Source organism: Synechococcus sp. PCC 7335 (assembly GCF_000155595.1).
Lineage (GTDB): Bacteria > Cyanobacteriota > Cyanobacteriia > Phormidesmidales > Phormidesmidaceae > Phormidesmis.
The window spans coordinates 711165-768056 of record NZ_DS989904.1 but is presented as its reverse complement, the minus strand read 5'-3'; the positions used below and the strand labels follow the sequence as shown (position 1 = coordinate 768056).

Annotated in this window: 57 protein-coding genes and 1 tRNA gene (2 of these 58 running past the window's edge); 29 read left to right on the top strand and 29 right to left on the bottom strand. The window is 48.7% G+C overall.

The window, feature by feature from the left end:
- The 4 genes from S7335_RS03520 to surE form a co-directional block, all read right to left on the bottom strand.
- Nucleotides 1-159 carry the start of a HEAT repeat domain-containing protein gene (locus S7335_RS03520; RefSeq protein WP_006454697.1) on the bottom strand. 471 nt of this gene lie to the left of the window's left edge, so the window shows 159 of its 630 coding nt (coding positions 1-159); its start codon is at nucleotides 157-159; its stop codon lies beyond the left edge, outside the window.
- 256 nt (nucleotides 160-415) lie between these two features.
- Nucleotides 416-910, bottom strand: a complete 495-nt coding sequence (locus S7335_RS03515) for a bleomycin hydrolase (protein WP_006455006.1) — start codon at nucleotides 908-910, stop codon at nucleotides 416-418.
- A gap of 74 nt (nucleotides 911-984) precedes the next feature.
- Nucleotides 985-1539, bottom strand: coding sequence for a bleomycin hydrolase (locus tag S7335_RS03510; protein WP_006454729.1), 555 nt, complete (start codon nucleotides 1537-1539; stop codon nucleotides 985-987).
- A 207-nt stretch (nucleotides 1540-1746) separates the two neighbouring features.
- Nucleotides 1747-2625 (bottom strand): 5'/3'-nucleotidase SurE, encoded by an 879-nt coding sequence (gene surE, locus S7335_RS03505; protein WP_006457580.1) that lies wholly within the window; start codon nucleotides 2623-2625, stop codon nucleotides 1747-1749.
- 120 nt (nucleotides 2626-2745) lie between these two features.
- On the opposite strand from surE, the gene pheS reads away from it, so the two are divergent.
- On the top strand, nucleotides 2746-3750 hold the full coding sequence (gene pheS / locus S7335_RS03500; protein ID WP_006454381.1) for a phenylalanine--tRNA ligase subunit alpha: 1005 nt from the start codon (nucleotides 2746-2748) through the stop codon (nucleotides 3748-3750).
- A 26-nt stretch (nucleotides 3751-3776) separates the two neighbouring features.
- On the opposite strand, the gene S7335_RS03495 is transcribed toward pheS, so the two are convergent.
- The 3 genes from S7335_RS03495 to msrP all read right to left on the bottom strand — a co-directional run bounded on the left by S7335_RS03495 (nucleotide 3777) and on the right by msrP (nucleotide 5457).
- Entirely contained in the window at nucleotides 3777-3980 is a 204-nt protein-coding gene (locus tag S7335_RS03495) for a hypothetical protein (protein WP_006455160.1), read from the bottom strand.
- A 159-nt stretch (nucleotides 3981-4139) separates the two neighbouring features.
- On the bottom strand, nucleotides 4140-4367 hold the full coding sequence (locus tag S7335_RS03490; protein ID WP_006455498.1) for a hypothetical protein: 228 nt from the start codon (nucleotides 4365-4367) through the stop codon (nucleotides 4140-4142).
- 82 nt (nucleotides 4368-4449) lie between these two features.
- Entirely contained in the window at nucleotides 4450-5457 is a 1008-nt protein-coding gene (gene msrP / locus S7335_RS03485) for a protein-methionine-sulfoxide reductase catalytic subunit MsrP (protein ID WP_006455646.1), read from the bottom strand.
- Between the two features lie 184 nt (nucleotides 5458-5641).
- Between msrP and S7335_RS03480 the strand changes: the two genes are divergently transcribed.
- The gene (locus tag S7335_RS03480) at nucleotides 5642-6556 is read left to right on the top strand and encodes a DUF72 domain-containing protein (protein ID WP_050765761.1); all 915 of its coding nucleotides are present in this window, start codon (nucleotides 5642-5644) and stop codon (nucleotides 6554-6556) included.
- 41 nt (nucleotides 6557-6597) lie between these two features.
- On the opposite strand, the gene pdxA is transcribed toward S7335_RS03480, so the two are convergent.
- The gene (gene pdxA, locus S7335_RS03475) at nucleotides 6598-7773 is read right to left on the bottom strand and encodes a 4-hydroxythreonine-4-phosphate dehydrogenase PdxA (RefSeq protein ID WP_006455304.1); all 1176 of its coding nucleotides are present in this window, start codon (nucleotides 7771-7773) and stop codon (nucleotides 6598-6600) included.
- A gap of 73 nt (nucleotides 7774-7846) precedes the next feature.
- Here pdxA and S7335_RS26605 point away from each other — a divergent pair, with 73 nt between their 5' ends.
- From S7335_RS26605 to cysK, 5 genes are all read left to right on the top strand, one after another.
- Complete coding sequence (locus tag S7335_RS26605; protein ID WP_071776904.1) at nucleotides 7847-7951, top strand: PetM family cytochrome b6-f complex subunit 7; 105 nt, start codon at nucleotides 7847-7849, stop codon at nucleotides 7949-7951.
- 138 nt (nucleotides 7952-8089) lie between these two features.
- The gene (locus tag S7335_RS03470) at nucleotides 8090-9052 is read left to right on the top strand and encodes an SDR family oxidoreductase (protein ID WP_006457559.1); all 963 of its coding nucleotides are present in this window, start codon (nucleotides 8090-8092) and stop codon (nucleotides 9050-9052) included.
- 961 nt (nucleotides 9053-10013) lie between these two features.
- Nucleotides 10014-11564 (top strand): iron uptake porin, encoded by a 1551-nt coding sequence (locus tag S7335_RS03465; protein WP_006456559.1) that lies wholly within the window; start codon nucleotides 10014-10016, stop codon nucleotides 11562-11564.
- A gap of 222 nt (nucleotides 11565-11786) precedes the next feature.
- A complete protein-coding gene (locus tag S7335_RS03460) occupies nucleotides 11787-12221 on the top strand; it encodes an Rrf2 family transcriptional regulator (protein WP_038015550.1) in 435 nt (144 codons plus the stop codon).
- Nucleotides 12222-12331: 110 nt separating this feature from the next.
- A complete protein-coding gene (gene cysK / locus S7335_RS03455) occupies nucleotides 12332-13279 on the top strand; it encodes a cysteine synthase A (protein WP_006454263.1) in 948 nt (315 codons plus the stop codon).
- Between the two features lie 306 nt (nucleotides 13280-13585).
- On the opposite strand, the gene S7335_RS03450 is transcribed toward cysK, so the two are convergent.
- The 3 genes from S7335_RS03450 to S7335_RS26600 form a co-directional block, all read right to left on the bottom strand.
- A tRNA-Phe gene (locus S7335_RS03450) sits at nucleotides 13586-13658 on the bottom strand.
- Between the two features lie 203 nt (nucleotides 13659-13861).
- Nucleotides 13862-14299 carry a PPC domain-containing protein gene (locus tag S7335_RS03445; protein ID WP_006456045.1) on the bottom strand — a complete coding sequence of 146 codons (438 nt, stop codon included), beginning with the start codon at nucleotides 14297-14299 and terminating at the stop codon, nucleotides 13862-13864.
- A 78-nt stretch (nucleotides 14300-14377) separates the two neighbouring features.
- Nucleotides 14378-14602 (bottom strand): hypothetical protein, encoded by a 225-nt coding sequence (locus S7335_RS26600; RefSeq protein WP_006456959.1) that lies wholly within the window; start codon nucleotides 14600-14602, stop codon nucleotides 14378-14380.
- A 202-nt stretch (nucleotides 14603-14804) separates the two neighbouring features.
- Here S7335_RS26600 and S7335_RS03440 point away from each other — a divergent pair, with 202 nt between their 5' ends.
- The 10 genes from S7335_RS03440 (at nucleotide 14805) to S7335_RS03395 (ending at nucleotide 23485) form a co-directional block, all read left to right on the top strand.
- Nucleotides 14805-15308 carry a DUF4112 domain-containing protein gene (locus tag S7335_RS03440; protein WP_006456656.1) on the top strand — a complete coding sequence of 168 codons (504 nt, stop codon included), beginning with the start codon at nucleotides 14805-14807 and terminating at the stop codon, nucleotides 15306-15308.
- A gap of 195 nt (nucleotides 15309-15503) precedes the next feature.
- Nucleotides 15504-16661: a hypothetical protein gene (locus tag S7335_RS03435; RefSeq protein WP_006455983.1), complete on the top strand. Its 1158-nt coding sequence runs from the start codon at nucleotides 15504-15506 to the stop codon at nucleotides 16659-16661.
- Between the two features lie 230 nt (nucleotides 16662-16891).
- The gene (locus tag S7335_RS03430) at nucleotides 16892-17587 is read left to right on the top strand and encodes an aldehyde oxygenase (deformylating) (protein WP_006456582.1); all 696 of its coding nucleotides are present in this window, start codon (nucleotides 16892-16894) and stop codon (nucleotides 17585-17587) included.
- A gap of 207 nt (nucleotides 17588-17794) precedes the next feature.
- On the top strand, nucleotides 17795-18814 hold the full coding sequence (locus S7335_RS03425; protein ID WP_006457699.1) for a long-chain acyl-[acyl-carrier-protein] reductase: 1020 nt from the start codon (nucleotides 17795-17797) through the stop codon (nucleotides 18812-18814).
- A 94-nt stretch (nucleotides 18815-18908) separates the two neighbouring features.
- Nucleotides 18909-19883 (top strand): acetyl-CoA carboxylase carboxyltransferase subunit alpha, encoded by a 975-nt coding sequence (locus S7335_RS03420; RefSeq protein ID WP_006456266.1) that lies wholly within the window; start codon nucleotides 18909-18911, stop codon nucleotides 19881-19883.
- 64 nt (nucleotides 19884-19947) lie between these two features.
- Entirely contained in the window at nucleotides 19948-20760 is an 813-nt protein-coding gene (locus tag S7335_RS03415; protein WP_006453378.1) for an SDR family oxidoreductase, read from the top strand.
- A gap of 205 nt (nucleotides 20761-20965) precedes the next feature.
- The gene (gene folE / locus S7335_RS03410) at nucleotides 20966-21715 is read left to right on the top strand and encodes a GTP cyclohydrolase I FolE (protein ID WP_006454469.1); all 750 of its coding nucleotides are present in this window, start codon (nucleotides 20966-20968) and stop codon (nucleotides 21713-21715) included.
- Between the two features lie 176 nt (nucleotides 21716-21891).
- The gene (locus tag S7335_RS03405; RefSeq protein ID WP_038015548.1) at nucleotides 21892-22362 is read left to right on the top strand and encodes a YbjN domain-containing protein; all 471 of its coding nucleotides are present in this window, start codon (nucleotides 21892-21894) and stop codon (nucleotides 22360-22362) included.
- Between the two features lie 24 nt (nucleotides 22363-22386).
- Nucleotides 22387-22752, top strand: a complete 366-nt coding sequence (locus S7335_RS03400; protein WP_006455412.1) for a hypothetical protein — start codon at nucleotides 22387-22389, stop codon at nucleotides 22750-22752.
- Nucleotides 22700-23485 (top strand): lipoate--protein ligase family protein, encoded by a 786-nt coding sequence (locus S7335_RS03395; RefSeq protein ID WP_050765760.1) that lies wholly within the window; start codon nucleotides 22700-22702, stop codon nucleotides 23483-23485. The genes S7335_RS03400 and S7335_RS03395 overlap by 53 nt, the downstream gene beginning before the upstream one ends.
- A 15-nt stretch (nucleotides 23486-23500) precedes the next feature.
- Here the strand turns inward: S7335_RS03395 and S7335_RS03390 are convergent, their stop codons facing one another.
- Nucleotides 23501-24712, bottom strand: a complete 1212-nt coding sequence (locus S7335_RS03390; RefSeq protein WP_006453879.1) for a site-2 protease family protein — start codon at nucleotides 24710-24712, stop codon at nucleotides 23501-23503.
- A gap of 289 nt (nucleotides 24713-25001) precedes the next feature.
- On the opposite strand from S7335_RS03390, the gene S7335_RS03385 reads away from it, so the two are divergent.
- The gene (locus tag S7335_RS03385) at nucleotides 25002-25661 is read left to right on the top strand and encodes a phosphoribosylanthranilate isomerase (protein WP_038015546.1); all 660 of its coding nucleotides are present in this window, start codon (nucleotides 25002-25004) and stop codon (nucleotides 25659-25661) included.
- Between the two features lie 38 nt (nucleotides 25662-25699).
- Here the strand turns inward: S7335_RS03385 and S7335_RS03380 are convergent, their stop codons facing one another.
- Together S7335_RS03380 and S7335_RS03375 are read right to left on the bottom strand one after the other, a co-directional pair.
- Nucleotides 25700-26773 (bottom strand): class I SAM-dependent methyltransferase, encoded by a 1074-nt coding sequence (locus S7335_RS03380; protein WP_006455471.1) that lies wholly within the window; start codon nucleotides 26771-26773, stop codon nucleotides 25700-25702.
- Nucleotides 26774-27095: 322 nt separating this feature from the next.
- Nucleotides 27096-29279, bottom strand: a complete 2184-nt coding sequence (locus tag S7335_RS03375; protein ID WP_006454961.1) for a glutamine synthetase III — start codon at nucleotides 29277-29279, stop codon at nucleotides 27096-27098.
- A 676-nt stretch (nucleotides 29280-29955) separates the two neighbouring features.
- On the opposite strand from S7335_RS03375, the gene apcB reads away from it, so the two are divergent.
- Nucleotides 29956-30465 (top strand): allophycocyanin subunit beta, encoded by a 510-nt coding sequence (gene apcB, locus S7335_RS03370; RefSeq protein WP_006453534.1) that lies wholly within the window; start codon nucleotides 29956-29958, stop codon nucleotides 30463-30465.
- Nucleotides 30466-30666: 201 nt separating this feature from the next.
- The gene (locus S7335_RS03365) at nucleotides 30667-31965 is read left to right on the top strand and encodes an FGGY-family carbohydrate kinase (RefSeq protein WP_006455846.1); all 1299 of its coding nucleotides are present in this window, start codon (nucleotides 30667-30669) and stop codon (nucleotides 31963-31965) included.
- 6 nt (nucleotides 31966-31971) lie between these two features.
- Here the strand turns inward: S7335_RS03365 and petG are convergent, their stop codons facing one another.
- Nucleotides 31972-32085: a cytochrome b6-f complex subunit V gene (petG, locus tag S7335_RS03360; RefSeq protein ID WP_006457225.1), complete on the bottom strand. Its 114-nt coding sequence runs from the start codon at nucleotides 32083-32085 to the stop codon at nucleotides 31972-31974.
- A gap of 349 nt (nucleotides 32086-32434) precedes the next feature.
- On the opposite strand from petG, the gene S7335_RS03355 reads away from it, so the two are divergent.
- Nucleotides 32435-32872, top strand: coding sequence for a cytochrome c (locus tag S7335_RS03355; RefSeq protein ID WP_227499939.1), 438 nt, complete (start codon nucleotides 32435-32437; stop codon nucleotides 32870-32872).
- On the opposite strand, the gene S7335_RS03350 is transcribed toward S7335_RS03355, so the two are convergent.
- A complete protein-coding gene (locus S7335_RS03350; protein ID WP_006455212.1) occupies nucleotides 32867-34213 on the bottom strand; it encodes a hypothetical protein in 1347 nt (448 codons plus the stop codon). The two genes, S7335_RS03355 and S7335_RS03350, sit on opposite strands and share 6 nt — an antisense overlap.
- A 65-nt stretch (nucleotides 34214-34278) precedes the next feature.
- Nucleotides 34279-35154 carry a M28 family peptidase gene (locus S7335_RS03345; RefSeq protein WP_006454432.1) on the bottom strand — a complete coding sequence of 292 codons (876 nt, stop codon included), beginning with the start codon at nucleotides 35152-35154 and terminating at the stop codon, nucleotides 34279-34281.
- A 66-nt stretch (nucleotides 35155-35220) separates the two neighbouring features.
- Between S7335_RS03345 and S7335_RS03340 the strand changes: the two genes are divergently transcribed.
- Entirely contained in the window at nucleotides 35221-36150 is a 930-nt protein-coding gene (locus tag S7335_RS03340; protein WP_006456813.1) for an ion channel, read from the top strand.
- Here S7335_RS03340 and S7335_RS03335 read toward each other — a convergent pair.
- The 3 genes from S7335_RS03335 to S7335_RS03325 all read right to left on the bottom strand — a co-directional run bounded on the left by S7335_RS03335 (nucleotide 36147) and on the right by S7335_RS03325 (nucleotide 38244).
- Nucleotides 36147-37343, bottom strand: a complete 1197-nt coding sequence (locus S7335_RS03335) for a DUF4336 domain-containing protein (protein WP_006453813.1) — start codon at nucleotides 37341-37343, stop codon at nucleotides 36147-36149. The genes S7335_RS03340 and S7335_RS03335 overlap by 4 nt on opposite strands.
- A gap of 3 nt (nucleotides 37344-37346) precedes the next feature.
- Nucleotides 37347-37982 (bottom strand): DUF3386 domain-containing protein, encoded by a 636-nt coding sequence (locus tag S7335_RS03330; protein WP_006454700.1) that lies wholly within the window; start codon nucleotides 37980-37982, stop codon nucleotides 37347-37349.
- 82 nt (nucleotides 37983-38064) lie between these two features.
- Complete coding sequence (locus tag S7335_RS03325) at nucleotides 38065-38244, bottom strand: hypothetical protein (RefSeq protein WP_038016926.1); 180 nt, start codon at nucleotides 38242-38244, stop codon at nucleotides 38065-38067.
- Nucleotides 38245-38597: 353 nt separating this feature from the next.
- On the opposite strand from S7335_RS03325, the gene S7335_RS27220 reads away from it, so the two are divergent.
- Nucleotides 38598-39059, top strand: a complete 462-nt coding sequence (locus S7335_RS27220) for a DUF2945 domain-containing protein (protein ID WP_006456670.1) — start codon at nucleotides 38598-38600, stop codon at nucleotides 39057-39059.
- Between the two features lie 225 nt (nucleotides 39060-39284).
- Here the strand turns inward: S7335_RS27220 and msrA are convergent, their stop codons facing one another.
- Nucleotides 39285-40022, bottom strand: a complete 738-nt coding sequence (gene msrA, locus S7335_RS03315; RefSeq protein ID WP_006456598.1) for a peptide-methionine (S)-S-oxide reductase MsrA — start codon at nucleotides 40020-40022, stop codon at nucleotides 39285-39287.
- Nucleotides 40023-40999: 977 nt separating this feature from the next.
- On the opposite strand from msrA, the gene S7335_RS03310 reads away from it, so the two are divergent.
- Nucleotides 41000-42919: an N-acetylmuramoyl-L-alanine amidase gene (locus tag S7335_RS03310; protein WP_006454258.1), complete on the top strand. Its 1920-nt coding sequence runs from the start codon at nucleotides 41000-41002 to the stop codon at nucleotides 42917-42919.
- A gap of 263 nt (nucleotides 42920-43182) precedes the next feature.
- On the top strand, nucleotides 43183-44364 hold the full coding sequence (locus tag S7335_RS03305) for a TRC40/GET3/ArsA family transport-energizing ATPase (RefSeq protein WP_038015543.1): 1182 nt from the start codon (nucleotides 43183-43185) through the stop codon (nucleotides 44362-44364).
- A gap of 195 nt (nucleotides 44365-44559) precedes the next feature.
- On the opposite strand, the gene S7335_RS03300 is transcribed toward S7335_RS03305, so the two are convergent.
- Complete coding sequence (locus S7335_RS03300; RefSeq protein ID WP_006453394.1) at nucleotides 44560-46662, bottom strand: thioredoxin domain-containing protein; 2103 nt, start codon at nucleotides 46660-46662, stop codon at nucleotides 44560-44562.
- A 204-nt stretch (nucleotides 46663-46866) separates the two neighbouring features.
- Between S7335_RS03300 and S7335_RS25650 the strand changes: the two genes are divergently transcribed.
- Nucleotides 46867-47946: an S-layer homology domain-containing protein gene (locus S7335_RS25650; protein WP_157620069.1), complete on the top strand. Its 1080-nt coding sequence runs from the start codon at nucleotides 46867-46869 to the stop codon at nucleotides 47944-47946.
- Nucleotides 47947-48036: 90 nt separating this feature from the next.
- Here S7335_RS25650 and S7335_RS03290 read toward each other — a convergent pair whose 3' ends face one another.
- The 3 genes from S7335_RS03290 to rpsF form a co-directional block, all read right to left on the bottom strand.
- Nucleotides 48037-48660 carry a DedA family protein gene (locus tag S7335_RS03290; RefSeq protein ID WP_038015541.1) on the bottom strand — a complete coding sequence of 208 codons (624 nt, stop codon included), beginning with the start codon at nucleotides 48658-48660 and terminating at the stop codon, nucleotides 48037-48039.
- 174 nt (nucleotides 48661-48834) lie between these two features.
- The gene (locus S7335_RS03285; protein WP_006453929.1) at nucleotides 48835-49404 is read right to left on the bottom strand and encodes an Npun_F5560 family protein; all 570 of its coding nucleotides are present in this window, start codon (nucleotides 49402-49404) and stop codon (nucleotides 48835-48837) included.
- A gap of 226 nt (nucleotides 49405-49630) precedes the next feature.
- A complete protein-coding gene (gene rpsF, locus S7335_RS03280; RefSeq protein WP_038015540.1) occupies nucleotides 49631-49990 on the bottom strand; it encodes a 30S ribosomal protein S6 in 360 nt (119 codons plus the stop codon).
- A 203-nt stretch (nucleotides 49991-50193) separates the two neighbouring features.
- Between rpsF and S7335_RS03275 the strand changes: the two genes are divergently transcribed.
- On the top strand, nucleotides 50194-51009 hold the full coding sequence (locus S7335_RS03275; protein ID WP_006453486.1) for a fumarylacetoacetate hydrolase family protein: 816 nt from the start codon (nucleotides 50194-50196) through the stop codon (nucleotides 51007-51009).
- Nucleotides 51010-51068: 59 nt separating this feature from the next.
- Here S7335_RS03275 and S7335_RS03270 read toward each other — a convergent pair whose 3' ends face one another.
- From S7335_RS03270 to rimO, 4 genes are all read right to left on the bottom strand, one after another.
- Nucleotides 51069-51554 (bottom strand): Tic20 family protein, encoded by a 486-nt coding sequence (locus tag S7335_RS03270; RefSeq protein ID WP_006456767.1) that lies wholly within the window; start codon nucleotides 51552-51554, stop codon nucleotides 51069-51071.
- Between the two features lie 108 nt (nucleotides 51555-51662).
- Nucleotides 51663-51848, bottom strand: coding sequence for a hypothetical protein (locus S7335_RS03265; protein WP_006455428.1), 186 nt, complete (start codon nucleotides 51846-51848; stop codon nucleotides 51663-51665).
- 252 nt (nucleotides 51849-52100) lie between these two features.
- Nucleotides 52101-53516 carry a DEAD/DEAH box helicase gene (locus S7335_RS03260; RefSeq protein WP_006457592.1) on the bottom strand — a complete coding sequence of 472 codons (1416 nt, stop codon included), beginning with the start codon at nucleotides 53514-53516 and terminating at the stop codon, nucleotides 52101-52103.
- 76 nt (nucleotides 53517-53592) lie between these two features.
- Complete coding sequence (gene rimO / locus S7335_RS03255; protein WP_006454738.1) at nucleotides 53593-54930, bottom strand: 30S ribosomal protein S12 methylthiotransferase RimO; 1338 nt, start codon at nucleotides 54928-54930, stop codon at nucleotides 53593-53595.
- Nucleotides 54931-55361: 431 nt separating this feature from the next.
- On the opposite strand from rimO, the gene btpA reads away from it, so the two are divergent.
- Together btpA and S7335_RS03245 are read left to right on the top strand one after the other, a co-directional pair.
- Nucleotides 55362-56213 carry a photosystem I biogenesis protein BtpA gene (btpA, locus tag S7335_RS03250; RefSeq protein ID WP_006456689.1) on the top strand — a complete coding sequence of 284 codons (852 nt, stop codon included), beginning with the start codon at nucleotides 55362-55364 and terminating at the stop codon, nucleotides 56211-56213.
- Between the two features lie 187 nt (nucleotides 56214-56400).
- On the top strand, nucleotides 56401-56892 hold the 5' portion of the coding sequence (locus tag S7335_RS03245) for a vitamin K epoxide reductase family protein (RefSeq protein ID WP_006456841.1). 450 nt of this gene lie beyond the right edge of the window; only the first 492 of its 942 coding nucleotides appear in the window; its start codon is at nucleotides 56401-56403; its stop codon lies beyond the right edge, outside the window.

Here is a 56892-nt window from a genome sequence, read left to right as displayed (position 1 = left end):
TACACAGGCGCGCCGATAGACTACATCGTCTTCTCCTAGCGCTGCCATGAGCTTAGGAATAGTCTGCTCGTCACGATTATCTACAATCTCTATCATGGCCCGCTGCCGCATAGCTGGATTAGGATGCTTAAGCTGATTAAAAACAGAGTCGGCGACCATGGCAACGGATCAGTAAAGATAATACAACACAAAAAAACTCCTGGGAAATCCCTATCACAAAGGCATTAGCCAGGAGCTTTTAGTCTTTAACGTTTCACGCTTTTTTTAACGTCTTTCAAGCAATAGGTCAGGGAACTGAACCAGGCTCACTCTTGTCTGCTTACTTTTCTCCATAGAGTTGCTAGATAGAGCTAACAAGTGTAGGCAAGAGCTACAACTTGCCAGCTCTACGAGTTGCTAGCTCTACGAGCGCGATCTATGAGAGTGAGTTGATCACGTAGTCAAGCAGCGCACGGAACTCAGTGAGAGCCTGAGGGGACATGTCACGAGGAGCACAAGCGCGATCACGAGTGAACTGCATAGCAGTTACATAAGGCGCTGTTGGCAAGTTCAAGGAACGATACACTTCACGTGCACCAGCAATGCCCCACTCGTCTAGAGGACCTGTGCCGCCAACAACTAGGCAGTAGTTGATCAGGCGTAGGTAGTGCTTGATGTCGCGAAGGCACTTGTCCTTCTTACCCTGGTTGCCGCCTGCTTCACCTTCGTTAGTGAGGTAAGGATACTTCTTAAAAGCAGCATCATAAGCTTCTTGAGCAACCTGGTCTAGACCAGAATTGAGCTTCTCAGCGGCTTCTAGGCGAGCAGCGGCACGCTGCAATCCACCTTGAACGGCCTGCAGATCAGCAGAGCCAGGGAAGCGTCCGGCAGCATCAGCCGAAGCAATAGCGGAAGTAACAACTGATTTCATTTCTCAAATCTCCAAAGTTAGTTATGTTTGATCGGTTAGTTAAATAAACTCAAAAGCTAATTGCCATAAGGCGATTAGGAAAGAGCCGATACAACGCGATCAAAATAGCCAGCAGCTTCAGAAGCTAGAGCAGAGCAGTCTCCTTCTGGCGCATCGTTCTTGTTATAGCGAGTACCACCAGCTTCGGGGCTGTTAGTTCCCTTGAGGTGAGCGATACTAGAAGCCTTCATGATGTTGACTGCCCGGGCAGCAGAACCAGTGGGTACGCCTAGTGCAGCGTAAGTTTCTTTCAAACCGTTTAGGCAACGATCATCGAGTACGGAAGCATCACCTGCAAGCAAAGCGTAAGTGACATAGCGCAAAACGATCTCACCATCGCGCAGGCAAGCGGCCATGCGACGAGTGGGATAGCAGTTACCACCTGCCTGGATCAAGCCAGTGTTCTCGCAGATCATGCCAGAAACAGCATCAGAAACGATACAGCTAGCGTTGGAAGCGATCGCATTAACAGCGTCTAGACGCTTGTTTCCTTCGGAAACAAAGCCCTTTAGCGCTTCGAGTTCGTCGCCACCGATAGTAGCGGTCTTAGAGTCGGCCGAAACAACGGCTCTAGAGAAAGCGTCAAGCATTAAGCTCTCCTTCTTCTTAATACAGCAACTGACCCTTTCTGTGGTCAGTGATACAAGACTACGAGAAGTCCCGTCATCTAGTCCGCTTTATTAAAAACAAAGCAACAATCCGTTACAATCTTCTCATGATTATCCTCAACACCCCTGGCAGCAAGGAAATACAAATCTTTACAAACCTTGAGCTGCGTTACATAAGTACATCAAATCCTAATATTTTGCAGTACCCGGTACTTCTTTCAAGCTTTGCTGCTTCCATGCGTCAATAGACGGCAACGCTGTATAGGCCGTTAAATTTCCTTGAAGTGGGGTGATCGTGATGTGGTTTTTCTTGATGGCCTGCACGTCTGTCATAAACCGCTGGCCGACTTCTATCAAAGCTCTACTCAATACAGTGTGACTCGGCGAGCTAAATGCCTGCTCGACTGGCATTGGAATTTCAGCATCTTCTTCCTCCATAATCTCCCCTGCTAGCCAGTAATAGATCCTGCCTCTAGGATCGACCCGTTTCTCAAATTGATCGAAGTATCGTCGTACGCCTTGATGGGTGATGACTGGCGGCTGAATCTTCGCAACTTCTACAGGTGGAATATTGACATTCAAGAGCACCGGCAGAGATAACGGTTGCGTTTCTAGCGCTGTGATCAGATGAACGGCAAAATTAGCGGCAGGCTGAAAGTTAGGGTAGCCGCTAAGCAGACTAATCGCGATCGCGCTCACGCCTTCTAGTACCCCCTCCATTGCTGCTGATACTGTGCCGGAATACAGCACATCCGTTCCTAAATTAGCTCCGTGATTGATTCCTGATACTAGAAAGTCTGGTTTTTCTAGCAGCAGTGCGTCTAGTGCTAACTTCACACAGTCCGATGGTGTTCCAGAGCAGGCCCACGCCGTTACCTCTGGGTCAAAGACACCTTCTGCCTGCTCTACCCGAAGTGGTTCATGCAGGGTCAATCCGTGTCCTGTTGCTGATCGTTCTCGGTCAGGGCAAACCACGGTTACTTGGTGACCAGCCTTTGCCAACTTATTTGCCAGCGTTCTAATTCCCAACGCGAACACACCATCGTCGTTGCTCACCAATATCTTCATAGCTTACTTCCTTGTGAAGGTCCCTATGGGCTAGACCTCTCTGGCAGGTTAACATAGACTAATTTGCACAATTAGTAGGTTCTCTATAGCCTGCTTGTTTAAATCTTGTTTGGAGTAGCCGTGAGCGCCACCACCTCAACCGAAATCGAATCTCAGCTCAGTGCCGTCCAGCAGAGTGCCATAGCAGATATTATCGCCGCTAGTAGCCTAGAAGAGGTAGAGGCAGCCCGCGTTAGATATTTAGGAAAGAAAGGTGATCTTTCTAAAGTATTAGGTGGCATGGGTAAGCTTTCAGCCAGCGAGCGGCCCAAGGTTGGCGCTACGGCAAATCAGGCTAAGAGCGCTTTGCAGTCGGCTATTGATCAGCGCAAGTCAGAGTTACAAGCTGCCGAGATGCAGGCTCAGCTAGCTGCCGAGACTATAGATGTAACGATGCCAGGTGTCTACGCGCCTCAAGGCCGAGTTCATCCAATTAATAGCATCATCGACCAAATCACTGATATCTTTGTTGGGCTTGGCTATACCGTTGCCCAAAGCCAAGAAATTGAAAGTGACTATTACAACTTTGAAGCGCTGAATTTCTTGCCAGATCATCCTGCTCGCGATATGCAAGACACGCTGTATCTACCTGGCGGTCAGCTCATGCGTACTCATACATCTAATACGCAAATTCGCTACATGGAGAATAACCAGCCACCGATGCGAGTCCTAGCTTCTGGGCGCTGCTACCGTCGCGATACAGTTGATGCGACCCACTCTGCGGTCTTTCATCAAATTGAGTTTTTTGCGGTCGATAAAGACATCACTTTCACCGACTTGCGCGGTACAGTCCAACTATTTTTGGAAGCGCTGTTTGGCGATATTGAAGTCCGTTTTCGCCCCAGTTATTTTCCCTTTACCGAGCCTTCTGCGGAAGTGGATGTTCGTTGGCAAGGTCAGTGGTTAGAGGTGATGGGCTGCGGCATGATTGATCCTAATGTGCTCAAGGCGGTGGGTTGCGACCCCGAGACTTATTCCGGGTTCGCAGCGGGCTTAGGTGTAGAGCGTTTGGCCATGGTCCAGAGTAAAATTGACGATATCAGACGCCTTTACAAGAGCGATCTGAGATTCTTGAGGCAGTTCTAGGATAGCTTTTAGGATAGCTGTCGGGTTTAGGCACTCAGGGACTTACGCAGCTTACAAGGGATGCGAATAGCCTTGATAGAAGCTCTTGAGGGCACGCTTTTGGGTGCGTGGGCAAGGTCTAGTTCGCTTAGCCCAGAGGGAATAAGCGCTTTTAGTAGATCGGTCAGTTCGTCGCCCTCGGCTGCGTAGTCAACCAGATAAGTAGTGACTGAAGATGTATCTGTATCCATAGGAACCCCGTACGGCTTTGAGTACTCTGTCGACTCATGCTTCGCTAAGCTACGTACTAAATGTTCCCAGTAGGTGATGTTTGTATCTGTGTAATTACATGGATATACGTAGATATATCAAGTCTGGCAAGTCTATGCCTGCAGCAAAGCGTCTAGGTGTTATTGCCAATCGAAGTGAGTGTGTATCCATTTCTTAGCCTGGGCGATCGCGCGTTCTGGGCTATCTGCTCTCGGTACAGCCACGGCGCTGCCAGTGTCGTAGGTTACCCAAGCTGAATAGATCTGTTGCTCGTGGTGCGTAGACTTGGTTACCTCAACTTTCATCCCTCGGTAGATGAAAGCCCAGGTAACTGCTGGATAATCAGGAATAGCGATGTGCTCATGCATAGTGGCCCCTCTCAATAAAAAGTATCTTAGTCACGTTAGTCAGTCACATCAGACATCTAGTCACATCAGACATCTAGTCACATCAGACATACAGCTTGGCAACATAATCACCATACCCGTTGTACAAGCGGGTAGGCTGCTTTTCCCAATCCCAATCGTTGCCTTCGCCCATCAAGCGTTCTTGAGTCTGTGACCATCTGGGATGAGGAACCTGAGGATTCACATTCGCCTCGAACCCGTATTCGTTGGGCGAAATAATGTTCCAGTAGGTCGTGGGCTGCTCAGCAACGAAGTCTATCTTGACAATGGACTTTGCGCCTTTGAACCCATATTTCCAAGGCAGCACCATCCGGATAGGCGCACCGTGCTGCTTGGGTAGCGTGCGACCATAGATACCTACCGCAAAGAAGGCCAACTCGTTTGCCATTTCTTCGATGCGTAAGCCTTCATGATAGGGCCAAGGCAGACTAGATAATGAAAGATTAGGGCCAGACATGACGCTAGGATCAAAGAAAGATTCAAACCGGACGAATTTGGCTTCAGGCTTTGGATCTACGGCTTCAATCAGCTTCTTCATGGGAAATCCTAACCACGGAACGACCATCGCCCAAGCTTCGACACAACGGAACCGATAGATTCTCTCTTCTAAGTCGAACGTGTTGAGAAGATCGTCGGCATCGTAGGTTTTGGGCTGGTTTACGAGGCCACCAACACTCAGCTTCCAGTCTTCAGAAGGAAGGGCTTGGGCTTGGCGCCAAATGTCTTTAGTTCCGCCAAATTCATAGAAGTTGTTGAATCGACTGGCATACTGCTGTTCTGTAATGGGACTATCAGCAAGTGACTCAAAATCGGGATGAGTACGAAAGTTTGAAAGCTTGCGTCCAAGCGTTGCTTCAAAGTCGTCGCGATCATCTTCACTGAGTGGGGGGCGACAGCTATTGAGGGCGATCGCGCTTCCCATGCCAATTCCTACGCCAGCCGCCGCCTTTAAGAACTGCCTTCTAGAACGCTTGCGATTATAGAAGACACTCTCAGCAGTAGCCTGATGCTCCAAGAGCTGCCACTCGGGACGAATACGAGGAAAGACCATAGTCTGTTTTTAAGATGGCGACAATTTTACTCCTAATATATAGAGGCTAGTCGGATAAATTCTGACAGTCTGCTGAGAGATAGGTACTGACAGAAAGCTTCAAGCGCTGCGTTTTCAGATCGCTTAAGCTGCGTGGGTACATAGCTAAAGCTGATAGCGGCTAAAGGTGGTAGCTAAGTGGTATATGGCTGACTTGAGTGCAGTAAAGCAAGAACCGTGGTCAGACCCGCTCAACTTTCGACTGGGCTGTGCCGTTTGGGCGTTCAAAGACTGGGTGGGTAGCTTCTATCCAGCAAAGAGTCAGCCAACAAACTTTTTGAGGCTCTATGGCGAGCGAATGTTAGGTGTAGAAGGTAATACAACCTTTTATTCGGTGCCTTCGCTAGAGGTGGTGAAGCGCTGGTCGGACAATACGCCTTCAGGCTTTCGCTTTTGTCCAAAGCTGCCTCGCCAGGTTACTCACGCGGGTCCATTGGTGGCACATTTACCAGCAGCGCAGTCTTTCTTGTCCTTGATGCAGCAAGGATTAGGTACTCGCCTAGGTCCGATTATGATTCAGCTGCCGCCAAGCTATTCTCCGGCTGCATTTAACGATCTAAAGAACTTTCTAGAAGCTTTGTCCAAAGAGTCTACGCCAGTGGCCGTAGAAGTGCGGCACCTAGATTGGTTTCGGCCACCCTTCGTAGATCGACTGAGAGTGCTATTGACAACTCTAAATGTAGGCCAGGTATTGCTAGATAGCCGGATGATGTACGTTCATGAAGACGAAGGTGATATCGATCCGCAAATGTACTCTACTCGGCGAAAGCCAAAGGTTCCTTTGCAGCCCCAAGTAACGAGCGACTTCGCAATTGTTCGCTACATCAGCCATCCACACATAGTCCGCAATCAGGGCTATCTAGCGGAGTGGGTAAGCAAAGTTGACGAATGGCTGAGCATCGGGACGCAGGTTTACTTTTTTGTACACTGCCCGATGGAAGTAGAGTCGCCTAGAGTCGCTCGGCATTTTCAAACGATGTTAGAAGCCGCAAACGTGAAGGTACCCCCTTTGCCTTGGATGCACTTAGAGCAGCCTCTAGAGCAGTTACGCTTGTTTTGAGTACCTGTCTAGAGCACTTCTGAGCACTCTTGATTTTTGAGCTATTGCGATTTCCGTAGGCGCTGAGTGGCCAGTTCAATCGCTAAGTCCAACGCAGCTTCTGTACTTTGCGGACGAGCGAGTCCTTTTCCCACAATGTCAAAAGCGGTTCCGTGGTCAGGCGACGTGCGAATGAAGGGTAGTCCGATGGTCGTGTTGACAGCTAGATCAAAGGCAAGCAGTTTGACTGGTATTAACCCCTGGTCGTGGTAAAGCGCTAGGTAGCCATCGTGTGCTCTGTGTTGATGGCTGTTCGAGTCAGTACTCGAACCATGCCAAGCTTGGCCAGGGTTGACCCACATTGTATCTGGCGGAATCGGCCCGTCTAATTGGATATGAGTAAATCGCTGCTGTTGGTCTTTGATCCACGGAATTAGCCAGTCTTGTTCTTCTGTGCCTAGCTGCCCTTGTTCGCCGCTATGAGGATTTAAGCCTGCGATCGCAATTCTAGCCTCATTCAATCCGAAGTCATTTTGCAAACAATCGATCAAAAGCTCTAGCTTAGCGGTCATTACTTCAGGCGTTAGCGCCTGCGGAACTGCTTGCAATGGGATGTGTGTGGTTGCTAGCAATGTTCTCAAGAGCCAGCCATTTTGGGGCGATTTAGCAACGAATAGCATGCCGAATCGATGCGTATTTGACATCTCTGCGAGCAGTTCGGTCTGCCCGGGATAATTGTGCCCCGCTGCTAGCCAGGCTGACTTGGCAATTGGAGCGGTAACAATGCCATCGAACTCACCTTTCAAGGTGCGAGCGATCGCGCTCTCCAAAGTCCGAAAGCTAATCTCTCCACTGTTGATGCTTTCCAGTCCTGGAATAATGCTAGCGGTAATCGCCGATGGCACGTCAGCATCTACATCAATAAACGCCAGACTATCCGGCTCAATAAGGTGAGGATGAGCGGCAACGAGACGGGTGTAGGTGTTTTGAAACAGACGACGACTGCCAATCACAGAGATATCTGCGCGCGCTAGAAAGGTTGGATTACTCAGGGCTTTAATCACAACTTCTGGACCGATACCTGCCGGATCGCCCAAAGTGACCACAAGCCTAGGTTTTCGTGAAGGATGGGTTGAGGGAGGATCGATTAAGGGCACAGCTAGCTGACTGTGAGGACTCTTCGAGTGAGAGGGCTTCGAACAAGAGGGATTGAGTGCGGTTGTCGATACCGATGTCATGAGGGGTTCCAAAACGCTCTAAAATGGGCCTGATATTCAGAGATATTCACGATAGAACAGGAGATAGTTGCACATGGGCGGCGAAATTTTTTCTACAGCAGTGTTGGTATTTGGCATGATTCTAGTTGGCCTTAGCGTTGGCTTCTTAATGCTCAAAGTACAAGGCGGAGAAGAATAGTTATTTACCTTTACACGCATGAAGTTCGTCTCTGAAAAAGATAGGACTGACTCACACTCGATTCAGTCCTGAGATATTTGTGTCAGCGACGACTTCTGCTAGACTGAGAAGCATATTAAGTTTTGTTTACCTTAACTCATGGTCTTATTAGTCGTTGGCGCAACTGGCACTTTAGGCAGGCAGATCGTTCGCCGAGCTCTAGATGAAGGCTATGAAGTTAAGTGTCTGGTTCGGAACTTTCAAAAAGCGAGCTTTCTTAGAGAGTGGGGCGCCCAACTTGTTAAGGCAGACCTGACTGGTCCAGGTAGTTTGCCGCCCTGCTTTGAAAATGTAGACGCCGTTATCGATGCTGCGACTTCTCGCCCTGCGGAGAAAGAGGGCATTTATGACGTCGATTGGCACGGTAAGGTGGCGCTGATAAAAACGGCCAAGGAAGCTGGAGTTGAACGTTTTATATTCTTTTCTATTCTAGGCGCAGGTGAGTATCCTAACGTGCCGTTGATGGAGATTAAGGAATGCGTCGAAGCTTTTCTCAAAGAATCAGGATTGAACTACACCATTTTTAGGCCCTGTGGCTTCATGCAAGGGTTAGTGGGACAGTACGCTATTCCCATACTAGAAAGGCAGTCCGTTTGGGTAATGGGCGAAGCTGGTCCTATCGCATACATGAATAGTCAAGACATTGCTAAGTTTGCAGTCAAAGCGCTGAAGCTACCTGCGGCTGAAAATAAGACTTTCCCATTAGCTGGCCCTAGGGCCTGGGGTGCCTACGAAATCATCAGACTGTGTGAGCGTCTTTCTGAACAGAATGCCAATGTCTCTAATATGCCGCCAGCGCTGCTAAGAGGTGCTCGTAACCTAGCGGCTTTCTTCCAGTGGACTTGGGACTTGGCCGATCGCCTAGCGTTTACAGAAGTGAGTGCTAGTGGCAACACTATGGATGCGCCGATGGCAGAGGTCTATGAAACGTTTGAGATCGACAAAAGCGAGATTACGATGTTAGAGGACTACTTGCAAGAGTACTTCACTCGCATCATGAAGAAACTCAAGGAGCTAGACTTTGAGAGTGGTCGCGACGCTAAGAAAAAGGTGCCGTTCTAAGTTGGGTTCAGTTCAGCACTGCTTTCATCGATCCAGCTTCAAGGCACTTTTTATGCACACTTTTATAGGGACGTGCTATCTTTGTAGCCAAGCAGTCAAGGCTGCTTGTCCACTAAACAAAATCCGTTTAGGAATACAGGAGGTGATGCCCATGAACGTTAGTGATATGCGCGTGGGTCTTCAGGTTGATGTAAGCCGGCTGTGTGCCGGGGCTGTCCTCTAGGACTCGCTAAAACATCAGTTCTAGCTAAGGTGCAAGGGGTTCCTCCCGGCGGTTTGGTTTTGACCTGAAGATCCGACTAGACCGCTCCTACCAAAAGACATTTGCTCAGTTTCTGCAGCGAAAGTCTACGGGTAGGAGCGGATAGTTTTTTAAAGAGAAAATCTCTTCATATTGAGCTGATGCCTAAAAGCTCCTTTAAGAGTCTTACAATTCCTCACCTATGATTATCTGAACTTCCCTGTAGACTCTGTTGAAAAATGGAGAACAACAATTACGACGTGCGCTCATATTGAGCCGGTAGAGCTACTAGCGCACATAAAGCTAGAGCGCATTGATGCGTTGGGCCTTGGATAATTTATTCTGATGGTTGCAATTCAACATGATATGTAGCGCTGTAGCCTGCGAAAATCTCTTCTTAAAGCCGTTTGCCTTGAGCTATGAATCGCTATCTGTGAGCCCATTGCAGACACTCCTCGCCTCAACAGGACCTCTTAGATAAGCATCAGGTAATAGATAGAATGGCTGGTTCGATGACAGCCGTCTGGACAGACGCTAATAAAAAGTGTCTAAAAAGTGTCCTTAGGGATTGTATCTGGCCAAATAGATCTGTTAGCATTGCCGATAAGTTGAAGAAGTATTGGTATGCAAGTTCTTTAGTGCCTGTATTCGATGCCATCCTTCAGCCTGGCAAACAGGGTCAAACTTTTTTGCTTATTAGTGTGAGGAATAAGAGAAAAAATGAAAAATTTGAAAGCATTGCTTGCCGTGCCCGCTGCTTTCGGTGCAGTTCTAGCTGTATCCGGTAATGCCGTAGCCGCAGAGAGTCTAGTTGAAAGTGCCGCTGTTGAAAGCTTTGACGTTGAAGCTACAGATACAGAAGTAGTGGTTGCAGAGCCTATTCAGCTCGCACAGGTTACCAGCGTTTCTGAACTGTCAGATGTACGCGCAGGCGACTGGGCGTTCACAGCGCTACAGCGCTTGGTAGAAGAGTATGGCTGTCTAGAAGGCTACCCCGACCGTACCTTCCGTGGTAACCGCGCCATGACTCGCTATGAGTTTGCCGCTGGTTTGAACGCATGCTTAGACGTCGTCATCCAGCTCATTGGCGGTGGTGACATTGATGGTGTTCAGCGTTTGCAAGAAGAGTTTGCAGCCGAGCTAGCTACCCTTCGCGGTCGTACAGATTTGCTAGAAGCTGACGTAGCAGAGCTAGAGGCGAATCAGTTCTCTACGACTACTAAGTTGCGTGGTCAGTTAGACGCCAATCTAGTTGTTCCTTTCGGTGATACTACAGAAATCGCAGACGGTACTGCTCTAGATGGTGGTCCTTCTGAAGCGCTTGAAGCTGGCGATGGCAACGTCGGTGGTGAAGAAGCTGATGCTACGTTTGATTACCGTGCTCGTCTAAACTTCGATACTAGCTTTACTGGCGAAGATAGACTGCGTATTCGTTTGCAGGCGTCTGACGATGCAGGAGCACTAGCCAACACAGAGGGTGGTTTGGCTAGTCAGAGCGGTCCAATAGCTGGTGTTGATGACAACCTTGGTCTAGACGATGTTTTCTACAGCTTTCCCATTGGCAACCGCTTTAGCGGTATCGTCGCAGCGAACAGCATTGTAACCGACGACTTCGTTACTAGCACTATCGTTCCTTTTGATGGCCCTGCTGTAGCTGATGCTAGTGGCCCCGAATTCTACGACCTCTATCAGGGTGGTGACGCATTTGGTGCAGGTGTGAACATTGCGTTCACTGATAACCTTGTTCTAGACCTTGGCTACTCTACTGATACTGGTAACGTCAACCGTGGCTTCGATGAGGCAGGCGATCTCATCGATCCAGATGATACTGGCTTGTTCAACAACTATAGCTACATCGCTCAGCTAAACTTCCTCACTGATGGTTTCATTGACGCAGCTGTTGCTTACATCGATGGTGACCAAGATGGTGAGGGCTCTCCTGAGTACACTGTTGCTGGTTTGGTTAACCTAGACTTCGGTCGTGTTCAAGTTGCTGGTCACTATGCTTACACACCTGCTGAAGGGGATGGTGATCTCGATTCCTACGGTGGTGGTATTAACTTCCCTGAGCTGTTTGGTGGCAATCTAGGTGCTTATGCAGCGATTTCTCCAAACGTGGACCGCGACCCTCTCTTGGTTGAGGCTTACTACGAGCTAGCTCTTAATGAGTATTTCACTCTCACACCCGCTGTTATCTATGCGGACAACGACTCTGATATCGGTGATGATGATAACTTCTACGGCGCACTCCGTGCAACCTTCAGGTTCTAAACTTCTAGGGGCCTCTAATCCCTAAAGAACCATCTGAAGAAGTAACAAAGAAACAGAAAAGACCTTGCGAATCCGTGAGGTCTTTTTTGTTGTCTTTTCTAAAGAAACAATCCCCACCGTGGAACCGGAGTATACTGAATGTACTGGCTAGACGGGTTACACCATCTGTTGATTGGATGTCTGACTTGTTTGCCTAAGTAACGTTTGTCTACCTGCATCACTGTGGAACTATCCTGCAAAAGCGAGTACGCCTTGCTGGCTTTAATAGAGCTAAGCTTGCACTACAGCAAGGGAGAACCGCTAAGAATCTGTCAGATTGCAGCGCAGCAAGGTATTCCCGATCGCTATTTGGAGCAGCTATTAGCGACGCTGCGCAGAGGTGGGTTTGTGAAGAGCCAACGGGGTGCAAAGGGAGGATACTTACTTACTCGTGAACCTTGGCAGGTGTCGTTGCTAGATGTCGTGAGCTGTATTGAGGGATTTGACGCAAACGCAAGAGAGGTGAAGTCTCCGCAGACCACAGAAGGAGCAGTCGTGAGTGAGGTGTGGCAAGAGGTATGGCGTTCGGCTGAATCGGTGTTAGAAGAATACACGCTGCAAGATTTAGTCGATAAGCGCAATACGCGGCAGCAAGTAGATTTGATGTACTACATATAGTTCTATCGCCTAGTCATATTGTTGCCTACCTGTTTGTGATGTGGGAGAAACGCATAGAAGCGGCAGGTCTACCTTGCTTGATTGACGGAAGCTGTAGAGAGTGAATTGTGATGAAGATTGCGAACAGTGTGACTGAGCTGATTGGACATACCCCAATGGTGCGTTTGGCCCGGATTCCTGAAAGTGAGGGTTGTGTAGCTCAAATTGTGGTGAAGTTAGAGGGGATGAATCCATCGGCCTCCGTGAAGGATCGTATTGGCATTAGTATGATCGAAGCGGCTGAAGAAGCTGGTGATATTGTGCCAGGGAAGACGACGCTGGTAGAACCGACTTCGGGAAATACAGGAATTGCGCTGGCAATGGCAGCAGCAGCAAAAGGATACAGGCTAGTATTGACGATGCCGGAGACAATGAGTTCTGAGCGGCGGGCGATGCTGCGAGCCTACGGCGCTGAGCTAGAACTTACACCTGGAATAGAAGGAATGAGTGGCTGTATTCAGCGAGCGCAGACTTTGGTGGATACACTGCCAGATGCCTACATGCTACAGCAGTTTGATAATCCAGCGAACCCCCTAATTCATCGACGTTCGACGGCGGAAGAGATCTGGCAGGATACAGAAGGTCAGGCAGATTTTTTGGTGGCAGGCGTCGGAACGGGTGGCACGATTACAGGCGTCGGTGAGGTGATTAAGCAACGGAAGCCAAGCTTTCGCGTGATAGCAGTAGAGCCCGTAAATAGTGCTGTTCTGTCTGGAAGGATGCCTGGTCCCCACAAAATTCAAGGGATTGGAGCTGGATTTGTTCCAAAGGTGTTGAAGCAGGATTTGATAGATGAAGTCGTAACCGTAACGGATGATGAGGCGATCGCATTCGGTAGACGTCTTGCAAAAGACGAAGGTATTCTTTCGGGTATCTCTAGCGGCGCGGCTCTGTGCGCAGCGGTGAAAATTGCAAAACGGTCTGAAAACAAAGGAAAGCTGATTGTGATGATTCAGCCTAGTTTCGGCGAGCGATATTTGAGTACACCGCTGTTTCAAGATCCTAAGCCAATAGGATAGAGCGATTGAAGATTGACAAAAGCGGCTGGAGGTTTATAGTAGCCATCTGCCTTCGTATACGCTCTTAGCCCAAGAATATGCTCCTACAGTAATCTGCACTTAGCTCGCAGCCTGCTTAGGCGCTACAACCCTCTCCTACAAAGCTATAGCTTTCGCCATTTAGCTCTACACATTTTCTAGGGCTGGAACCCTTGATGTATGAAGAGCTCAGTGATCAGCAATGGCCATCACCTAGAGCTACGACCCTGAGTAAACCCGAAAATAAAGCCCTAAACCACGAGGTTCAGGGTTGCGGCAAATATGAAATGCCAGGAGGCGGACTTGAACCGCCGACACGAGGATTTTCAGTCCACTGCTCTACCAGCTGAGCTATCCCGGCTTGCGCGTTTTGCGCCTAACTAAGTTAACAAAATAGGGGGACGGTAGCAAGACAATTTTTTGGAGGTCTTTTGGCGCACATTTTGGCGCACTATGTTAGCAACTCACCCCTCGAAACGGCTCTATTGTCAACCTATTTGTGTCAACCCATTTGATCTGTCAACCGACCTAGCCTGTCACCTATTTAGCCTTGCTAACTCTTGCCTAGAATTCGATAGGACGCAGACGAGCCACCTTAATCGAAAAAGGACCAGAGCCCTCACCTGCGTAAGAACGGACGCGGATGGTGTATTTACCCGCTTCGCTAATCCGGGCAAATAGCAGAGAGTTAGTGCTCCCGTCAGGGCCATCATCGTTTTCGCTGACAGTGATGCCGTTAGCGTCCATCAGCATAACCAGCGTGTCAAACTCTTCTGAGATAGCATCAACAGTGATCTGGTCGCCAGCTTCTAGATCGACTACGTAATCTTTGGCAAAGCCACCTAGCCCGGTGGGAATATCACTGTTGGAGAGCGTGTCGTTAATTTCTCGTCCGTCTAAAGTTGGGGGGTTATATAGCTCGGCAGCAGCTTTACCCATGCCAAGACCAGTAGTGAGTAGAAAGGCCGGAACTGCGATCGCTAGAAATTTAGTTGGTTTCATAGAATTTAGCTAGGTAGCGTTAGATCAAATGGATGGGCGTTACGACCAAAGAGCGAACAGTCAGAACGTTGAGAAGAACTAGGTAGAAGGTGCGTCTTTGTAGTAATCATCGGCGGTGATACTTTCATCCTTTCCCTGTTCATTGATGCATCCTGACTTTTTGTTGTACTGACAGACTCTAGCCCATAATTTAGCTCGGCTGCCCTGTGGCCCACTAGAGAAGACAACGCGATCGCCTCCTGCTGTGCCAGTTATTATTTTGACGCTGCAAATAGGACAAGTTTGAGTAGTGGAATTTGGCATGATGCGATTAGATCGATTTGCGCTCTAGCCTAGCAAACGGACGCTAAACCATAATTTAAGAACTTTGTACATTAGTCTACTTATCTCTTTTGATCCCATGCCCTTGTGGTAAAGATCATATCCTCAGAGTGAAGGTTTGAGTAATTGATTAGGCTACCTTTGCAGCACATAGCAGCCGATACAAGAAGTCCTAATTGCTTTTATGTCTCTTCCTTCAGATAAGTCTTCTATACACAAAGCTGACGTCACGACTGCTTCTCTTAAACGCCTGCAGCGAATGAGCCATCTCTTAGATAAGGCGATCGCAATTCCTGGCTCAGGTATTCGAGTCGGCCTCGATCCAATTCTGGGATTGCTGCCAGGAGGAGGTGATGTAGTAACGGGCTTACTCTCTGTCTATATTGTATTTGAGGCGGCCAAGATGGGTCTACCTGCCCAGACACTAGGACGAATGGGCTGCAATATTCTCCTCGATGTACTCAGTGGAATGGTGCCTGTGCTGGGGGATTTATTCGACGTGGGTTGGAAGGCGAATAGTCAGAATGTGGCACTGATAGAAAAACATATGGCTGCGCCTGTGCCGAGCCGAGCCGCGGATAAGATATTTTCAATTGTAGTCATTGTGGGACTTGTATCGCTGGTTATTGGGATGGCTGCGGTATCTATCTGGGTTGCTGGCCAAGTGTGGACGCTACTTTTTCGATAGGGGTTTCCTTGTTGTACTTACTCGCGTTGTACTGAACTAAGGTTGTCTGTCACGGCAACCGTCATAGTGGGTCATCAGTAAACTAGTCATCAGCGTTGGGGATAAGCGCATGTCATAATAATTCGGCTTCTTTTTCGCTAAGGTTATCTTTTCCTGATTCCCTTAGCCGATTCTTTTTTCGTGATAGGTATTTCAATGACGATCGCTGAGCAGTTTACCGTAGATATTTCTGAGTCAGATCAATCAGTAGATTTAGGAATTGCGGTACCAGCAGCCGATAGCGACTTATCAGATTATGAGTTCCACCAGCGAGTAGAAGTGGCTTGGCAAGTTTGCGATCGCTTCGATTTGCAAACTGACATTTGGCGGGGGCGAATTTTGCGAGCAGTCCGCGATCGCGAAAAAAGAGGTGCTTCCAACGGCGCTAATCGTCTTTCTAATAGCAATTCCAAGGTCCCTGACTCGACATCTCCACAATCGAAAGGTAGCGTTGGCTTTCTCAACTGGTTAAAAGACAGAGACTTGAGCAAAAGCCAAGCCTACGTCTTGATTGATCTGGCCAACAGCGCCGACCAAATGCTAGAAGATGGTCTGATCGAAACTCAAGATGTCAACCGTTTCAGCAAGCGCGCCTTTCTAGAGACGGCTCAGGCTTCTCCAGAGGTACAGCAAATAGTGAGTGATGCCGCCCGCCGAGGCGACCAGATCACCCGCAAAGAAGTTCGCAACTTGACAGACGAATGGACTGCTATGAACTCGGATCTAGTCCCTGAGTCTGTTCGTGCCAAGGTTAGCGATCAGACCATTCCAACTCGCTATCTAACGCCGATGGTGCGCGAGATGGAAAAACTCCCGCAGAGCCATCAACAGAGCTTAAAAAACGAAGTTGACGAAAACCCTGATATCGATACCCTCAAGCAGGTTACTGCTGAGGCTAAATATTTATCTCGCTACATAGAAGCCGCTGGGCAAGTGCAGGCGCTAGACCCTGAGCGCGTAGACTTAGAGCTAGCCCTGGATGAAGCGCTAAGAATTGGCTGTCTAAATTCCACTGCTGATCTGGTGAATCAGGCAACTCAGCTCGAGCAGGCTGCGGTCAAACTATACACTGCCTGGAAACGGATGAGTAAGCTCTCGGATCGGATATTTGTCGACAGTGGTGAGAGTACGCCTAACTTGCGATCGCTTTTAGCGGCGCTCAGTCCCCTGTGTAGTGAACTGATTGAAGTGCAGCTAGGTGAAGCCAATAGCACCACTGCTAGGCGGATAAAGTTAAGAATGCTCTCCGATGAAGCGAGTGTAGAAGATATGGCTATGAATGAAATAACGGTAGAATCGACCCCAATATCATAATTCCACCACAGCTCTAAGTTATTGCTAGAACTATTGATCGCTATATACCAATTATCGCGATCAATCAATGATTGTCATACCAGATTTCCTACCCTAGGGGCTCCTTATCTAGGACGATTCTGATAGTCTAGTAAAGACACAGATTGGTAAGAACTATTAAGAACTCTTGAGCAATCGCAATTAGAGGTCTAATAGATCAAACAAATTTAATGCAATAGGATAGTACAGCTATGCAAACCCTTGAAGTTAGCCCAGCAATGGATTTCCAAAGTGAAACCTACAAAGATGCTTACAGTCGTATTAACGCGATTGTGATTGAGGGCGAGCTCGAAGCGAACAATAACTACAAGCAGCTATCGGAGCATCTTGGTGACTTCAAGGATGATTTGCTTAAGCTGGCTCGAATGGAAAACCGTCATATGAAGGGATTTCAGGCTTGTGGTAAAAACCTCAGCGTCAACCCAGATATGCCCTTTGCAAAAGAATTCTTCGCTCAGCTCCACGATAATTTTCAAACTGCTCTTGCCGAGGGCAAAATTGTCACCTGTCTGCTGATCCAATCTTTGATCATTGAAACCTTCGCTATCTCTGCCTACAACATCTATATTCCAGTCGCAGATGACTTTGCCCGTAAGATTACAGAAGGCGTCGTCAAAGATGAGTATATGCATTTAAACTTTGGCGAAGAGTGGCTAAAGGCAAACTTTGAAGCATCCAAAGCCGAGCTAGAGACAGCAAACCGTGCCAATCTACCCTTGATCTGGAAGATGCTAAACCAGGTGGAAGAGGATGCGGCTGTTCTGGGTATGGAGAAAGATGCCTTGATCGAAGACTTTATGATCACCTACGGCGAAGCACTTGCTAACATAGGCTTTAGCGCTCGCGATGTGATGCGACTATCCGCTCAAGGGCTTGCCGCTGTGTAGTAGCCGCTTGCAAGCGACCTTAGTCAGCTTTAATGATAGGGTCGCTTTTCCCTTTCTATCGATTTAGTACTGCTTTCCTTTATCTTCCCTCCGAAGCTGGATTTTCATTTCCAGGATCTTTTGACCAGCAGGATGGAACAAAAATTAGGATGCACACGACGAAGTATCCATATTTCTTTTAACGCGTAAGACGTTAGTAACTCCTGAATGTTTGGTTTAATTGGTCATCTCACCAGCCTAGAACACGCTAAATCAGTTGCCCATAAGCTGGGCTACCCTGAATATGCGGAACAAGGCTTAGACTTTTGGTGTAGCGCCCCGCCCCAGGTTGTCGATCACTTTAAAGTGGTTAGCGCTACAGGACAGACGATCGAAGGCAAATACGTTGAGTCTTGTTTTTTGCCAGAGATGTTAGCGAACAGGCGGATTAAAGCAGCCACTCGTAAAATTCTAAATGCAATGGCTCATGCTCAAAAAGAGGGCATCAACATCACGGCGCTAGGTGGTTTTTCGTCCATCATTTTTGAGAACTTCAAGCTAGAGCAGATTAAGCGGGTTCGGAACTTAGATTTAGACTTTAGTAAGTTCACAACTGGAAACACGCATACAGCCTATGTGATCTGTAAGCAGGTAGAGGAAGCGGCTCCTAGCCTCGGCATCGATCTGAGCCAGGCGACGGTCGCAGTCTGTGGTGCAACTGGTGATATTGGGAGCGCTGTGTGTCGTTGGTTAACGGCACGTACAGGCGTTAAGAACCTGCTGCTCGTGGCTCGTAATCAAGAGCGTCTAGAAAACTTACAAGCAGATCTAAAGTTCGGTCAGGTGCAAACATTGGACGAAGCACTGCCCCAAGCGGATGTAGTGGTGTGGGTTGCCAGTATGCCCAAAGGGGTAGAAGTAGATTTGGAGACACTAAAGCAGCCTTGCTTGATGGTTGATGGTGGCTATCCAAAGAACATGGATGTGACGTTCTCGCACCCGGGTATTACAGTACTCAAAGGTGGCATCGTTGAGCACATGCTAGACATTGATTGGCACATCATGAACATTGTGAACATGGATGTGCCAGGCCGTCAGCTATTCGCCTGCTTTGCAGAGTCGATGCTGTTGGAGTTTGAAAAGCTACATACCAATTTTTCTTGGGGCCGCAATCAAATTACGTTAGAGAAGATGGATTTGATTGGAGAGGCATCTAGACGACACGGGTTTAAACCCCTGCTAACGTGATGTAGTGGTTGCTACAAATGCGATACGCTAGTACCGCTAGCTGAGCGCTAGGTTCAGCTGTTGACTGGACCCTTTATTTAGCCCTTGACTCCTTATGGTAACGACTGAACGTAGGCCAATTTTACTGGATTTTGAGAAGCCACTAGCTGAGTTAGAGTCGCGAATTGTTCAGATTCGTGAGCTAGCTGAAGATAACGATGTCGATGTGTCTGACCAGATCCATCAGCTGGAATCGCGGGCCCAGCAGCTGCGTCAGGAAATTTTTACAAGCCTAACACCAGCTCAACGAATTCAGGTAGCTCGTCATCCGCGTCGGCCCAGTACGCTGGACTATATTCAGGCCATTAGCGATGAATGGGTAGAACTACACGGCGATCGCCGTTCGGGTAAGGACGACTTGGCCTTAGTCGGCGGCATCGCTCGTTTCCAAGGCCGCCCGGTAATGATGATGGGTCATCAAAAAGGACGCGATACTAAAGACAACGTAGCGCGCAACTTTGGGATGCCAGTGCCCGGTGGCTATCGCAAGGCGATGCGGTTGATGGAGCATGCCGATCGCTTTGATATGCCGATTTTTAGCTTTATTGATACGCCAGGTGCCTGGCCAGGATTTGAAGCAGAAGAAATGGGTCAGGGCGAGGCGATCGCCTATAACTTGCGTGAGATGTTTCGCCTAGATGTACCGATTATTTGTACGGTGATTGGAGAAGGCGGCTCCGGTGGCGCTTTAGGTATCGGTGTGGGCGATCGCCTAATGATGTTTGAGCACTCGGTCTACTATGTGGCAAGTCCGGAAGCCTGCGCGTCTATTTTGTGGAAGGACGCAGCTAGATCACCGCAAGCGGCTGATGCGCTAAAGGTCACCGCCTGGGATCTTAAGAAGCTGGGCATTTTGGATCAACTACTGCCTGAACCTATTGGGGGCGCTCATGCTGCGCCGATTGAAGCGGCAGATACTCTACAGCAAGCTTTAGCACAGAATCTTAATGCCCTTTTGGATATGAGCCCAGAGCAACGACGTAATCAGCGCTATGACAAATTTCGTCAGATTGGCGTATTTTCCAGCTAGGGCTTTCATTCTCCATTCGTGGCAAATAACAGTTAGCATTTATTAGCACCGATATTAATCTTTCTTGAGTTTTGAAGCTGATTGCGAAGAGGGCGATCAGCTAGCTTTGCCGCCTATGTTAGCCAATCTAGGAGCCTCGCTATTAGCTCCATCACTAGATAGATCCGTAGGTAGCGCGTTGATTACCGGCGCTAGCTCTGGAATAGGAGAAGCAACGGCAAGGGCGTTTGCTCAAGCTGGGTTTGATCTGCTACTGATGGCCCGCTCGCAGGATAAGCTCTCTGTCTTAGCTGAAGAGCTAGCTGTCTTTGGAGTGAACACTCAAGGGGTAGTGATTGACCTAGCCGACTGTAATAGAGTGAAGGCACTAGTGGAAAAGGCGATCGCGCATTTCGGCCCAGTGGATATTCTCGTAAATAGCGCAGGTATGGGGTATACCGCGCCTATAGGTGATATGCCCTTAGCTGATTGGCAGCGAGTAATGTCGCTCAATGTGACAAGCGTTTTCCAAATGGTTCAGGCAGTCTTACCAGGAATGCGGGCTCAATCTAGAGGATTGATCATCAACATTGCCTCGATTGCAGCGCAGCAAGCTTTCCCGAACTGGGGTGCGTATGGTGTAAGTAAGGCGGCGTTGGTGCAATTGTCGAACGCAATTGCGGCTGAAGAGTCTGCTAACGGAATTCGAGTCGTTACCTTATCACCTGGAGCGGTCAATACACCTATTTGGGATACCGATACTGTTCAAGCCAACTTTGACAGGTCTGCTATGCTCACGCCAGAAACAGTTGCCCAAACCATCTTGCATACGGCGCTTCTACCTTCTAGTGCGGTCATTTCTCATCTGACGATAACGCCTAGCGTCGGTGCATTGTAGCTGTGCGTTGTAGCTATTGACTTGAGCTGTTGGATGTAGCTATTTACTGGTTCACATTACTGGTCCACACTCTTGCTTTCATCTCCAGACTAGCTTCATAGTCACACTTTATACTCAACTGTTTATACTCGGCTGTCCAGTTTCACAGCCTGCTTTTTCAGCTTCACTCTCTGCTTTCACTTTGGGTTTTAAGAGGACCTTTTCTATGACTATATCTGACGGGATTCCCGGTATCGATGGCCGCGACTTTAGCGAGAGCGTGCTGAGTAATCGCTCTACTAATGGCGACAAACTCTCCAGCCATCAGGTACGTCCCGATCGTCAGACCAAGCATGGCAAGGTGATTCCTCGTCGCCCTTCTAAAATAAGCCCCAATGAAGACAATGGCCCGATGATGGACGCTGTTCGTACTATGCTGCTCTCCGTTGGGGAAGATCCTGAGCGTGAAGGTTTGCTCAAAACGCCACATCGCGTGGCCGAAGCTATGCGCTTTTTAACCCAAGGCTATTCACAATCACTAGAGACCATTGTCAATGATGCCATCTTCGATGAAGGCCATAACGAAATGGTGCTCGTTCGTGATATCAACTTCTTCAGCCTGTGCGAGCATCATATGCTGCCTTTTATGGGACGAGCCCATGTTGCGTATATTCCTAATCAGCGTGTGGTCGGCTTGAGTAAGCTTGCTCGTATTGTTGAGATGTATGCCCGTCGGCTGCAGGTGCAAGAGCGCCTGAATCGTCAGATTGCTGAGGCTGTACAAGAAGTCCTAGATCCTCTAGGTGTAGCCGTTGTGATGGAAGCAAGTCATATGTGTATGGCCATGCGCGGGGTTCAAAAGCCAGGGTCCTGGACGGTGACTAGCGCTATGGTCGGTGTATTTGACGAAGACGCAAAAACCCGTGAAGAGTTTTTGAGCCTGATTCGCCATCAGCCTGGATTCGCTAATTATTAAAGCGACTAAACTTAGAGCTACCAAACTCAGCTATCGAATCTATCTGCCGAAGTTCGCCACTTTTGACTAGTACAGCTCACCATCTAGCGTAGTTCACTACATGGGAAGAGATAACTTTCCTTTTCGGAAGACCAACGATAGAGTTGTGATAGTTGTTTGTATTTGAAATTATCGACATGACTACAACGCCTGCTATTGAGACGCTTGCAGCCCTTCCAGATAATTCTGAAGAAGAGGCGACTTCTCCTTTAGATGTGATTGAGACAGTCATTTCCAGTCTGGAGCAGGAAGGTACGGCAATGGTGAACCATTCCGATGACGGACACCTATGGAAGTTTAAATACGGCTCAGTGGATGTGTTCGTTCAGCTTTCGGGTGAAACCGATGAAGATACGCTGACGGTCTGGTCGCCTGTACACAAGCTACCGGTTCAAAACGAGGCAGATATGATGCGTAAGCTACTCGAGATGAACTGTGGCAATACGTTTGAAGCCTGTTTCGGTCTGTTAGAAGACAGTGTTGTTGTGTTTTCAGCGCGGACTCTAATGGATATAAATCCTAGCGAAATTTCTCGATTGATGACGATCGTGGCTTCTATCGCAGATGAAAACGATGAAGAGCTGCTGAAGAATTATCCGGCGGCGTAGTCTTCTCTCCATGAAGCTGTAGGTATGAGCTTTGCTTTTTCTCTCTCAATTATTCTGATAGTTGTTGCGGCTGGGATTTCGCTCACAAAGTTAGTTTTTCTGCTTTGGCTGCTCATTCGGACCAAGCGACTCGCCGTATTGGCCTACATGATCTACTTAGTTTCAATAGCAGCGCTAGGTAATTTTGGGGGAGAGGCGATCGCTAGCGTCTTCTCTCCGACTGTGCAACCAGATGCGTGGCAAGTCAGTATGCTTGCTCTCAATATGTTGAACGCATTAGTGGAAACGACTCTTTTCGTTTGGCTTTTGTGGCCGTTGTTCCAGCGAACCAATAGAAATGGCTCACGATACCTGGCGAATGATACCGCTGATGAACAGGGCGGGCGCTGAGCACATGGCGATCGATAGCTGGCTGCTAGATCAACATGTGAAAGGGTTGCAGCCATCGTGCTTACGGTTCTATACATGGCGATCGCCTACAATTTCGCTAGGCTATCATCAGCATCAGTTTCCAGACCATTGGAAGCATCTGAGATACAAGGGTCAGCCTGTAGAACTAGTCCGCAGACCAACAGGTGGCAGAGCCGTTCTACATCAAGGAGAGCTAACTTATGCGCTGGTAACTTCTCGCTGCAAAGGTTCGCGGAAAGAAACGTATCGACAACTGTGTCAGTTTCTGATCGAAGGCTGGCGGGAATTAGGCGTAGAGCTTAGCTTTGGCAATGCTAAGCGAGGCTATATTAACAATCCAAACTGCTTTGGCACAGCTACTTCTGCCGATCTAGTCATGAACGATGGTTACAAGCTAGTTGGTAGCGCCCAAGTCTATCGCGAGGGCTGCGTATTACAACACGGCTCTATGCGACTACGGCCAGATATCAAGCTGTACAGAGATGTCTTTGGAGAGGAACTCGGGAGCCCAACTCTATCAGAAGCCTATCAGAAGCGAAATAGCCCAGATGATCTAGAACGAGTTTCAAAGACTTTGGCCGAGGCGGCTAGAGCGTGCTTTGATATTGATTTTGATACTCAAGCGCTTACTTCCGCCGAGACAGAAAGCGCTATAACAACCCACTTACTAACGTATGAGCAGCAGTCGCATCAAAACTCAAAGGCGTTATGACCAAAGTATGTTTTCCTATGCCTGCTCGATAGACTGAACAATCGCACCTAGCTGTAGGCCTGCCGGGTAGACACCTTCTTGTTTGATTTTCTCGATCATAGGCTCTGCAATCGGAAGTTTAAGTTGCCTGGCAACAGCGCGGACAATATCACCTCGATCCAAAGTCCCTGCTACGGCATCAGCGGGGGTAAGAACGGTAAGACGCGAAATTTGCTTTTCTTCTAAAAGTCTAATTGCTTCGGTTAAGGGAGTATTTTCTCTGACATGAGGAATTTCTAGCAAGGGACGGGCGATACTGTGCAGGTTGCGATATTCCCACTCACTGCGTTCTACCTGTCGTAAGTCTTCGATAGTGACCATGCCTCGATAGCGGCCGTCAGAGGAGGCAAAGTAAACAGGTGCTGATTCCTTGTCTTCGAGGAGGTATTCGTCGGCAAACTGACGTAACGACATGTTCGCATCCAGTACACGAAAGTCGCGCACGGCCGCATCACCTGTTTGCAGCTTGGCAAGCCCTTCTTGCAACGTGTTCATCCGGTTATAGGCGGCTGCATTTCGCAAGATGAAAAGACCAATCAGCACGGGCCAAAGCGCCGCAAATAGACTACCCGTAGAGAAGAACGCGATCGCACCCAACAACAGTCCAGTCCAGCCCACTACCTGACCGGACTTGGCAGCCCACTTCACACCTGTAGTTCGGCTGTTCGTCACTTTCCAAACAGCAGCCTTAAAGATCTGTCCGCCATCTAGGGGTAGCCCTGGTAACAGGTTGAACAAAGCGAGTATCAAGTTGATCTGTGCGACTTCTTTGACTAGCCCGTTAGCAACAGGCGGTAGACTACCCGTATTTCCTAAAAGTGTCAGCAACACAAATAGGGCAATGCTAACAGCAGGTCCAGCAGCAGCTACTTTGAACGCACCACCAGGCGTTTTGGATTCGCGCTCAATCGAGGCCACTCCACCAAACAGAAACAGCTTGATCGAATTAACCGTAATTCCCTGTGACTGAGCTACCAAACTATGGCCTAACTCGTGTAGCAAGACTGAGCCGAAGAGCAGCATTGCATAGATAAAGCCAACCGCCCACGCACCACTTGTCCCCAGTAGCTCGACTCGACTAGGATCGCTACCTTGCGAGAAGGTAATAAAAAGGACAATGAAGAACCAGGAGTTGTCAATGAATAGCGGGATGTTGAAAAGAGAGCCTACTCGCCAGCCTGTTTGCATAATGAAGTGTTTTCCTGCGTGTTGGTCGCCCGGTATCAGTATAAAAGGTCTATAGAGCCTGTTTTATGTGTATCTATTGTACTGAACATGAAGAGGGGCCTGTGCCTGATGCGGTTGGGATAACCGTCTATCGGCTAGAATCTACTGTCGTAGCTATTAATCGAGGCCTACTGATTAAGCCTCTACCCGATCATAATCAAACTCTCATGATCAAGCTCTAGGGTCCATCGTCTGGTTTGGAAAGTTGGTTTGGCAAGTTGAATCGTCCAAAAACCCAAAAAGGAATGCAGTGTTAAAAGTGAAGATCTGTGGGATTACTCAGGTAGAACAAGCCGAGGCGATCGCCAATCTGGGTGCGTCCGCACTTGGCTACATCTGTGTGGGGCAATCACCCCGTTATATTCCACCTGAAAGCATTGCTCCGATTATCGCGACTGTTTCTAGAGCCGCTCCGCAAGTTGAGCACTTCGGTGTATTCGCTAACGCCTCCCTGTCAGAGATTCTTCGCGTCACGAGAACGGCAGGTATAAGCGTGATTCAGCTCCACGGTGGTGAGTCGCCAGCGACTTGTCAGCGACTGCGCGATGCCCTAATCCATGCTGAGCTACCGGATATAAAACTGGTCAAAGCCATTCGAGTTCGTACCTCTGAAGATCTAGAAATGGCACTTAGCTACGAAGCCTACATCGATATTCTGCTACTAGATGCTTACCATCCTGTTCAGCTAGGTGGCACGGGTAAAATTTTGGACTGGCGATCGCTTCAGTCTTTTTCACCCAATCGACCTTGGTTTTTAGCGGGCGGTCTCAACCCAGATAATATTCTTAGCGCGCTTGGCCAGCTGTCTCCTGACGGAATCGACCTCTCTAGTGGGGTAGAGAGGTCACCAGGGGATAAGGACCTATCCAAGGTTCGTCGATTGTTTGACCAGCTAAGACGCCACAGCTAGCTAGACTTGTCTTAGCCGGAACGTTTTCTATACAGCCTCTATACGGTTGGCTTAAGCGCTACCCAGTACTTACTCATAAAGTGGTTAGCTGTGGTCACGTCTGTGAAGCCAGCTGACTCTAAGCGGGCAACTAGATCATCCCCAATGTAATGACGATAGTAGGGCTCGTGGAACATAGCCGGGAAGTTTTCCATCAGCGGTTCGAACTCAGGTACGTCAATCTTCTGAATAGAGTCGCAGATTACAAAAACGCCACCAGGCTTAGTCACCCGGAATGCTTCGTTGATGACGTTTTGACGCGCTTCAGCCGGCAGCTCGTGGAAGAGGAATGTGCTAGTTGTCGCTTCGAAGAACTCGTCGACGAAGGGCAGTGCTTCGGCATTGGCCTGAATCAGCTGCGCTGGAACCTTACTCTTGATATCAGATAGGTTCTCGTTGGCTTTGCGTATATAGGCGGGTGAAAGGTCAACGCCATACAGGGCAGCCTGAGGAATCGCTTGGTTGATCCAGATCAGACTATTGCCCGTACCGCAGGCAATATCTAGAATCTTAACTGACTGCGGCGTATCACCGATGGGCGTCTCCATTTGGGCTAAATGCTGCTTTAGCGGTGCTAGGATGCGCCGCCGCATTGGTGCCGCGGTACCGTTGAAGAGCACTTCAACTTGCAGATCGTACATCCGCGCGGAGCTATCACTGAAGTAGCCGTCCGTTTGATGGTGAAAATTCTGGACGTAGTAGCTAGGATAGCCACTAGTGTCGATGCCATCATCAAATTCTTGATGACGTTTGTTGCTGGCCCTATCCCAAATTTTAGGTAGGTCTAGCCACATCTCTGGGTAGTAGCGAAAAAAGTCGTCCCAGCGGTTTTCAAAGAGCGCTTGCTTTGGATAAATGCCATCTTCCGCGTCTTGCCAGTCTGCTTCTAAAAGAGCATCAATTTTGCCTTGCATCAGTAGAAGCAGCTGAGGGTTGGGTGGGTTAGGCTCCTCTCGCTGAGTGCCGGAAAGAACATTAAGTAGCTGAGTACTAAGGGCTTTGTGAGCAACACCGAAGTACTTTTTGCCTTCCTGGAAGGTTTGATAGGCGGCCTTGGTAAGTGTATCTGGCATGGTTGCGTTGGCTAAGACTTGTTTTTGCGTAGGAAATTGCCTCTATTGTAAAAGAATGTTACGGAACATGTGTGCTTCCATAGCGTGAAAGTGGAAAAAATGAATTCTGAGCAACAGAAATTGGCTTAGATAAGAGATTCGAGGCATGAAAGAAAAAGGAATATGAGAAAAGCCATCTCGTTAGGAGATGGCTTCTGTGATTTGCCTCAGTGGTTTAATAAATCAGTAGTTTGATAGACCGAAGCGTTTAGTATGAGGCGCTTCGCTGGTTAGCTAAGACACCTCGTAGCAACGGAGCCAAAAACTCCACAAAACTGGGGCTCTATTTGATGAAGAGCATTTCTTCATAAGTAGGCAACGGCCATAGATCGTCGGCAATTTCACCTTCTAAAGTATCAGCCGCTTCACGGATGGAATTCATCATGTCGCGAATAGTGCCTGCGCAGTAATCCATGTGCTCTTCGGTTGACCCAAAGTCGTGCTTGGCGATCGCACTATCTAGCTCGTTAGCTCCATCTAGCAGCGATTTAGCCAGACCGGCTACTTTTTCAACCGGTGTTTTGTCAACACTAACTCCAATATCACTGAGATTAGCTACTGTGCCAGCCGCTTCACCCAAATGACGCATCACTGCTGGATAGATCAGCGTCTTCGCTATGTCTACGACTAGTTTTGCTTCTACTTCAATAGAAAGAATGTATTGCTCAGCATATACTTCAAATCGGCTTTCTAGCTCAGTTGGAGAGAGTACGCCTGTTGTCTTGAACAGCTCTACGACGCTGGATTCTTTCAGGTAGGGAAGTGCATCGGCTGTCGTTGGGATATTTAGAAGACCTCGCTGCTCGACGGCCTCCTTATGCCACTCATCAGAGTAGCCATTGCCTCCAAAGACAGCTACGCCATGCTTGTCCATGATGTCTTTAAGAATTGCCTGAACTGCATTGCCAGTTTCCTCAGGGCTAGAACCACTACCGACTTTTGCCTCTAGCTGATCGGCAATCCAACTAAGAGAATCTGCCATCATTGTGTTCAATGCAATTAGTGGCCCTGATACAGATTGGCTAGATCCAACTGCACGGAATTCAAACCGGTTTCCGGTAAAGGCAAAGGGAGAAGTTCGATTGCGATCGCCTGCATCTTTTGACAGAGGCGGCAGCACATCCACCCCTAGATGCATCACCCCTTTGTGGCTAGATCCAACCAGCTTACCTTCCTTGATCTGATTGAAGATATCTTCTAACTGGCTACCTAGGTAGACAGACATAATCGCTGGCGGCGCTTCGTTAGCCCCTAGACGATGGTCATTACTAGCTGTTGCAATCACGGCTCTCATCAAAGGACCAAAGAGATGAACACCACGGATAACAGCGCCGCAGAATGCTAGGAACTGTAGATTCTCTTCAGGTGTATCACCAGGATCTAGCAAATTGCCCTGAGTAGAATTACCAATCGACCAGTTGACGTGCTTCCCAGAACCATTAATTCCAGCGAAAGGCTTCTCATGGAGTAGGCACATAAAACCATGATCTACCGCGGCATCACGTAGCGTAGTCATGATCTGCTGCTGATGATCGCTAGCGACGTTGGCCGATTCAAAGACTGGCGCAATTTCAAACTGACCAGGTGCTACCTCGTTATGGCTAGTCTTAGCTGGAATGCCGAGTTTGTACAGTCGGGTTTCGATATCGTGCATGTATGCCTGCACGCGTGGCGGAATTGCACCAAAGTAATGGTCATCAAACTGCTGACCTTTCGCAGGCGCTTTGCCAAACAAGGTGCGACCTGCGAGGAGTAGATCAGGCCGCGCATTAGCAAAGTTAGCATCTACTAAAAAGTACTCTTGCTCCGCTCCGCAGCTCGAATTCACGGGCGCAACATCAGTGTTGCCCAATAGCTTGAGTACTCGATTTGCTGCCTTATCAACGACAGCAATTGAGCGTAGTAAGGGCGTCTTCTTATCGAGCGCTTCGCCTGTCCAGGAAACAAAGACTGTGGGAATGCAAAGCGTTGCGCCCATCTCGTTTTCGAGGATATAAGCCGGACTAGTTACGTCCCAACCGGTATAGCCTCGCGCTTCGAAGGTGTCACGAATGCCGCCATTGGGAAAAGAGGACCCATCAGGCTCACCTTGAATAAGTAATTTGCCAGAAAACTCTGAAATCACACCACCGTCACTTTGAGGAGAGATAAAGCCGTCGTGTTTCTCTGCTGTTCCTCCTGTCAAGGGATAAAAGACATGGGCATAGTACATAGCGCCTTTTGAGATCGCCCAATCACGCATTGCCCCAGCAACGGTATCCGCGACAGAAGGATCGAGTTTTTTCCCAGTTTTGATGGTCTCCTTCAGCGACTTGAAGACATCTTTAGGTAGGGTTGCCTGCATTTTGCTTAGGCTAAAGACATTCGAAGCCCAGATATCTTCTAACTTTTTGGGGGCTTTAGCCTCAATCGGCTCTCTGTTAGTGATCTCGTAAATTGCCTGCGTGCGCGACTCGTTTCCAGTCATATCGTCTTTCCTAAGTTTTTCCAGACTTGCCTATTTAGATGGAGGCGTAAAATTGTAAAAAGGCCATCTAGACCGATCCTATGAAGAGCTATTGATAGATTTTGTATCCACCTATACGGAATATCCAAACTATACGGAATATCCAATAAGTTTCGCTGAACTTGCTGTTCGCCTTCTTCCAACCTAAATTGTCTTTTCCAAAGTGCTACCTAGAAGTTTGATTCAGGCAAAGACATCACTTGAGTCAAGCGTTACTAAGTAGGTCGAATTGTAAACTTTTCCTTCGATAACACTCATCTAAGGCAGCTGTTCAGTGAGCCTAATTAGCTCTCGTGGTAGACTAAAAAGCGAATGCAAAGAGGCTGAATCTACTGATATTCCTAACTTTGCGAGTGATAGCCTAATAGGCATGACTTAGAACTCAGAACTTATGGTTTGATCAGGCTGTAGCTAAAAGCAGCCTAGAACATTCAAAGACGGAATATCTAGAGCAGCAGACTTTTTAAGAAGCTTTATGGTCAAGCAGCTTTGTAATTAAGCAGCTTTGTAGAAAAAGCTTTACAAACATGCCATTACATCTAAAGTAATGCATCTTAGTAAACCGAGTCAGGCAAACCAAGTTAAGTAACTTTTTAGAGGCGTTTATTCAGTAGTCGCCAAACGTTGGGAGATTTTCATGCGAGATACGGTCACCAGTTTAATCAGCAACTACGACACCACCGGTCGCTACCTAGATCGTGATGCTATCGATTCTTTGCAGTCGTATTTCATTACAGGTGCTAACCGAGTAAAGGTAGCAGCTATGATTAGCGCAAACGCGGCTGAAATTTCTAGAGAAGCCGGAAAGAAGCTTTTTGAGGTTGTGCCCGAGCTTATTCGGCCTGGCGGTAACGCTTATACCACCCGTCGCTATGCGGCTTGCTTACGCGATATGGACTATTACCTGCGCTATAGCAGCTACGCGTTGGTGGCCGGCAACAACGATGTGCTGATGGAGCGAGTGCTGCAAGGTCTGCGTGAAACCTACAACTCTTTGGGTGTGCCGATCGCGCCTACAGTGCAGGGCATCCAGATAATGAAAGAGATGGTTAAAGAGCGAGCCTCGGATATGGGCGTCGACGACACTTCCTTTATCGATCAGCCATTTGACTTTATCTCTAGAGAAGTCAGCGAGATTAGTGTTTAGGCTTTTCTGGCATTTTGTTATTTGGATTTGCTCTTGAGGTCCGTGCTTTTCGGAGCTGCATTTTTTGAGTCTGTTCTAATCAAGCTTGTTTTGATTATTCGGACATTGTTTCGATTAACTGATTAATTTAGGAGAAAGCCGCACTGATACAGAGCGGCTTTTTTTGGTTTTGGTGAGCTGCGACTATTGAGCTGCGACGATATGTATGCGTTGGGAATTGATTTTGGCACCTCTGGAGCTAGAGCGGTTGTTTTAGACGGTAGTAGCCGCAGCCCTAGTGACTCGATTGTGGCTCAGGCTAGCTATCGGTTTTCGAACGTGACGGAGGCCGCTTCTTCAATAGTGTGGAAGCAGGTGTTGTGGCAGCTGATTGAGGCGATCGCCCCCCAGGTGCGTACTCAAATCTATCGCATTGCTATCAATGCTACTTCTGGCACGATGCTGCTGTGCGATCAAACAGGGCAGCCTTTGACCCAGGCGCTGATGTATAACGACGCGATCGCTCGGCCTATTCTCCCCGAACTATCTGCCGTTGCGCCGGCTGATAGTCCTACGCTTAGTGCTACCTCCACCCTAGCCAAGGCTATGTGGCTATATCATAGCGAGCAGTATGCTGGGTATTTTGCCTCGCGCCTAGACCATATTCACATTGCGCATCAGGCGGATTGGATAGCTGCTTGCCTTCACGGCCAGGCGCCTATCAGCGACTATCACAATGCGCTAAAGCTAGGCTATGACGTGAGGGCACTGGCTTATCCCGACTGGCTTGTGAACTTACCAATTGCTAATTGGCTCCCCGAAGTTTTGGAGCCAGGAAAAGCGATCGCCCCTATTCGCTCGGATCTTGCTACTCAGTATGATCTGCCGCCTAGCTGCCAGGTCTGTGCAGGGACAACGGATAGCATTGCTGCCTTTCTTGCTAGCGGTGCTAGATACCCCGGCGAGGCAGTCACCTCATTAGGGTCGACTCTCGTTCTCAAGCTGTTGAGCCAGGTGGATATCTCTAGTCAGTCATATGGAATCTATAGCCACCGACTGGGCAATCTGTGGCTCGTAGGTGGCGCTTCTAATACCGGTGGGTCCGTTCTAAGACAGTACTTTTCATCTGAGCAGATTGCTGAACTCAGTACTCAAATTGATTTATCTAAACCCTGTGAGCTGGCTTACTATCCGCTGATTGAGCCCGGCGAGCGTTTCCCTATTAATGATCCAGACTATCCCCCTCAGCTAACGCCTAGGCCCAATCGAGATATCGACTTCCTATATGAGATGTTGGATGCGATCGCCCGTATAGAATCTGAAGGCTATCAAAAGTTGCAAGCTTTAGGAGCGCCCAAGATCAAGCGGGTTTATACAGCCGGTGGTGGTGCCCAGAACCAAACCTGGCGAGATATTAGACAGCAAAAGTTAGGCGTTAGCGTTGTTGAAGCTTTGCAAACAGAAGCTGCCTATGGAACCGCAAATCTAGCGCTGAAGGGGCTGATAGATTTTTGTGTATAGCAAGCGTTAACCGCCAAGCTGATCGCCTCGACGATACTGCATGTAGGCAGCCACAAATAGACCGATTAGCGTAGCCGGAATAAGACCTAAAACGATGCCTGAAAGTAGAGGCTCTACCACAATAATTCTCCTAATTCTGCGTACAAATTTCGACTAGCTAGTCTCGATTACGATTGATTTGATTAATCGGACTTATCTAATCTTAATGTCTAGTCTTCATCTAAACACATAAGACTAAATACATAAGACCGCTAGGAAAAGTATACTGGCTCTTCGCCAGATCAACTGCAGTCACCCCGCCAGAATCAGTATCCTACTCACTGTTTGGCTGAATTCTGGAGTACTTGAAACCGACTATGGAAAACTGTCTATGGATAAATAGCCGCGCTCCCTACCGTATCAGGGTTGTCTTATTCTCTCAAAGAATCTTAATATACGGGTAACGGTTTATTGCGAGATGCTGAGGGTAGTGACAAAAGTTTTTCAGAAACGAACAGTGCCGAACCAAGCCGTCGACAGTCCGATCCAAAGCGAAAAAGATTTGGCGCAATCGGCCAAGAACTCAGCGCCTAGAGTGGTCACTGTGATCGTGGGGCTCATCTTCATGCTTGGCGTTGCTATGGGAGGAATATATGCACTAACGCCTAGTGATCCCTATGTACAAGATGTTCTGCAGCTACCAGGGAATGCTAGCAGAGGGCATGATATTTTTCAGCTCAACTGTGCGACCTGTCACGGGCTAGACGCTGATGGCGAGGTCGGCCCAGATCTTCACGATGTCTCTGAGCGTCGCTCTCGATCGGCTTTGATCACTCAGGTCATTAGTGGTCAAACGCCGCCCATGCCACAATTTCAGCCGAACGAAAGAGATATGGCTGACCTGCTAGCTTTCTTAGAAACGCTATAGCGCTTGCCAACTACCGGCCTCGCACTCCAAGATTCGATCTAGTGTCGCTATTTGCGCCGCGCTTTGGTTAGCTCGAACGAATACTTCGGCGCCGACGTTGATAAGATCCATCCGTAATCTTATGCGATAGGCTTCGTCTACGGTTTCTGGCTCAAGCGGCGCAGCTCTACTAGCGTTATCTGTGTAAGAAAGTGCTAGATCAAATCCAATTAAACCGCTGAGTTCTGTAATGACGTACTGCTGTTCTGGGCGAGCGATCGCCCTCACCTCGTCTATTGGATCATTCAAAATTTCATCGATGTCTGATTTTGAGACTTGGCGCTGTAGCCACGCTTCGACTGTCGAGATTGGCCAGTCAGTTGTCTCTTCATCTACTTTGGCAAAGGCATGCGCTTCTGCGTAGGAGATCTTTTCGTCTAGGTTGTAGTCGGCAGAGCTAACCAAATTGCCAACGCGATCGCGCCCTGTTAATCCTGCAAAAAAGCTAGAGCTATAGTCTTTGTAGTCTGCCTCATTCACCGCTGGGGTGCAGCCTACTGAAGGCCGAGAGGCCACCGTCGCAAAAAAACCACAGCGAGTCTGCAGTGCAACTGGCTGTGAAGGATCGCCGTCTTCGTAAATCAGATTGGCAAACGCGCCCGAATAGCACTGCGCCATCATCGTCACGAAAGGCTGGTCGGTAGGTAAAGGCGCTAACCAACGGGTAAATTCTTTGACAGAGACAAGATCTTCTTCCCACAAAATCAGAGCATTATCATCTTCGTTGTCTGTGTTGTATGCGCCGTGGCCTGTGAAGTAGAAGAAAGCCGGACAAGGCTTTTCAGCTTCGCTCAACGCTCTAAACCAGCTATAGGTATTCTCAAGCGTAGCGCTGCCATCTAGCTCAGGAATCTCAGCTGATTTGAACTGTTCGTCGCCGTTGTCATCTAGATAGCGAATGGTCTCTTCCCCATCATTACCGCTAGCAAAAAAAAGACTGGCTTTGTCTACTGAGAAGCCAAGCTCGCGCAAAGACCGCTGGAAATACAAAACGTTCTTTTCTAAAGCTATCTCGTTGTAGCTAGGCGCTCCGCCACCAGCTACGACGGCAAAATGCATATCGACTTCCGTTGGCAGCTCAATATCTGTTAACTCAATATCTTTAAAAATGTCTTGTGTATATTGCTCGCTCGAACTAGATGGGTCACTCCACACTTCTCTCGCCAACTCCCTAGCATCCGAAGCCATGACCTGCTCAATCGCTTGCCCAATGGGCTGACAAGCCGATATCCCCATTGCAAAGATGCCCAAGCCCAAAGCTGACAATAGTTTTTGAAGTACAGGTTGCAAAATGCCTTTCATAGTCTTTGCCCTTCGCCTATTCGCTACCTGTAGTTGACTGTTATCGACTTTGGATCTATTCAACTTTAGCCTGCTTGTAGATAGGTCGCTAAGCCTTGGGTGATCTTTGCCATCATCTCTACGTCTAATGTTTCGAGCTGGTCTGAAGCCTGATGATAGTGTGGATTGCGTAGATGAGCAGTATCTGTCACCATCACAGCCGGATAGCCAGCATCCCAAAAAGGCGCATGATCGCTTCTACGAGTGTCTGGGATTTGCCTACCTTGGTTAACTACAGGTAGCCACTCGCACGGGGCACCTGATTGGAGCAGATGTCGTTTAAGTGATCGCATCTTGAAGATAGTCTTGATATTGCCGATAAGGGCAATGAAGCTGCCAGTATCTGGATAAATCCGACTCATTACCTCTAGCGGATATCGCTGTGACCCAGGTTGATTAGAAAAATAGCCCAGCATCTCTAGCGACAGCATCAAGTAAATCGGTCGGTTATGGGTTTGCCATTGCCGGGCGCAGGTAGTGCTACCCACTAACCCGTATTCTTCTAAATCAAAAGCGACAAAATGTACGGAACGCCGAGGTTGAGATCTGGCCAGAAGCTCTGCTAAAACCAGCAGCACCGCAACACCGCTAGTGTTATCGTCGGCGCCGCGAGAGCCTAGAACCGTATCATAGTGGGCTCCGACTAAAAAGGGACTGTACTGAGGGCAGGTGCCTGGAATAGAGACCTGCCAATTAACGTGATGACCGCTTAAGTTTGGCGTTAGAAGATTGAGTCGCTGGCTAGAAACATTGCCGTACCGCGCTAGTTCAGTTCGGATGTAGTGCTGTGCTAGCCGATGGGTTCCTGCCCCTAGATAGGGATCGCGTGGCCCTGACAACGCCTCTAAATGGTTAGTGATCTTTTTGACTAGATCTAGGTGCTGACACTGCTGGGTTTCCATAGAATTGTCTAGTCTGATCCACAAAACAGTGGACGATAAGTATTTAGGTTATCCAGATATAGACAGATGAGAATAGATATCCCGTGGCCACGACGGTTGCCTAAAGTGCGAATCCACATTCAAAACGGACGCTTTCGTGTCTTGGGACTCGGTGGCTGGTACTCTTACTGGCGCGATCCTTACTATCTAATGTTGACGATTCCTTGGCCGGGCTTTGCATTGATTACTGTCGGTGTGTATGTGATCGCCAATGCAGTTGCGGCCCTGCTGTTTTTGTTAGGCGGTGAAGGTGCCATTGTGAACGCTCGACCTGGCTCATTTATCGATGCCTTTTTCTTTAGTGTGCAGACCTCTGCCTCGATTGGCTATGGTGTGATGTCTCCTGGCAATACCTATGCCCACGTACTGGTCACGCTAGAAGCTGTTGTGTCATTAGTGGGTATCGCTGTTCTCACAGGGTTAGCCTATGCGCGCTTCTCTAGGCCGACTGCGATGGTGATGTTCAGTAAAGTAGCAGTAATTAGCAATTTTGCGGGAGCGCCGACACTGATGTTTAGAGCGGCAAACGAGCGCCGTAATCAAATCTTAGAGGCTCAGATGCGGCTGTATCTAGCTATGGATGAGAACTTTGAAGGGCGAATGATGCGGCGGTTCTATGAGCTAGAGCTACATCGCGATCGCAATCCCAGCTTCTTTTTGACCTGGACTGCTCTACACAGCGTCGATACCCATAGTCCGCTCTTTGGCCTCGATCAACCTGCTCTATTTGAGAAAAACATTGCCTTGATAGTCTCTTTGAGTGGAATCGATCAGACCGTCGCTCAAGCGATCCATACTCGCCATACCTACTACGCCACAGACTTGCTATGGAACTACGAGTTTAAAGACATCATTCACGCTGCTCCTCATAACAACGAAGATCCTGATGCTACCATTCGCTATATCGACTTTTCAGACTTTCATGAGGTTGAGAAGGCACCCAAGCATAAGGATTAGCGCCTCGGTGGTGGAATGACGTTCCCTTGTAGTCGACGGTCAATCTGGCCCAGTGTCTCTAGATCGACCATCGGTACGTCATGCTCAAACCCAGACCAGCTGTGCGGGTTGGGTCGCTCTAGGAAATTGAAAGCCCGTCGAAACTCATTAGGTCCCGCTTCAACCGGCGCGCTGAAGTGGCAGGGAATTACCTGTTCAAAGTTCCACTGCGCAATCCTATCAGCCCAGTTAAGGACTGCCTTAGCATCTCTATTGAAAATCAGCGTCTGCAAAATCGGTGCTACTATCAGCCTGCCCTCTTGGCGCAGCTGCTCGAACGATCGATGCCAATCGATCTGCCAATCGAATGGATAGAGCCCAAAATAGTTCTTGCTTGATTTATTCGGCGATTGACTGGCCTCTTTCAAGACACGGCCCGTTTTAGGTACGTTTAGACAGTCGGGCTGAAAGTAGAAAGAAAATAGAGAAATCCGCGCCCAGCCCTTTCGTCTATTCTCAGGAGTATCTATTAGCGCTTCAGTCGCACTATCCCGGGCGTGAAACAGTAGTGGAAAGGGATCTTGATTCAAGACTGCTGGCGGTTCAATTGGAATAGAAAGGATCGTATCGACAGCTAGCAGTGACTGAGTAGCCCGGTGAAAAACAGCGACTTCTGTGTAAGGCTTGACGCTCAGATCAATCGGACCAACGATGGCATAGTCAAACTCATCGTAGAAAGGCACTTGGCTTGGATCGTCTGGCAGAATATGAGTCCGCTTAGAGGGAAAGCCTAGCCAGCTTAGCGGCAAGTCTAGCGGAAAGCTCCATTGGTTAGGTGCGACATACACCTGCGATCGCTTAAAAACTTGAGCAAATGGTCCAGCGAAGTACTTGTGCTCCACCCCAGTCACGGTCGGCAAAATTACGTACTTTACTTCGCCGTGCTCAGTTTCTAGCTCGCGGACTAGCCGAACGCACTCACCTGTCGGCGCCACCGGCGAAAAGACCATCAGCCCGCCGGCTGCTAACTTAATCACCGTCATCCGAATCGGCACAACGACATAAAAGATCCCTTGGACTTGATCGAACGTCCACACCTGGTCACGAACAATTTCGCGACGTAGTGTTCGCCGTTTGCCATACGGATAAATTGGAACAACTGGCCATAGCGGCCAGCTACGGTCCACTCGCTTGTCTCGTTTGAAGATGCCCATGCGTTAGGAAAGCAATTCGATATTAGAAAACGAAATTTCCATATCGGGACCATCTTCCGACACGACAGTACGCTTGGCCAAGATGGTATAGTCGCCAACCTGCGTATACTCATCGGTGAACTTGCTGCGGCCCTGCTTCTGTTCGCCAGTTTGAGGATCGTGATAAATAGAATCGTAGGTACGAGAGAGATAGCCGCTGCCAGTATCGTAAGAGCTTTCTGTGTTGATAGTGACAACAACACCGTGGATATGTCGGTGTACCATCACAAACTCGTTGTCCTTGACCTTGTAGGCATCACCTTCGGACTTTCCACCCACCGCAATCTTGATTGCACCGTTCTCATCTTCACCCTCAATTTTGAAGGTGTTCTCGCCGTGAGTCTTTTCAAAGGGCCGACTAATCCGGTGAATAGCAACCTCCCAAAGCTGATTCTTGATCACCTTTGTAGCGATTTCATCGTCTACGTCAAAAACCTCGGCCGATAGGTCCGAATTGACTTTAGCGCTGCCCGAATAGGTCTGCTGATCGAGCTTTAAGACCACATCGGTGGTGTATCCCGGAAAGTCTTTGTCCCACGTGTAGCGATTTTCGTAAGCAGCTTTGACCAGTTCGCGAGCAGAGACCTGAAGTGCAGTCATGGTTTTTTTGTAGTTGGATTGTTGTCTCAATTATAGGATTTTAGTGCATTCGCTTTTATCCACCTATAGCCCTGACACCGTACTATCCCATTTGTGCGCCTTCAATACTCGCAACATCTACCTTCCAGTGGACAAGATTGCCCCAGCTTTGTTGTCTGATCCAACAAAAGCTGCCAAGGTAACGTTCCAGCACAAAGTCAGGTAGATCAACCGGTTGGCCTTTTAGACGAACAAATTTACCTGGTTGTAGGTGAGTATTCATAATCGTCCCGTTATATTCCGTTAGTAAGAGATAGATGCTTTGAGAGATAGAAATTGACTGCTTTATAAATCCCAAACACATACTAAACTCATTAGTTCTTATGTACTGTAAATCAGCTTACTTTTTAATCCCCCTTTGTTCAGACCTAAGAACCCGTTTGCTCAGACCTAAGAACCCATTTGTTCAGCCTCTATTTTCCTTTTTGCAAAACGAATTATTACTCTATCGATTTGTATATCTTTTATAAGATTTGTAACCTAAAGACCAGAATCCGGATAGAGGTTAGAGCTTAGGTATGCGTTCTAGGTTGGTCACTACAGTAATGACTACACCTACTGAGCAACAGATTACCTATGGCAAGCAAACAAAAATTTCATAAAGGCGATCGCGTTCAGTGGTCTTCGGGTCAAGGAACTTCTACCGGCACTGTTCAAACGAGGATTACAGAGGACCAAGTCGTCGATGGCAACCAAATATCTGCGTCAGCAGACGATCCGCGCTACCTAGTTAAAAACGACAACACCGGTACAGTAACGGGTCATCGCCTAGATGCTTTGTCCAAGCCAGACGACTCGTCGTCGTCTCGGAGTTCATCTTCAAATAGCGTGACTCAGTTTGAGAAAGGCGATCGCGTTCAGTGGAACACCTCACAAGGTAAAACGGTAGGCACTGTTCAAAAAAGGCTGACAGAACCCACTGATATTGCGGGGCATACTGCCAAGGCCTCAAAGGAGGAGCCTCAGTATTTAGTCAAAAGTGAGAGCACCGGCGCTGAAGCGGCTCATAAGCCAGATGCCCTAGAGAAGATCAGCTAAGCACTTTGGAAACCCACCTTAAGCTTGTCTCCTCACTAAGTGCGCCGGCCCTTGTATGGATAACCTGAATAGATCAAGTTAGGTGCTTCATAATCTGCTGCCGGCGTAGCCTTCACCGTAATGATGTATCTAGTGTGTATCTATCAGATCGCTATATCAGCAGCAGAAGAAAGGCCGGTACTAGAAAACCGTATCAGGGACGCTGATATCGAAGATTCAGTGCTGTCAAAGCTTTGAATCGTGAGCGGGAGCGTCATCTCCCCAAACTTCGCTTAGTCGCTGATCACGGCCACAACCGAAGCGATATACCTTGTATCGAACCGGATGGGTTTGGTAATAGTTTTGGTGATAGTCTTCTGCGGGATAGAAGGTCGTCGCTGGCAGAATATCAGTTGCCACTGAAGCGTCAAGCTGTTCGGCTACTTCCTGCTTAGTTGCTTGTGCAACCTCTTGTTGTTCAGCTGTCTCGTAGAAAATAGCAGATCGATACTGGGTGCCTTTGTCACAAAACTGGCCTCTATCGTCTAACGGGTCGATATTATGCCAAAACGTCTCTAGCAGGGCTAGATAGCTTACTTGGTCAGGATGATAGGTCACCTGCATAGCCTCAAGGTGTCCTGTACTGCCACTAGAGACTTGAGTATAAGTTGGGTTTTCAACCTGACCTCCCGTGTACCCAGAGACCGTAGAGGCTACGCCAGGTATATCGTCGAAGGGCTGTTCCATACACCAGAAGCAGCCACCTGCAAAGGTAGCAGTTGCTAGGTCATCCACTTGATCTATGCTTTCGTTAACGGCGACGGCTCCTGGCGAGGCTTCTGTCGCTAGCGTTGAGCGACTGATTGATGAGCAAGAGACAATCGTCAAACCCAAAGCAAAAACACTCAGCCCAATAAACAGTTTCCTTACGATTGCTTCAACAGGTCGTTGAGTGTGTGCGGACTGCTCGTCTTTTGATTTCATTCTTAAGCGACTACTTTTTTCTTCTTTGCAAGCGACCCGGTCGGTTATCAGCTCTCTATTTTTATTAGCAGCAAATCCTAGTAACTCTTGCGCTCTTCTGCCACTAATCTTCTACAGCTTTAGTCCCATTATGACGACGCCTATTGATAGCTACCTATCGACAGATATCTAACAGATGTCTATTAGGTTAATTAGCTTAAGTAAACTGAGCCTTTGAGTCTTCGCTAGATCAATATTATCAGGAATGTCTTGCGTCCGAAGAGATTGAACTGTCAGGGGCCTTTCTGATCGGCATTGAGCAATAGCTTGCTATCTACCAACAAAAGCTGATTCAATGAAGTATGAGACTACTTCAGCACTGATAGTCTTTCTTATGTCTTTATAGTGGCATGGTGATCGCTGCTTGATTGTATATCTCGACCTTGGCGGCCGCTGCTGAAATAACTGGCTTAGCAATAGTTGGCTTACTAGGTTCAAAAAACTGGCCCGATTCGGTTTTTTAAAAAAGTGCGTAGGCAGCAAATATCGATAGTTGATGTAGCCACGCTGATCGTCAGAGCAACGAGCGTCGGGCGGTGAGTGATCTAGGAACTTATTAATCTAGGCACTTATTACCCATAGTCTCTCGCAAAGTCGTGCCTACCCGGCCAAAAGCGGTGTGACAAATCAAAAGTAGTCACATAAATACAACCTGTTGGTTCAGAAAGCCCGCTCAATGGATGCATTACCGACTCTTTTATTGATATAGCTACACTCTTGTCAATAATCGATATAGCTACGTTCTTGTTGATAGAAGCTTCAACCCACCTGCTATAGTTCCTTTTGACTAAGTAACAACATCTATTGAAATCGTAGGTAGGACGTCATCCTTGGGTACCTAATAGGTAGAGACATCTGTAGCCCACCATCTGCTCAGGGATTTATAGCTGATTTCAGCAACTATATTTTCTTCGCCCCATTGCTGAACCGCCGTAGATATGAAATCTATCATTCGTCGCACTACCACACTGACCGCACTGATGGCTACCGTCTTGGGGGCAAGCGCGATCACCTCTACTCGTGCGATCGCGCAAGATTTCGGAGAGCAGCCGATTGCTGTTGGCCAGGCCGTAGCTATTGCCGAACCAGTTTCGAATGGTCGATTCTATCGTTTGTTGATTCTTGAACAGCTTAGCGATAGCCGGGCTTGCTATGCAGAAAAATCAGGTAGTCCGACGGTGATTGAGCCGCTCCTGCTGAACTTTACTTTTAGCGGTATCTGCGGTCGGAGTTCTGATAGCAATAGCTATTCTGTTCGAATTGGCAATGAAGATCTCAGCTTGCAATACCGTCTGCAGATTATTCGTCGGGGTAATAGTCTAGTTTTGATGGCGCTTCCAGGTGCTTTGCCCGGTCGCGGTGGAGATCTACCTGCTTTGGAGATTGGTCGTAGTGACGGCGTTGCCAATGATTTTGTCAAGATCGAGCTAGCCTCTGGCTGGAAGCTTACTAGTCGAACGCTCAACGGTCAAGACCAAGATCATATCTATCTATCGAATGCTCAAGATCTGGGTACTGTCGTTGCTCAAGCGCGTACAAGTAATCCGTCACCGCCATTTATATCTACTTCACCCGCACCTGCTACGCCTTCTCCACCAGGTCCACCGATTCTGAGTAACAGCTCTTTGGGGGAAAACGGACCCTCTGCGTCTGAGAACGGTTCTAAGGCAGGCCCTCCGATTTTGAGCGGTGAGTCTTTACCGGCGCCAAGTGAGAACATACTTGCTGCTGCTCCAAGGGGTTCTAATACTTACTATCAGGTGATTGTCCCCAGTTCTTCGGCGTTGGTCAGGTTGCGAGTACGCCAGGTTGCTAATGACGCCTTTACGACAACTGTAAATGGCAACCGGGTTATCCAAGCAGGTGTGTTCCAAGAAAGGTCTAGAGCTGATCAACTAGTCGCTGAGCTTTCAAGTAAGGGGTTGGCCAGTCGGATCGTTGAAGGGCGCCGGGGGGCATCAGCGACGCCAAGTTCAGCGAGGTCAAGTTCAGCGAGGTCAAGTTCACCGACGCCAAGTTCTTCCTCTAGCTCTGCTAGGTTCTATCAGGTAGTTGTGCTCGAGCGGAATTCAAATACGCGTGCTCGCGTTAATGCAGTGGAGCCAGGTGCATTTCGTACTCAAATTGGGGGACGGCGAGTAATTCAGGCAGGACGTTTTAGAGATCGCAACCGCGCTGAGCAGCTGCAGCGCCGTCTATCTGCTGCCCGGCTTTCCGCCCGCATTATTGAAGGGTCTGCGCCAGTGGCTAGTTCACCGCAACCGGCCACCCGTCCTTCTACCAACACGCCTTCTGCCAACATTCCGCGCGCTAGACAAGGTCAACTCACCGTAGTGATCGATCCTGGCCATGGCGGTCGTGATCCGGGGGCAGTTGGCATTGGTGGCCTCCGAGAGAAAGATATCAACATTGCAGTGGCTAGGCGCATGCAAGTTTCCTTACAGGAAAAAGGCATCAATGTTGTAATGACTCGTTCTGATGATAGAGAAATCGATCTTCAGCCCCGGGTCAATCTCGCTGAACGCACCAATGCCGACATCTTTGTCAGTATTCACTCTAATGCGATTAGTCTTAGTCGCCCTGAAGTCAATGGCCTAGAAACCTACTACTATTCTTCTGGTCTACGTCTAGCGCAGACGATTCATAACAGCGTTTTGCAGCGCACTAACTTACGTGATCGCGGTGTGCGGCGAGCTCGTTTCTATGTCTTGGTCAATACTTCCATGCCAGCGGTTTTAGTTGAGACTGGCTTTGTTACGGGCCGTGAAGATGCTGCTCGTTTTAGAGATCCTCAAGCCGTTAACGAGATTGCTGATGGTATTACAGCCGGTGTTTTGCAGTATCTAAATGTTCGCTAGCACCTGCTGACGAATAATTCCTCATGTGTCTAGAAGCTGTTGCAATTTTCCTTGTCAGAACGTTCTTGGTCAAAGAAGCTTCGAAATAGTTTGAGCTAGACTCCTGGTTAACCGAAGGTTGATATTTTTTCACCTTCTAACGCTGCTTCATCTATAGCGATTTGCCCTTAGCGCTGAAGCAGTTCATTCAATGCTGGCTATAGCTATACAAAAGTCGTTAGAGTAAAGGAACGTTAACTTTCTTAATTACAGGCCAGTTTGCTATGCGCGTACTTTTGATGACCGGGAAAGGTGGCGTGGGTAAGACCTCCGTCGCCGCAGCAACTGGACTGCGCTGTGCGGAAGTTGGCCACAAAACCTTAGTGCTAAGCACCGATCCGGCTCACTCTTTGGCTGATAGCTTTGATACTGAGCTCAGTCACGACCCTAAAGAAATTCAGCCTAATCTCTGGGGCGCAGAGCTCGATGCGCTCAGAGAGCTAGAGGGCAACTGGGGCGCTGTCAAACGCTACATCACCCAGGTATTGCAAGCTAGAGGACTAGAAGGCATCGAAGCCGAAGAGCTTGCTATCTTGCCTGGTATGGACGAGATTTTTAGCCTAGTCCGGATGAAACGTCATTATGACGAGAAGGAATTTGACGTCCTAATTATTGACTCTGCGCCAACAGGAACGGCACTTCGTTTACTGAGCTTGCCTGAAGTTGCGGGCTGGTATATGCGAAGGCTCTATAAGCCTTTCCAAGCCGTTTCTACTGCTTTGCGTCCTCTTGTAGAACCCTTGTTCCGTCCGGTTGCTGGGTTCTCTTTACCGACCAAAGAAGTGATGGATGCGCCCTATGAGTTCTATGAGCAGTTAGAAGCCTTGGAGAAGATTTTGGCCGATCCGACAATTACCTCTGTGCGGCTAGTCACCAACCCAGAAAAGATGGTGATTAAAGAATCGCTAAGAGCCCATGCCTACCTAAGTCTGTATAACGTGGGCACAGATATGGTGGTGGCAAATCGCATCATTCCAGAGACTGTTAGCGATCCATTTTTCCAACGGTGGAAGGATCAGCAAGCGAAGTATAAAAGTCAGATCCACGACAACTTTCATCCACTGCCTGTGAAAGAAGTGCCGCTCTATTCCGAAGAGATGTGCGGTATGGAAGCGCTGAATCGATTGAAAGAAACGCTCTATGGCGATGAAGATCCAGCCCAAGTCTATTACAAGGAAACCACCCTAAGAGTTGTCCAAGAAGAGAGCAACTACAGCCTAGAAGTCTATCTTCCTGGGATTCCAAAAGATCAGGTAGAGCTGAGCAAAACCGCTGACGAACTCAATATTCGAATTGGCAATCACCGACGTAATTTGGTTTTACCTCAGGCTTTGGCTGCGCTCAATCCGTCCGGTGCCAAAATGGAAGACGACTATCTTAAAATTCGCTTTACTGCTGGCGTTTAGCTAGCGAAGGGGACTCTTGCCTTCGTCAAGTTTGTTGAGGATCAGTGCCTACGCAAATCAAACTTTTGTAGCCAGAGAGATGTAGCCAGAGAGAAGGCAGCCGATCATAGAGATGTTCGATGACATCAAAAGTGCGAGTGATAGATAGGTGCGTTGACTAGGAGCGTTTGATGACTGACTCTAGCTGATATGACTCTAACTCAGAGAATCTTCTATCTGCTGGTTTAGCATGGCTTGGCTAGCAGCAGCAGGCAGGCACTTTAGGCCTTGGCAAACGAGTGCGATCGCCCTCTCAGGCAGCGTCTCTTCAAGTCTTAGAACGGCTGTCGGTATCCACTGACTTCGCACTGTTTCTAGATGCTCTGCGGTTGTGCGAATTAAGATAGGGTGCGTGAACCAGTCGAACGCTTGTAAAAGGCTAGGACAGGCACGCGGTGATTTTTGTAACACGGTGCTAAACGATTGGATCGCGGATTCTGCTTTGGGCAGATAGTCTAGATCTTCTGTCAGCAAAAAAAGGCGAACTAGCGATGCGATCGCTACCCCATTAGCAGCCGGTATAGCGCTATCTTGATAGCTGCGCTCTTGCACAATCAAACGCTCGCTGGTGGCATTTAGATAGCCGCCTTGCTCACTGCTAAGGGTTTGGTCGAACTGGGTTTGAAGTGCGATCACGGCTGCTAACCAATCCGCTGCCATGCCTCGATACTCTGCAAACGCCAAACAGGCCTGCTGGATATCGATCAAGGCTTTGATCAGCAGCGCGTAGTCCTCAGACTGAGCGGGCACCTCAGCATTGCCCTCATAGCTTAGTCGATAGAGCATGCCATCCACCTGCTGATATTGCTGGATATAGCCTGCTGTCTCAATTGCGAGCACTAGATAATCTTTTCGGTTAAAGGCTGCTGCTGCTTTGGCTAGGCCCGAAATCATCAGCGCATTCCACGCCACGATTAATTTGGTATCAGTAACCGGCGGAATTCGTTTGCCTGGCCACACTCGCCCCTTTGCCATCTGGGCGTCCACAGCCGGTTCGAAGGTAGGCGTCTGGCTAGCATAGCTACCGTATCGAACTCGAAAGAGCTTATCCAAACTAGCTTCTAGGGAGTCGCTTAGCTCATCGGTCGCTTGGCGCTGCAAGACGTTTTTCCCTTCGAAGTTACCGGCTTTGCTGAGGGTGAAAGCGCTTGCCATCTCGTCTAGCTCAGCTTCGCTCAATACTGAGGCTAGCTCAGCATACGACCATACATAGAAGTCACCTTCTTCGGGTTCAATCGCTTCCTCGCTGGTAAAATTGTCGGCATCTTGGGCCGCATAGAAAAAGCCAGCGGGCGATCGCATCTCCCTTTTCAACCAGTCCACTGTTTTGTCAACCGCTCTGGCGATTGCTGGCGTTCTCTCGCCTTTCTGCCAGCATTCTGCCAAGAACTCCATAATTAGCCCATTGTCATAGAGCATCTTTTCAAAATGCGGTACCGTCCAGGTGGCATCGACTGTGTAGCGATGAAATCCTCCGGCAACATGGTCAAAAATTCCTCCCGTCACCAGATTGCGTGCTCTCTGTTTTGAGAGATGCCAGCCGTCTATAGGAACCTCGCCAGCAGATACTTCGCTAGAGGCTTCGTCTTTCCCTAATGCTGGCAGTGTTTGCACAAGGCGATCGCCTTGCAGCACCCATCGAACGTAAGGAATCATCGGAAATCGATTGCCCATATCAAAGGGCATTAGCGTTCGAGCACAAGCCTGAACACCCCGTGGCAAGAGTGTCTTATCTAAGGCTCCAGCAGCTAGCTCGGATGATTGGGATAATCCTGCTAAAATCTGGGATTTTACAGAACTAATCTGCTCAGAGTCCGTATCGTACAGTTTCTTAAGCGCCGTTAGCACTCTCAAAAATCCAGGCCGACCATAGCGAGCTTCTACCGGAAAATAGGTGCCACCGTAGAAGGGAACCTGATCGTCTGGTGTTAGAAAGATATTGAGCGGCCATCCTCCCTGTCCAACCATCATCTGTAGGGCCTGCATGTAGATGCTATCGATATCAGGGCGTTCTTCTCTATCTACTTTGATCGGCAAAAAATTAGCGTTTAGATAGGTTGCGATCGCATCATCAGAAAAGGCTTCTCCTTCCATAACGGTGCACCAGTGGCAGCTAGAATAGCCAATTGATAGGAAGATTGGCTTGTTTTCCCTTTGCGCTGTCGTCAGCGCCTCCTCGCACCAAGGCCACCAGTCAACCGGATTTTCAGCATGTTTACGCAGATAGAGACTGCTGCTATTAGCTAACCGATTAGTCATGACGTTCGTAGAAGATAGATAATCCGCTGATAAATCATGAAGGCTATTTCATAAGAAAGCTGATCTTTGGTCCAAAATGGTCTATTTTTGTGAATCAATACGTTCGTTGTTTTGCTTATTTGCCAAAGCTAAAATCCAAGCTAGAGCTAGCCGCCCCTATTCTGCTATTTGCCATCATAACCGTAATCAAAAGCGAGCATTTCCGTGACTCAATCCTTCCCTCAGCCGCCTAACGACCCTCGCCCCCCTGAGGAGTCCGACTCAACACCAACGACTCCAGCATCAAACCGTCCCTTGGAATTTGATGAGATGGTAGCTTTGTTTGTTGCCTTCCTTTCTCTAGGAGGTGTTTTGGCATGGGGACTTACCCGGGGCAATCTGTTTAGTGATTCAGCTCCTCCGATTGCTCCGATAGTCCTTCCTGAAGTAGCGCCTGAGATCACTGCGAGCAGAGTTGACCCAGAGATTTCACCTGATGGACTCGCTGATGACGTCGATTTTAGTGGCATGACGGCGCAAGAAGAACTAGCTGCTAGAGCGGCAATCAGAAGAGAACGCTTGCTCTCGCGGGAACCGCGCCCTCTAGAAGAGGCTACCAGGGCTGGGGCTGTTGGTGCTGCGACTGCAGGTGTGGTTGCTACGCCTGATAGAGTTGTTGCCTCAGAAGCAGCTAGCGGGGAAGCCCAAGAAGCAATCACCTTCACCGATGTCCCAGACGACTACTGGGCAGAGCCATACATTGATGCTCTCAGCAGCCGAGGACTGATTTCTGGCTATGACGACGGAACCTTTAGACCCGATCAGCCTGTGACCCGAGCGCAAGTTGCCAATATTGTTTCTCGTACTTTTGATCTAACAGCTGATCAGGCATCGCTTGAATTTACTGATGTAGCGTCTGATTACTGGGCAAGAGAGTCGATTGGAGAAGTTGTTAGAGGCGGCTTTATGACGGGGTTCCCTGACGATACTTTCGCTCCTAATCTGCCCGTAACGCGCACTCAGGCACTGACGACTCTAGTCACTGGACTAGGGATTGAAAGTCCAACAGACGTACAGGCCACGCTTTCTCGCTATAGCGATGCCAATACTATTCCTCAGTGGGCTAACGAAAAGATAGCAGCAGCCACTGATAGTAGCCTAGTCGTTAATTATCCGACTGCTTCTCAGCTTAATCCTACTGAACCGACTACTCGAGCCGAACTTTCTGCCATGATCTATCAGGCGCTTGTAGGAGAAGGTGCCGTAGAACCTGTAGAGTCTGAATATGTAGTCAAACCTCAGTGATGTGGGCCTTTGGTTGTTTTTGTTGGTCGGCACTTGGCCTCTATAGATTGTCAAGTGATAGCCCGCTAAGCGATCGCTAAGGGACAGCGACTACAAATTTTTAGAGGTTGTTTGTCGCGACTCTATCCACCAGACGATGGTGATCCAGCCAATGACAATACATAGGGCAGTCCCGGTGAACTGCCCTATCCATTCCATCAATACTGTAAGCGGAACAATTTGGCCGAAGAAGTATGCAAGGCTAACTGTCGCCGATGCCCATGTCGCAGCACCGAGGGCATTACATAGTAAGAACTTCGGGTAAGGCATGCGGCTAATGCCTGCTAGCGGACCAGCGAATACTCTTAGCAGAGCAACAAATCGACCGAACAAGACGGCTTTGCCTGCATTTTGACTGAAACGATCACGTAACCCCTCTAGCGTTGACTCTGGCACCTTGATCCAGCTACCTACTTTCACCAACAGTGGCCATCCACCGTAATAGCCCAGTAGATACCCCCCACTGTCGCCGATGATGGCCCCCACCGTTGCCACACCCATGACGTACCATACATTGAGCTCGTGGCTGCCTGCGAGAAATCCGCCTACTAGGGTAATGGTTTCTCCTGGTAGCGGGATGCCCATATTTTCTAATAAGATTCCGCAGAATACTGCCCAGTAACCATATTCACGTGCGATATCTTGTACTAGGTCTAGTGAAATTAATTCGGCCATCAAAGGTGGTTTGGTATGGAAAGGGTTACGGCCACGTGCGTACTGTCTCTAATCTATCGGTAGGGATGTTAGCGATTGACCTATTGGCACATCGGCTATCAGTACGTTTGACCAGCTATTAGTAGTCCTTAAAGGAACAAGGCTACAGCTTGCAACCCCCAAAGCTTAACCTTTCTATTCGATGCTTGCGGCTTTTACAAAGCTTTCCATCGAATTTCCTCCTAGCATTTCATGAGGAAACGTAGGGAGAGCTTGATAGCTAGACCCTTGGCGGCTACGCACTGCCAGACGGTAGCTAGTGCGCTGTAGCTCGGCTTGAAGGTCACGATTTTTCTGCTGAATTCTGGCTACCCGGTCCTTGACAGCGCTCATCCGTTCGACAAATTTTTCTTTGTAGACTCTAGGTAGCTCCCGTACAACCTGTTCTAGCATCTGAGCCCTATCTGTGAGCGTTTGATTGGTTTGGCGCAGATGCCGGGTCTGGGCATCACGATCTTCGATCTGTGTTTGGTAAAAGACAACCTGTTCTTCTAACTGGTACATCTGTTCACGCAGCGATCGCGCCTCTTGTTCATACTGCTCAAAGACTCTTGAAGCTGACAAAAAATCTTTATTTCCTTTCACCAGTCGAAATAGCTCCTGAGAGAGCTGTTGTACTAGCCGGTCTCTCACTGCTAACTCTTCTTTGAGTCGAGCTACCTCAAACGGACTGTTTAAACCGTTTTCGCTATATATTTGGGTCACGGGTTAACCTTCCTGACTGATGAATTATTGATTCTTCTTGATATATAACACCCAAAAAATGAATCAGATAACCCGTTAAGTAGTCCGTCAGCCAATGCTCGAACTAAGCCTTCCGAATCTGAGCCTCCCGGTCAAAAAGCAAAAGCCCCTTCGATCAGTCGTCGCTAATCGAAGGGGCTATCTTAATGATCTTAGAGTCTTTATGCTGCCCAAGGTAAGCCTGAGACTATGACCCTAGAGGAGCCGCGGATTCTGTAGATTCCGTTAACTCACCTTCGCTCTCGCTACCCTCTGCTGGTTCTTCGAACACGATTGTCAGATATCTGATGACATCTTCACTTAAACGCATGGCTCGCTCCATCGGGGCGATGACGCTGCCAGGAGCTTCGTAGTTCATCTGAATGTAGATACCCTCACGATGCCGGTTGATTTCGTAGGCAAGGCGGCGTTTGCCTCGGTGCTGCGTTTCAATATCTTCCGCGCCCCCTTCGCTCAGAAGGGTCTGGTAGCGACTGATGGCATCGTCTACGGCTTCATCCCCGAGATCGGGCCGTAGAATATACATGGTTTCGTAAAGTGTGCTCATAACTCTAAAATGAATATCCTTGTGGTCATCGTGGCCTTTGTCTTACGTTGCACGGCGCTCTACTCTTTGGCTTTACTCTTTGTGAGAAGTATCCCAGTGAGATAGCATCCAAATGAGATAGCACCCAGGAGTTAACGTCTCGCTATAGCGCAGACAAAAGCAAGGGTTTACAATCATACCAACAACTGACCCGATTAAAACATATGGCTCATCGCTACGTTCGAGTTCAATCGTCATCAGGTCAGCTTCACTATGGCTTGCTTCAAGCTGATCGGGGTGTCAAGATCCTCGATGCTCCGCCTTGGCGAGATGGTCGAATGACAGAGCTTGAATTAGCAATTGAAAACTACACGCTGCTGGCGCCCTGTGCGCCTTCTAAAGTAGTTGCCGTAGGCAGAAACTACGCTCAGCATGCGGCTGAACTGGGCAACGAGGTGCCTAAAGAACCCCTACTGTTCATGAAGCCACCGACCGCAGTGACTGCCGCAGATATGGCGATCTACTATCCCTCTCAATCAGAGCGAGTAGATTATGAGGGTGAATTGGCGGTAATTATTGGCAATCGCACCAAAGATTGCGAACCTACAGAAGCGCGTAGCAAGATATGGGGCTACACCATTGCGAATGATGTTACGGCTCGTGATTTGCAAAAGCGGGATGGTCAGTGGACGAGAGCGAAGGGTTTCGATTCATTTTGTCCTTTGGGTCCGTGGATTGTGAGGGAGATTCCTGCAGGTGCTCGTTTACAGACCTTTGTGAACGATGCTCAACTACCTAAGCAGTCGGCTACGATCGCCAATATGATTTTCTCACCTGAGTACTTGGTCTCATATATTAGTCAGGCAATTACGCTGTTGCCAGGAGATGTGGTTCTTACAGGGACACCTGCAGGGGTTGGTCCAGTTAATGTGGGCGATCGCATTCGGATCGAGATTGAGGGTATTGGTTCTCTAGAGAATACGGTCCAGACAAAGACAAAAAACGAAGCGCCAACCTCGAAAGAGATGGCACTTCAATAGCGTAATTTTGCCTAGTGTTGACTTAACTCCACTCAACCCTCAAATTAGCAGAGCCAAAGCTAAGGCAACTGCATGTTAATAGCCTCTGAAATGGTAGGAATCTCGGCATATCGACCTAGCACAGACTGAGCGACTGCATACCCTACGATAGCAAATCCACCCAAACACAAAACATTCAGCAAGGTCTCGCCAATGAAAAGACCACTAATTCCTAGAGTAGCAACACAGAAGACCAAAATGGAGATGACAAAGCTCACCATAATCGCTTGAAGAACGTTGAAGCGAATAAACCGACTAATCTCTGGATTGCGGACTACAAAGGCAAATAGCAGAATGAAAACGCCTAGTCCTAGAATACTGTTTTCGATGGCAAGCAGCGGGCTTAGCGGTAGCAGAATCAGCCGGAGCAGAGCATATACAGGGGGTGCTTGCTGCGCTAAAAAGGGTAAGAAATAGTAGCTACCTGCCTGCAGTACTGATGCTAGAGGCATAACGTAAGCTAACGCCGAAAAAGCTCTATCTTTTGCGGGCGCAGAAGCATTCATAAACAGACTCCTATCAAAGAATAGTTAGCAGTAGATCCGATGGCTAACTCTGTACTTTTACTCTTAATGACTCTGCTCATAATAACGTATTCAGATCAGAGCGTTTCTTTAATCAGAAAGCTTGGTTACTCGAAACCCCATCGTGCATTCGTACTGTGGTTCGTACTGTGGCAGGTTCTCTTGCCAGGGCTGCTCGATCATCCGTCCGCAGCGTAAGCGCCCCTGATTCCATCTAGGTAGCCCACTTTGACTGGCCATTGGGCAGCTTTGACAGACAGTCTTCGGCTGAACCATGCGATCTCCTATTAGAATCACTAGCATCTCCGACCGCTCCATCCGAAACTAGAACATGCAATTGTTCTTTATTCTAGTTTACCCACCACGAAAATCAGTATGAGCGACTACACATAGCTTTGCAAACTGTCAAGCTATGAAGTGAACAGCAATAGATGGGCTTCAATACGGACGAGATAGTTCGCGGAAGTTTTAGTTGAGCGTAGGACTGCCTTTCCCTGAGGCAATTTCAAGTGGGTAGCTGCCTACTTACTATCTAACTCCTTCTTCGACGGCTGCTTTTTGAACATCAGCTTCTTTAGACTGCCTTCTTGATGGCAATAGCTTCGGCTTTGGGGTTGGCTTTCTATCAGAGTGGTCTTCGTTTCTTAAGTGAGTAGGCCGAGCCTGGTCGTATGCCATCTGTAGCGCCGCTGCTGCGATTGTGCGAATGTCGTACTCTTCGCTGAGCTGAGAGACGATAGGTAAGAAGGAGGCAACTCGCTCGCTAGTCACCGCTTCACGCACACGGGCTTGTAGTTTCTCTAGATGGCGAGCAGCAATCTGAGCTTGGGTTGGGATCTTGCAATATTCAACTGACTTCTTAAAACGTTTCTCAATGCGACTAAGCTTGTATTTCTCTAAGGTCATCACGATAGAAACTGCACGGCCCTCTTTCCCAGCACGACCCGTTCTCCCAATCCGGTGAACATAGCTATCAAGATTATCAGGCAGCTCGTAGTTAATCACATGGCTCAGATCGTCAACATGGATACCTCTAGCGGCAATGTCAGTTGCGACTACCCAGCGAACTTGACGCTGCTTGAATCGCTGTAGCAGTCTTTCTCTTTGCGGCTGTGTAAGATCACCATGATACTCATCAGCACTATGACCAGCAGCCTGTAGCTGACGAGTTAGCTCAGCAGCCGTGCGACGAGTGCGAACGAAGATAATAGCCGACTCAGGATCTTCCATCTCTAGAATCGGCATCAGCGCTCTTGGCTTGCTCCAGCCGGGAGGCACCGTATAGGCAATCTGCTTAATACGAGCTGTAGAAGATGTTTTCGCTTCTACGCTAACGGTAACCGGAGACTTTAGAAAACGGGTAGATAGCTTTTGAATGGCGGGTTCCATCGTAGCGGAGAAGAAAGCTGTCTGCCGCTCATCTGGCGTGTGGGACAAAATAGTCTCTACATCTTGGATAAAGCCCATGTTCAGCATTTCGTCGGCTTCGTCTAGCACCATGATGCTGAGCCGATCGAGAACCAGTCCGCCTCGCTCAATTAGATCAATGATCCGTCCGGGTGTTCCTACCACAATTTGTGACCCGCGTTTTAGCCTTTGGATCTGCCGATCAATTGATTGCCCTCCATATACGGAAGTGACGTACAGCCGTTTGTCAGTGTTGAAACTTTCCATCGCCTGACTCACCTGCATTGCTAGCTCACGAGTTGGTGTGAGTACCAGCGCCTGTACATAGCGATTGGCCGGATTAACCTGCTCTAACATTGGTAGAGAAAAAGCTGCTGTTTTCCCCGTGCCGGTTTGGGCTAACCCAACGACATCATGGCCAGAAAGTAGCTGAGGAATCGCTTGGATCTGAATCGCTGTTGGTTCAGTAAAACCTATCTGCGTAAGGTGTTCAACGCAAGCAGAAGACAGTCCTAAATCAGCAAAGGAAGAGGTCATTACGGTGTCGGGTTATAAAGGTAAAAACGGATATTAGAAGGGATCAAGTGACGAGGGTGCTCTACAAAGCCAATTGTTAAGAATTAGGGCCAGCTACTGACCCAAATAAATCGTAGCTATCGGCAGCTTCGATTAAAACAGAGGTCATCTGACCCATAGCGGTCTGCCCAGAAGTTCCCCCTTTGACGTAGACCAGGCCATCAACATCAGGGGCAAATCTGGCGCTACGACCAATCAGCTCACCGGTAGATGGATTCTCTTGCTCGATAAGCACTTTGACGGTAGTTCCGATCTGCGCTTGATTACGCCGAAAGGAGATCTCCTGCTGAGTGAGCATGATTGCTTCGCGGCGTTCGTCCATGACCGACTGCTCGATTTGATTTGGTAAATCGTAGGCGACAGCGCCTTCTTCTGCGGAGAAGGTAAAAACGCCAACGTGATCGAACTCGTGCCGCTCGACAAAGGATTTTAAATGGTTAAACTGCTCTTCTGTCTCGCCTGGGAAGCCAACAATGAAGGTTGTGCGAAGAACCGCTTCGGGTAGAGACGCTTTAAGGCCATCGATAATTTCGTCGTTGACCTGTCCCTGCCACGGACGATTCATTGCTCGCAGTATTTGGGGATGCGAGTGCTGAAGCGGCAGATCGAGATAAGGAAGAAAGTTGGGCGTCTCTTGGATGGCCTTGATGACAGCAGGCGTAAGACCGGTCGGATAGGCATAGTGCATACGCACCCAAGGCACATCAACTTCGCCAAGGGCACGGATCAGCTCAGCGAGCTTAGGCTTGCCGTAGAGATCGACACCATAGTTGGTGGTGATCTGCGAAATCAAGATAAGTTCTTTGACGCCCTGGTCGGCTAGCTGATGGGCTTCGGCAACAATAGATTCGATAGAGCGCGATCGCTGCTTACCTCGCAAGTGAGGGATGATGCAAAAAGCACACTTGTAATCACAGCCTTCTGCAATCCGCACATAGGCGACCCCTTCAGAGGTTGTCCGATAGCGTGGGACTGTTTCATCCGCGATATAGATTGGCTCGGCCGAGACAACTTTGACCCGTTTGCCCGCTTCGGCCTGCTCAATAACATCGACAATCTTGTGATAATCTCCCGTTCCAACTAGCGCTACTGCTTCTGGGATCTCATCTAATAGCTCGCCTTGAAAATGCTGTGCCAGACAGCCCGTAATGACTATCTTCTTATCAGCTTCGGCTAGCTCTACGAGTGTGCGAACTGACTCCTCACGGGCTGCTTGAATAAAGCTACAGGTATTGACGATGACATAGTCGGCGCCTTCTTCATTAGCGCCAATGCCGTAACCTGCTTTAGCCAAAAGTCCTAGCATGTGTTCGCTATCGACTCTGTTCTTCTCGCAGCCCAAGTGTGAGATTGCAATGGTGGGTTTTTGTCCCATGAAGGTCTCTTCGATCAGTGAGATGATTAAATCCCCAGAACCATACGCAGAGATTAAATCGCTTTCTTGCGAATCATAACATAACTTCACATTTAGCGAGCAGATGGTCTAGAAGGTATTGATTCTGGGCACTTTGCTTACTCTGTAGGTTCATCAGAGGGGTAATTGGGATGGGGTAGTAAAGATTGGAGGGTTAGTTTTTAGAAATTGATTAGCGCTCGCGCCTAGCTAGAATCCGTAGCTAATCAAATCTGCCGCTAAGAATTTGAGTGCACTCACGCCCTAAACTCTAAGCATTGACTGTTAAGGTAGAGCTAGCGCTCGATGTGCTAGCGTACCGCTTCGCACGTATTGATATGCCGCTCTATGACTATTCGACTTGAAACTGTTCGACAGACTGTTCGATGTGCTGAGTCCGAGACAAGGGAACCGTGGACTTAAACCAAATTTTTAAGACAGGGCATCCTGCGATTGGGGTTGTACATTTACTGCCATTGCCAACGTCTCCTCGCTGGCAGGGTGATCTACGCACTGTGATAGCCCGCGCTGAGCAGGAGGCAACAGCTCTCGCCTCGGGAGGCGTCCATGGATTGATTGTCGAGAACTTTTTTGATGCGCCGTTTGCAAAATCGCAAGTAGACCCGGCAGTCGTTAGTGCGATGACACTGGTCGTGCAGCGTCTGTCTCAGCTAGTGCCCCTGCCAATCGGTCTAAACGTGTTGCGTAACGATGCTTGTAGTGCGCTAGCGATCGCTGCCTGCACGGGCGCTAAATTCATTCGAGTCAACGTGCTCTCCGGTGTGATGGCTACCGATCAAGGGCTCATAGAAGGTGATGCTCATCGGCTCATGCGCTACCGGCGTGATTTGGGGGCGGATATCAAGATCTTGGCAGATGTCTTAGTCAAGCATGCACAGCCGTTGGGGCGCCCTAGCATGACAACGGCTGTACAAGACACAATCCATCGCGGTTTGGCAGATGGCGTGATTGTTTCAGGCACGGCAACAGGTCATGCTCCAACCGTAGAAGATTTGGCCCGCGCTCGAGATGCCGCCGGCGATAAGCCTGTTTTTATTGGCAGCGGTGCAACCATAGACAACATCGCTCATCTAATTCCTGCTGCCAGTGGCGTAATTGTCTCAAGCTCATTGAAGCGAAAGGGTCAAATCGAGCAGCCGATCGATCCGATTCGAACCAGACAGTTTGTGACGGCGATGGCACAGGGATTAACTACTCGGAGGCTAGATCGATCTAAAGCCAACCATTCTATGGCGTTGAATTAGATGTTTAGTCGAAGCGGCCAAAGAAGAGCGGCCAGAGCAGTTGGTTTAGCATTAAAGTTTGACGCTGAGTGACATTGAGTTGAAAGTTTTCCGGGATCTAACGCCTGTCGCTTCCCAGAAATTCAAGTATTATTGATAACCGAACGCTTACTGATTTGTTGAATTTCATCCTTTAGGCATTTTTCTTATGAGACGTCGTCGCCAGGAAACGCTGTGGATTCATAAGTGGTCTCGTCCGCTGATTGCCGTGATCGCCACCGTTGGTCTGATCGGAACTGGCTATCTAACTGCGACTAGGCTCTCAAATGCGTCAGCAGTCTGTGGCAGTGGCTGTGGCAAAGTTCTTTCTAGCGATTGGGCAACCGTTCTGGGCCAGCCGCTAACGCTGTTTGGCGCGATGTCCTACTTTGCGATGCTGGTGTTGGCGATCGCGCCACTGCTGGTCAACCCCGAGAAAGATAAAGAACTGCGGACGAAGCTAGAAGGCATCACCTGGCCGCTGCTATTCGTGGGCGCGACGGGCATGATGGTCTTTAGCGGCTTTCTAATGTATGTGCTGGCGACCGACATCCGAGCGGTCTGTCCCTACTGCATTGGCTCAGCGGCGCTAACGGTCACTATGTTCTTGCTGACGTTGTTTGGTCGCCGTTGGGACGATCGCGGTCAGCTTCTGTTTAGC

Bases quoted from the DNA above. Each gene is read 5' to 3' on its own strand.
- S7335_RS03515 (WP_006455006.1), bottom strand. From the start codon at position 910: ATGAAATCAGTTGTTACTTCCGCTATTGCTTCGGCTGATGCTGCCGGA.
- S7335_RS03510 (WP_006454729.1), bottom strand. From the start codon at position 1,539: ATGCTTGACGCTTTCTCTAGAGCCGTTGTTTCGGCCGACTCTAAGACC.
- surE (WP_006457580.1), bottom strand. From the start codon at position 2,625: ATGAAGATATTGGTGAGCAACGACGATGGTGTGTTCGCGTTGGGAATT.
- S7335_RS03495 (WP_006455160.1), bottom strand. From the start codon at position 3,980: ATGGATACAGATACATCTTCAGTCACTACTTATCTGGTTGACTACGCA.
- S7335_RS03490 (WP_006455498.1), bottom strand. From the start codon at position 4,367: ATGCATGAGCACATCGCTATTCCTGATTATCCAGCAGTTACCTGGGCT.
- msrP (WP_006455646.1), bottom strand. From the start codon at position 5,457: ATGGTCTTTCCTCGTATTCGTCCCGAGTGGCAGCTCTTGGAGCATCAG.
- S7335_RS03480 (WP_050765761.1), top strand. From the start codon at position 5,642: ATGGCTGACTTGAGTGCAGTAAAGCAAGAACCGTGGTCAGACCCGCTC.
- pdxA (WP_006455304.1), bottom strand. From the start codon at position 7,773: ATGACATCGGTATCGACAACCGCACTCAATCCCTCTTGTTCGAAGCCC.
- S7335_RS26605 (WP_071776904.1), top strand. From the start codon at position 7,847: ATGGGCGGCGAAATTTTTTCTACAGCAGTGTTGGTATTTGGCATGATT.
- S7335_RS03470 (WP_006457559.1), top strand. From the start codon at position 8,090: ATGGTCTTATTAGTCGTTGGCGCAACTGGCACTTTAGGCAGGCAGATC.
- S7335_RS03465 (WP_006456559.1), top strand. From the start codon at position 10,014: ATGAAAAATTTGAAAGCATTGCTTGCCGTGCCCGCTGCTTTCGGTGCA.
- cysK (WP_006454263.1), top strand. From the start codon at position 12,332: ATGAAGATTGCGAACAGTGTGACTGAGCTGATTGGACATACCCCAATG.
- S7335_RS03445 (WP_006456045.1), bottom strand. From the start codon at position 14,299: ATGAAACCAACTAAATTTCTAGCGATCGCAGTTCCGGCCTTTCTACTC.
- S7335_RS26600 (WP_006456959.1), bottom strand. From the start codon at position 14,602: ATGCCAAATTCCACTACTCAAACTTGTCCTATTTGCAGCGTCAAAATA.
- S7335_RS03440 (WP_006456656.1), top strand. From the start codon at position 14,805: ATGTCTCTTCCTTCAGATAAGTCTTCTATACACAAAGCTGACGTCACG.
- S7335_RS03435 (WP_006455983.1), top strand. From the start codon at position 15,504: ATGACGATCGCTGAGCAGTTTACCGTAGATATTTCTGAGTCAGATCAA.
- S7335_RS03430 (WP_006456582.1), top strand. From the start codon at position 16,892: ATGCAAACCCTTGAAGTTAGCCCAGCAATGGATTTCCAAAGTGAAACC.
- S7335_RS03425 (WP_006457699.1), top strand. From the start codon at position 17,795: ATGTTTGGTTTAATTGGTCATCTCACCAGCCTAGAACACGCTAAATCA.
- S7335_RS03420 (WP_006456266.1), top strand. From the start codon at position 18,909: ATGGTAACGACTGAACGTAGGCCAATTTTACTGGATTTTGAGAAGCCA.
- folE (WP_006454469.1), top strand. From the start codon at position 20,966: ATGACTATATCTGACGGGATTCCCGGTATCGATGGCCGCGACTTTAGC.
- S7335_RS03405 (WP_038015548.1), top strand. From the start codon at position 21,892: ATGACTACAACGCCTGCTATTGAGACGCTTGCAGCCCTTCCAGATAAT.
- S7335_RS03400 (WP_006455412.1), top strand. From the start codon at position 22,387: ATGAGCTTTGCTTTTTCTCTCTCAATTATTCTGATAGTTGTTGCGGCT.
- S7335_RS03395 (WP_050765760.1), top strand. From the start codon at position 22,700: ATGGCTCACGATACCTGGCGAATGATACCGCTGATGAACAGGGCGGGC.
- S7335_RS03390 (WP_006453879.1), bottom strand. From the start codon at position 24,712: ATGCAAACAGGCTGGCGAGTAGGCTCTCTTTTCAACATCCCGCTATTC.
- S7335_RS03380 (WP_006455471.1), bottom strand. From the start codon at position 26,773: ATGCCAGATACACTTACCAAGGCCGCCTATCAAACCTTCCAGGAAGGC.
- S7335_RS03375 (WP_006454961.1), bottom strand. From the start codon at position 29,279: ATGACTGGAAACGAGTCGCGCACGCAGGCAATTTACGAGATCACTAAC.
- apcB (WP_006453534.1), top strand. From the start codon at position 29,956: ATGCGAGATACGGTCACCAGTTTAATCAGCAACTACGACACCACCGGT.
- S7335_RS03365 (WP_006455846.1), top strand. From the start codon at position 30,667: ATGTATGCGTTGGGAATTGATTTTGGCACCTCTGGAGCTAGAGCGGTT.
- S7335_RS03350 (WP_006455212.1), bottom strand. From the start codon at position 34,213: ATGAAAGGCATTTTGCAACCTGTACTTCAAAAACTATTGTCAGCTTTG.
- S7335_RS03345 (WP_006454432.1), bottom strand. From the start codon at position 35,154: ATGGAAACCCAGCAGTGTCAGCACCTAGATCTAGTCAAAAAGATCACT.
- S7335_RS03340 (WP_006456813.1), top strand. From the start codon at position 35,221: ATGAGAATAGATATCCCGTGGCCACGACGGTTGCCTAAAGTGCGAATC.
- S7335_RS03335 (WP_006453813.1), bottom strand. From the start codon at position 37,343: ATGGGCATCTTCAAACGAGACAAGCGAGTGGACCGTAGCTGGCCGCTA.
- S7335_RS03330 (WP_006454700.1), bottom strand. From the start codon at position 37,982: ATGACTGCACTTCAGGTCTCTGCTCGCGAACTGGTCAAAGCTGCTTAC.
- S7335_RS03325 (WP_038016926.1), bottom strand. From the start codon at position 38,244: ATGAATACTCACCTACAACCAGGTAAATTTGTTCGTCTAAAAGGCCAA.
- S7335_RS27220 (WP_006456670.1), top strand. From the start codon at position 38,598: ATGGCAAGCAAACAAAAATTTCATAAAGGCGATCGCGTTCAGTGGTCT.
- msrA (WP_006456598.1), bottom strand. From the start codon at position 40,022: ATGAAATCAAAAGACGAGCAGTCCGCACACACTCAACGACCTGTTGAA.
- S7335_RS03310 (WP_006454258.1), top strand. From the start codon at position 41,000: ATGAAATCTATCATTCGTCGCACTACCACACTGACCGCACTGATGGCT.
- S7335_RS03305 (WP_038015543.1), top strand. From the start codon at position 43,183: ATGCGCGTACTTTTGATGACCGGGAAAGGTGGCGTGGGTAAGACCTCC.
- S7335_RS03300 (WP_006453394.1), bottom strand. From the start codon at position 46,662: ATGACTAATCGGTTAGCTAATAGCAGCAGTCTCTATCTGCGTAAACAT.
- S7335_RS03290 (WP_038015541.1), bottom strand. From the start codon at position 48,660: ATGGCCGAATTAATTTCACTAGACCTAGTACAAGATATCGCACGTGAA.
- rpsF (WP_038015540.1), bottom strand. From the start codon at position 49,990: ATGAGCACACTTTACGAAACCATGTATATTCTACGGCCCGATCTCGGG.
- S7335_RS03275 (WP_006453486.1), top strand. From the start codon at position 50,194: ATGGCTCATCGCTACGTTCGAGTTCAATCGTCATCAGGTCAGCTTCAC.
- S7335_RS03270 (WP_006456767.1), bottom strand. From the start codon at position 51,554: ATGAATGCTTCTGCGCCCGCAAAAGATAGAGCTTTTTCGGCGTTAGCT.
- S7335_RS03265 (WP_006455428.1), bottom strand. From the start codon at position 51,848: ATGGTTCAGCCGAAGACTGTCTGTCAAAGCTGCCCAATGGCCAGTCAA.
- S7335_RS03260 (WP_006457592.1), bottom strand. From the start codon at position 53,516: ATGACCTCTTCCTTTGCTGATTTAGGACTGTCTTCTGCTTGCGTTGAA.
- rimO (WP_006454738.1), bottom strand. From the start codon at position 54,930: ATGGGACAAAAACCCACCATTGCAATCTCACACTTGGGCTGCGAGAAG.